The organism is Komagataeibacter saccharivorans (assembly GCF_004348195.1).
Lineage (GTDB): Bacteria > Pseudomonadota > Alphaproteobacteria > Acetobacterales > Acetobacteraceae > Komagataeibacter > Komagataeibacter saccharivorans.
The window spans coordinates 979,641-1,033,976 of sequence record NZ_CP036404.1; the positions used below are offsets into that span (position 1 = coordinate 979,641).

The 54,336-nt window shown below is 60.9% G+C and carries 67 protein-coding genes (1 of these 67 cut by a window edge); 38 read left to right on the forward strand and 29 right to left on the reverse strand.

The genetic code is table 11. The features are described from left to right. The 23 genes from KSAC_RS04350 to KSAC_RS04460 all read left to right on the forward strand — a co-directional run. Positions 1-955, forward strand: the 3' portion of a protein-coding gene (locus KSAC_RS04350; RefSeq protein ID WP_207918770.1) for a major capsid protein. It extends 155 nt beyond the left edge of the window; the window shows 955 of its 1,110 coding nt (coding positions 156-1,110); the start codon falls outside the window, past its left edge; its stop codon occupies positions 953-955. A 9-nt stretch (positions 956-964) separates the two neighbouring features. Further along, positions 965-1,249 carry a hypothetical protein gene (locus KSAC_RS04355; RefSeq protein ID WP_132304397.1) on the forward strand — a complete coding sequence of 95 codons (285 nt, stop codon included), beginning with the start codon at positions 965-967 and terminating at the stop codon, positions 1,247-1,249. Then, positions 1,246-1,590: a head-tail joining protein gene (locus tag KSAC_RS04360; protein ID WP_132304399.1), complete on the forward strand. Its 345-nt coding sequence runs from the start codon at positions 1,246-1,248 to the stop codon at positions 1,588-1,590. The genes KSAC_RS04355 and KSAC_RS04360 overlap by 4 nt, the downstream gene beginning before the upstream one ends. Then, positions 1,587-2,099, forward strand: coding sequence for a hypothetical protein (locus tag KSAC_RS04365; protein ID WP_132304401.1), 513 nt, complete (start codon positions 1,587-1,589; stop codon positions 2,097-2,099). The genes KSAC_RS04360 and KSAC_RS04365 overlap by 4 nt, the downstream gene beginning before the upstream one ends. Positions 2,100-2,116: 17 nt before the next feature. Then, positions 2,117-2,356, forward strand: a complete 240-nt coding sequence (locus KSAC_RS04370) for a DUF2635 domain-containing protein (RefSeq protein WP_132304403.1) — start codon at positions 2,117-2,119, stop codon at positions 2,354-2,356. Next, positions 2,353-3,840, forward strand: a complete 1,488-nt coding sequence (locus tag KSAC_RS04375; RefSeq protein WP_132304405.1) for a phage tail sheath subtilisin-like domain-containing protein — start codon at positions 2,353-2,355, stop codon at positions 3,838-3,840. The genes KSAC_RS04370 and KSAC_RS04375 overlap by 4 nt, the downstream gene beginning before the upstream one ends. Positions 3,841-3,849: 9 nt before the next feature. After that, positions 3,850-4,233 (forward strand): phage tail tube protein, encoded by a 384-nt coding sequence (locus KSAC_RS04380; RefSeq protein WP_132304407.1) that lies wholly within the window; start codon positions 3,850-3,852, stop codon positions 4,231-4,233. Next, positions 4,230-4,907 carry a phage tail assembly protein gene (locus tag KSAC_RS04385; RefSeq protein ID WP_132304409.1) on the forward strand — a complete coding sequence of 226 codons (678 nt, stop codon included), beginning with the start codon at positions 4,230-4,232 and terminating at the stop codon, positions 4,905-4,907. Before KSAC_RS04380 ends, KSAC_RS04385 begins: the two co-directional genes overlap by 4 nt. A 129-nt stretch (positions 4,908-5,036) precedes the next feature. Beyond that, the gene (locus KSAC_RS04390; RefSeq protein WP_132304411.1) at positions 5,037-7,262 is read left to right on the forward strand and encodes a transglycosylase SLT domain-containing protein; all 2,226 of its coding nucleotides are present in this window, start codon (positions 5,037-5,039) and stop codon (positions 7,260-7,262) included. Position 7,263: 1 nt separating this feature from the next. Continuing rightward, positions 7,264-8,562 (forward strand): DNA circularization protein, encoded by a 1,299-nt coding sequence (locus tag KSAC_RS04395; protein WP_132304413.1) that lies wholly within the window; start codon positions 7,264-7,266, stop codon positions 8,560-8,562. Further along, the gene (locus tag KSAC_RS04400) at positions 8,559-9,779 is read left to right on the forward strand and encodes a phage baseplate assembly protein (protein WP_132304415.1); all 1,221 of its coding nucleotides are present in this window, start codon (positions 8,559-8,561) and stop codon (positions 9,777-9,779) included. The genes KSAC_RS04395 and KSAC_RS04400 overlap by 4 nt, the downstream gene beginning before the upstream one ends. Further along, on the forward strand, positions 9,776-10,282 hold the full coding sequence (locus KSAC_RS04405) for a phage baseplate assembly protein domain-containing protein (protein WP_132304417.1): 507 nt from the start codon (positions 9,776-9,778) through the stop codon (positions 10,280-10,282). Before KSAC_RS04400 ends, KSAC_RS04405 begins: the two co-directional genes overlap by 4 nt. 15 nt (positions 10,283-10,297) lie before the next feature. Then, positions 10,298-10,798: a phage GP46 family protein gene (locus KSAC_RS04410; RefSeq protein WP_132304419.1), complete on the forward strand. Its 501-nt coding sequence runs from the start codon at positions 10,298-10,300 to the stop codon at positions 10,796-10,798. Between the two features lies 1 nt (position 10,799). Continuing rightward, positions 10,800-11,915, forward strand: coding sequence for a baseplate J/gp47 family protein (locus KSAC_RS04415; RefSeq protein WP_132304421.1), 1,116 nt, complete (start codon positions 10,800-10,802; stop codon positions 11,913-11,915). Positions 11,916-11,918: 3 nt separating this feature from the next. Continuing rightward, the gene (locus KSAC_RS04420) at positions 11,919-12,509 is read left to right on the forward strand and encodes a YmfQ family protein (protein WP_243705308.1); all 591 of its coding nucleotides are present in this window, start codon (positions 11,919-11,921) and stop codon (positions 12,507-12,509) included. A gap of 9 nt (positions 12,510-12,518) precedes the next feature. Continuing rightward, entirely contained in the window at positions 12,519-13,910 is a 1,392-nt protein-coding gene (locus tag KSAC_RS17500) for a hypothetical protein (protein WP_243705309.1), read from the forward strand. A gap of 11 nt (positions 13,911-13,921) precedes the next feature. Next, entirely contained in the window at positions 13,922-14,236 is a 315-nt protein-coding gene (locus tag KSAC_RS04430; protein ID WP_132304423.1) for a hypothetical protein, read from the forward strand. Between the two features lie 64 nt (positions 14,237-14,300). Further along, a complete protein-coding gene (locus KSAC_RS04435) occupies positions 14,301-14,609 on the forward strand; it encodes a hypothetical protein (RefSeq protein ID WP_243705310.1) in 309 nt (102 codons plus the stop codon). After that, positions 14,606-15,100 carry a hypothetical protein gene (locus KSAC_RS04440; protein ID WP_132304427.1) on the forward strand — a complete coding sequence of 165 codons (495 nt, stop codon included), beginning with the start codon at positions 14,606-14,608 and terminating at the stop codon, positions 15,098-15,100. The genes KSAC_RS04435 and KSAC_RS04440 overlap by 4 nt, the downstream gene beginning before the upstream one ends. A 1-nt stretch (position 15,101) precedes the next feature. Continuing rightward, complete coding sequence (locus KSAC_RS04445) at positions 15,102-15,440, forward strand: hypothetical protein (protein WP_132304429.1); 339 nt, start codon at positions 15,102-15,104, stop codon at positions 15,438-15,440. A 75-nt stretch (positions 15,441-15,515) separates the two neighbouring features. Continuing rightward, positions 15,516-15,842 (forward strand): hypothetical protein, encoded by a 327-nt coding sequence (locus KSAC_RS04450; protein ID WP_243705311.1) that lies wholly within the window; start codon positions 15,516-15,518, stop codon positions 15,840-15,842. A gap of 464 nt (positions 15,843-16,306) precedes the next feature. Continuing rightward, entirely contained in the window at positions 16,307-16,633 is a 327-nt protein-coding gene (locus KSAC_RS04455; RefSeq protein ID WP_243705312.1) for a hypothetical protein, read from the forward strand. A 371-nt stretch (positions 16,634-17,004) separates the two neighbouring features. Beyond that, entirely contained in the window at positions 17,005-17,634 is a 630-nt protein-coding gene (locus KSAC_RS04460) for a hypothetical protein (RefSeq protein WP_132304435.1), read from the forward strand. A gap of 160 nt (positions 17,635-17,794) precedes the next feature. Here KSAC_RS04460 and KSAC_RS04465 read toward each other — a convergent pair whose 3' ends face one another. The 4 genes from KSAC_RS04465 to KSAC_RS04480 all read right to left on the reverse strand — a co-directional run bounded on the left by KSAC_RS04465 (position 17,795) and on the right by KSAC_RS04480 (position 19,336). After that, positions 17,795-18,349, reverse strand: coding sequence for a TRADD-N-associated membrane domain-containing protein (locus KSAC_RS04465; protein ID WP_132304437.1), 555 nt, complete (start codon positions 18,347-18,349; stop codon positions 17,795-17,797). A gap of 29 nt (positions 18,350-18,378) precedes the next feature. Further along, positions 18,379-18,615 (reverse strand): helix-turn-helix domain-containing protein, encoded by a 237-nt coding sequence (locus KSAC_RS04470; protein WP_132304439.1) that lies wholly within the window; start codon positions 18,613-18,615, stop codon positions 18,379-18,381. A gap of 113 nt (positions 18,616-18,728) precedes the next feature. After that, positions 18,729-19,070: a helix-turn-helix domain-containing protein gene (locus tag KSAC_RS04475; protein ID WP_132304441.1), complete on the reverse strand. Its 342-nt coding sequence runs from the start codon at positions 19,068-19,070 to the stop codon at positions 18,729-18,731. Continuing rightward, a complete protein-coding gene (locus KSAC_RS04480; protein WP_132304443.1) occupies positions 19,058-19,336 on the reverse strand; it encodes a BrnT family toxin in 279 nt (92 codons plus the stop codon). The genes KSAC_RS04475 and KSAC_RS04480 overlap by 13 nt, the downstream gene beginning before the upstream one ends. Before the next feature lie 137 nt (positions 19,337-19,473). On the opposite strand from KSAC_RS04480, the gene KSAC_RS04485 reads away from it, so the two are divergent. Further along, positions 19,474-20,295, forward strand: a complete 822-nt coding sequence (locus tag KSAC_RS04485) for a hypothetical protein (protein WP_132304445.1) — start codon at positions 19,474-19,476, stop codon at positions 20,293-20,295. A gap of 136 nt (positions 20,296-20,431) precedes the next feature. Here KSAC_RS04485 and KSAC_RS04490 read toward each other — a convergent pair whose 3' ends face one another. Both KSAC_RS04490 and KSAC_RS04495 read right to left on the reverse strand, forming a co-directional pair. Continuing rightward, positions 20,432-21,073, reverse strand: coding sequence for a hypothetical protein (locus tag KSAC_RS04490; protein ID WP_132304447.1), 642 nt, complete (start codon positions 21,071-21,073; stop codon positions 20,432-20,434). Between the two features lie 53 nt (positions 21,074-21,126). After that, complete coding sequence (locus KSAC_RS04495; protein WP_132304449.1) at positions 21,127-21,330, reverse strand: hypothetical protein; 204 nt, start codon at positions 21,328-21,330, stop codon at positions 21,127-21,129. Between the two features lie 730 nt (positions 21,331-22,060). Here KSAC_RS04495 and KSAC_RS04500 point away from each other — a divergent pair. Further along, a complete protein-coding gene (locus KSAC_RS04500) occupies positions 22,061-22,711 on the forward strand; it encodes a hypothetical protein (protein ID WP_132304451.1) in 651 nt (216 codons plus the stop codon). Positions 22,712-23,337: 626 nt separating this feature from the next. On the opposite strand, the gene KSAC_RS04505 is transcribed toward KSAC_RS04500, so the two are convergent. Further along, complete coding sequence (locus tag KSAC_RS04505; RefSeq protein ID WP_243705313.1) at positions 23,338-24,237, reverse strand: LysR family transcriptional regulator; 900 nt, start codon at positions 24,235-24,237, stop codon at positions 23,338-23,340. Between the two features lie 157 nt (positions 24,238-24,394). Between KSAC_RS04505 and KSAC_RS04510 the strand changes: the two genes are divergently transcribed. After that, positions 24,395-25,360 carry a quinone oxidoreductase family protein gene (locus tag KSAC_RS04510; RefSeq protein WP_132304455.1) on the forward strand — a complete coding sequence of 322 codons (966 nt, stop codon included), beginning with the start codon at positions 24,395-24,397 and terminating at the stop codon, positions 25,358-25,360. A gap of 439 nt (positions 25,361-25,799) precedes the next feature. Here KSAC_RS04510 and KSAC_RS04515 read toward each other — a convergent pair whose 3' ends face one another. Next, entirely contained in the window at positions 25,800-26,051 is a 252-nt protein-coding gene (locus KSAC_RS04515) for a hypothetical protein (RefSeq protein WP_102323444.1), read from the reverse strand. A 171-nt stretch (positions 26,052-26,222) separates the two neighbouring features. Here KSAC_RS04515 and KSAC_RS04520 point away from each other — a divergent pair, with 171 nt between their 5' ends. Next, on the forward strand, positions 26,223-27,479 hold the full coding sequence (locus KSAC_RS04520) for a DUF2075 domain-containing protein (protein WP_132304457.1): 1,257 nt from the start codon (positions 26,223-26,225) through the stop codon (positions 27,477-27,479). Positions 27,480-27,482: 3 nt separating this feature from the next. On the opposite strand, the gene KSAC_RS04525 is transcribed toward KSAC_RS04520, so the two are convergent. The 3 genes from KSAC_RS04525 to KSAC_RS04535 all read right to left on the reverse strand — a co-directional run bounded on the left by KSAC_RS04525 (position 27,483) and on the right by KSAC_RS04535 (position 29,073). After that, positions 27,483-27,722 carry a hypothetical protein gene (locus tag KSAC_RS04525; protein WP_102323442.1) on the reverse strand — a complete coding sequence of 80 codons (240 nt, stop codon included), beginning with the start codon at positions 27,720-27,722 and terminating at the stop codon, positions 27,483-27,485. Between the two features lie 118 nt (positions 27,723-27,840). Further along, positions 27,841-28,029 carry a CsbD family protein gene (locus tag KSAC_RS04530; protein WP_102323441.1) on the reverse strand — a complete coding sequence of 63 codons (189 nt, stop codon included), beginning with the start codon at positions 28,027-28,029 and terminating at the stop codon, positions 27,841-27,843. 564 nt (positions 28,030-28,593) lie between these two features. Continuing rightward, positions 28,594-29,073: an Lrp/AsnC family transcriptional regulator gene (locus KSAC_RS04535; protein WP_110548047.1), complete on the reverse strand. Its 480-nt coding sequence runs from the start codon at positions 29,071-29,073 to the stop codon at positions 28,594-28,596. 139 nt (positions 29,074-29,212) lie between these two features. Here KSAC_RS04535 and KSAC_RS04540 point away from each other — a divergent pair, with 139 nt between their 5' ends. Together KSAC_RS04540 and trhA are read left to right on the forward strand one after the other, a co-directional pair. Continuing rightward, on the forward strand, positions 29,213-30,223 hold the full coding sequence (locus KSAC_RS04540) for a 1-aminocyclopropane-1-carboxylate deaminase (protein WP_132304459.1): 1,011 nt from the start codon (positions 29,213-29,215) through the stop codon (positions 30,221-30,223). Positions 30,224-30,466: 243 nt separating this feature from the next. Next, positions 30,467-31,132 carry a PAQR family membrane homeostasis protein TrhA gene (trhA, locus tag KSAC_RS04545; RefSeq protein ID WP_132304461.1) on the forward strand — a complete coding sequence of 222 codons (666 nt, stop codon included), beginning with the start codon at positions 30,467-30,469 and terminating at the stop codon, positions 31,130-31,132. Positions 31,133-31,164: 32 nt separating this feature from the next. Here the strand turns inward: trhA and KSAC_RS04550 are convergent, their stop codons facing one another. After that, positions 31,165-32,595, reverse strand: coding sequence for a sugar porter family MFS transporter (locus KSAC_RS04550; protein ID WP_243705314.1), 1,431 nt, complete (start codon positions 32,593-32,595; stop codon positions 31,165-31,167). Positions 32,596-32,799: 204 nt separating this feature from the next. Here KSAC_RS04550 and KSAC_RS04555 point away from each other — a divergent pair, with 204 nt between their 5' ends. Then, on the forward strand, positions 32,800-34,128 hold the full coding sequence (locus KSAC_RS04555; RefSeq protein WP_132304463.1) for a DUF6056 family protein: 1,329 nt from the start codon (positions 32,800-32,802) through the stop codon (positions 34,126-34,128). Positions 34,129-34,146: 18 nt separating this feature from the next. On the opposite strand, the gene KSAC_RS04560 is transcribed toward KSAC_RS04555, so the two are convergent. Next, a complete protein-coding gene (locus KSAC_RS04560; RefSeq protein ID WP_102323436.1) occupies positions 34,147-34,446 on the reverse strand; it encodes a hypothetical protein in 300 nt (99 codons plus the stop codon). A 181-nt stretch (positions 34,447-34,627) separates the two neighbouring features. Here KSAC_RS04560 and KSAC_RS04565 point away from each other — a divergent pair, with 181 nt between their 5' ends. Beyond that, positions 34,628-34,816, forward strand: coding sequence for a hypothetical protein (locus KSAC_RS04565; protein WP_102323435.1), 189 nt, complete (start codon positions 34,628-34,630; stop codon positions 34,814-34,816). Positions 34,817-34,882: 66 nt separating this feature from the next. Here the strand turns inward: KSAC_RS04565 and KSAC_RS04570 are convergent, their stop codons facing one another. The 4 genes from KSAC_RS04570 to KSAC_RS04585 form a co-directional block, all read right to left on the reverse strand. Continuing rightward, positions 34,883-35,182 carry a hypothetical protein gene (locus KSAC_RS04570; protein ID WP_243705315.1) on the reverse strand — a complete coding sequence of 100 codons (300 nt, stop codon included), beginning with the start codon at positions 35,180-35,182 and terminating at the stop codon, positions 34,883-34,885. Between the two features lie 102 nt (positions 35,183-35,284). Continuing rightward, positions 35,285-36,319 carry an alcohol dehydrogenase AdhP gene (gene adhP / locus KSAC_RS04575; protein WP_110548043.1) on the reverse strand — a complete coding sequence of 345 codons (1,035 nt, stop codon included), beginning with the start codon at positions 36,317-36,319 and terminating at the stop codon, positions 35,285-35,287. A gap of 147 nt (positions 36,320-36,466) precedes the next feature. Continuing rightward, positions 36,467-37,729, reverse strand: a complete 1,263-nt coding sequence (gene metC / locus KSAC_RS04580; RefSeq protein ID WP_132304465.1) for a cystathionine beta-lyase — start codon at positions 37,727-37,729, stop codon at positions 36,467-36,469. A 14-nt stretch (positions 37,730-37,743) separates the two neighbouring features. Beyond that, on the reverse strand, positions 37,744-38,592 hold the full coding sequence (locus KSAC_RS04585; RefSeq protein ID WP_110548041.1) for a sulfurtransferase: 849 nt from the start codon (positions 38,590-38,592) through the stop codon (positions 37,744-37,746). 118 nt (positions 38,593-38,710) lie between these two features. On the opposite strand from KSAC_RS04585, the gene KSAC_RS04590 reads away from it, so the two are divergent. Both KSAC_RS04590 and KSAC_RS04595 read left to right on the forward strand, forming a co-directional pair. Further along, positions 38,711-39,787, forward strand: coding sequence for an AI-2E family transporter (locus KSAC_RS04590; protein WP_102323431.1), 1,077 nt, complete (start codon positions 38,711-38,713; stop codon positions 39,785-39,787). Beyond that, complete coding sequence (locus KSAC_RS04595) at positions 39,784-40,491, forward strand: endonuclease/exonuclease/phosphatase family protein (protein ID WP_102323430.1); 708 nt, start codon at positions 39,784-39,786, stop codon at positions 40,489-40,491. Before KSAC_RS04590 ends, KSAC_RS04595 begins: the two co-directional genes overlap by 4 nt. Here KSAC_RS04595 and KSAC_RS04600 read toward each other — a convergent pair. Then, positions 40,488-41,906: a phospholipase D-like domain-containing protein gene (locus KSAC_RS04600; protein WP_102323429.1), complete on the reverse strand. Its 1,419-nt coding sequence runs from the start codon at positions 41,904-41,906 to the stop codon at positions 40,488-40,490. The genes KSAC_RS04595 and KSAC_RS04600 overlap by 4 nt on opposite strands. Positions 41,907-42,094: 188 nt before the next feature. Here KSAC_RS04600 and KSAC_RS04605 point away from each other — a divergent pair, with 188 nt between their 5' ends. After that, positions 42,095-42,421 (forward strand): YraN family protein, encoded by a 327-nt coding sequence (locus tag KSAC_RS04605; protein WP_110548051.1) that lies wholly within the window; start codon positions 42,095-42,097, stop codon positions 42,419-42,421. Between the two features lie 13 nt (positions 42,422-42,434). On the opposite strand, the gene KSAC_RS04610 is transcribed toward KSAC_RS04605, so the two are convergent. The 10 genes from KSAC_RS04610 to purB all read right to left on the reverse strand — a co-directional run bounded on the left by KSAC_RS04610 (position 42,435) and on the right by purB (position 50,107). Further along, entirely contained in the window at positions 42,435-42,773 is a 339-nt protein-coding gene (locus tag KSAC_RS04610) for a hypothetical protein (RefSeq protein WP_174234110.1), read from the reverse strand. A 141-nt stretch (positions 42,774-42,914) separates the two neighbouring features. Then, entirely contained in the window at positions 42,915-43,250 is a 336-nt protein-coding gene (gene grxD, locus KSAC_RS04615; protein WP_102323427.1) for a Grx4 family monothiol glutaredoxin, read from the reverse strand. Positions 43,251-43,294: 44 nt separating this feature from the next. Continuing rightward, on the reverse strand, positions 43,295-43,528 hold the full coding sequence (locus tag KSAC_RS04620; protein ID WP_102323426.1) for a BolA family protein: 234 nt from the start codon (positions 43,526-43,528) through the stop codon (positions 43,295-43,297). A gap of 19 nt (positions 43,529-43,547) precedes the next feature. Continuing rightward, positions 43,548-45,758 carry a phosphoribosylformylglycinamidine synthase subunit PurL gene (purL, locus tag KSAC_RS04625; RefSeq protein ID WP_132304467.1) on the reverse strand — a complete coding sequence of 737 codons (2,211 nt, stop codon included), beginning with the start codon at positions 45,756-45,758 and terminating at the stop codon, positions 43,548-43,550. After that, positions 45,755-46,459, reverse strand: a complete 705-nt coding sequence (gene purQ, locus KSAC_RS04630) for a phosphoribosylformylglycinamidine synthase subunit PurQ (RefSeq protein WP_132304469.1) — start codon at positions 46,457-46,459, stop codon at positions 45,755-45,757. Before purQ ends, purL begins: the two co-directional genes overlap by 4 nt. Then, positions 46,456-46,839: a Rap1a/Tai family immunity protein gene (locus tag KSAC_RS04635; RefSeq protein WP_102323423.1), complete on the reverse strand. Its 384-nt coding sequence runs from the start codon at positions 46,837-46,839 to the stop codon at positions 46,456-46,458. Before KSAC_RS04635 ends, purQ begins: the two co-directional genes overlap by 4 nt. Beyond that, complete coding sequence (gene purS / locus KSAC_RS04640) at positions 46,836-47,078, reverse strand: phosphoribosylformylglycinamidine synthase subunit PurS (protein WP_132304471.1); 243 nt, start codon at positions 47,076-47,078, stop codon at positions 46,836-46,838. Before purS ends, KSAC_RS04635 begins: the two co-directional genes overlap by 4 nt. After that, positions 47,075-47,839, reverse strand: a complete 765-nt coding sequence (gene purC / locus KSAC_RS04645) for a phosphoribosylaminoimidazolesuccinocarboxamide synthase (RefSeq protein ID WP_102323421.1) — start codon at positions 47,837-47,839, stop codon at positions 47,075-47,077. The genes purS and purC overlap by 4 nt, the downstream gene beginning before the upstream one ends. Positions 47,840-47,968: 129 nt before the next feature. Then, positions 47,969-48,712: an NRDE family protein gene (locus KSAC_RS04650; RefSeq protein ID WP_102323420.1), complete on the reverse strand. Its 744-nt coding sequence runs from the start codon at positions 48,710-48,712 to the stop codon at positions 47,969-47,971. A gap of 42 nt (positions 48,713-48,754) precedes the next feature. Beyond that, the gene (purB, locus tag KSAC_RS04655; protein ID WP_132304473.1) at positions 48,755-50,107 is read right to left on the reverse strand and encodes an adenylosuccinate lyase; all 1,353 of its coding nucleotides are present in this window, start codon (positions 50,105-50,107) and stop codon (positions 48,755-48,757) included. A gap of 233 nt (positions 50,108-50,340) precedes the next feature. Between purB and KSAC_RS04660 the strand changes: the two genes are divergently transcribed. The 4 genes from KSAC_RS04660 to KSAC_RS04675 are packed head-to-tail and all read left to right on the forward strand — an operon-like array spanning position 50,341 to position 53,930. Further along, positions 50,341-50,946 carry a YjbE family putative metal transport protein gene (locus tag KSAC_RS04660; RefSeq protein WP_132304475.1) on the forward strand — a complete coding sequence of 202 codons (606 nt, stop codon included), beginning with the start codon at positions 50,341-50,343 and terminating at the stop codon, positions 50,944-50,946. Then, positions 50,943-52,928: a lytic transglycosylase domain-containing protein gene (locus KSAC_RS17710; RefSeq protein ID WP_132304477.1), complete on the forward strand. Its 1,986-nt coding sequence runs from the start codon at positions 50,943-50,945 to the stop codon at positions 52,926-52,928. The genes KSAC_RS04660 and KSAC_RS17710 overlap by 4 nt, the downstream gene beginning before the upstream one ends. Before the next feature lie 5 nt (positions 52,929-52,933). Then, positions 52,934-53,392 (forward strand): phosphatidylglycerophosphatase A family protein, encoded by a 459-nt coding sequence (locus KSAC_RS04670; protein WP_408884745.1) that lies wholly within the window; start codon positions 52,934-52,936, stop codon positions 53,390-53,392. Between the two features lie 34 nt (positions 53,393-53,426). Beyond that, a complete protein-coding gene (locus KSAC_RS04675) occupies positions 53,427-53,930 on the forward strand; it encodes a CinA family protein (RefSeq protein WP_132304481.1) in 504 nt (167 codons plus the stop codon). A gap of 86 nt (positions 53,931-54,016) precedes the next feature. Here the strand turns inward: KSAC_RS04675 and KSAC_RS04680 are convergent, their stop codons facing one another. Then, positions 54,017-54,301 carry a hypothetical protein gene (locus KSAC_RS04680; RefSeq protein ID WP_174234109.1) on the reverse strand — a complete coding sequence of 95 codons (285 nt, stop codon included), beginning with the start codon at positions 54,299-54,301 and terminating at the stop codon, positions 54,017-54,019. Positions 54,302-54,336: the final 35 nt, after the last annotated feature.

Consider the following 54,336-nt stretch of genomic DNA (forward strand, 5'->3'; position numbering starts at 1 on the left):
CGAAACCGAAAAGGTCGCGCTGGACATCGATATCGGTGTGCGCCGCATGTCCCCCTTTACCGCCCCCACGGCCGAGGCCAAGCCGGTCGAGGGACGGCGCATCACCACGAACATGTTCACCCCGGCCTACATCAAGGACCTGCGTAACCCTGACCTGCTGCGCCCCGTGCGTCGTCAGTATGGCGAACGTCTCATGGGCGGCATGACCCCCGCCGAACGCCTGGAGTTCAATCTCGCCTATGAGATCGCGGACCAGGTCGACATGATCAAGCGGCGCATGGAATGGATGGCGGCCCAGGCATTGGTCAGCGGTTCCTACACGGTCTCGGGTGAAGGCTTTCCTGCCGTCGAGATTGATTTCGGACGCGACAGCGCGCTGACCTTCGCCCTGTCGGGTGCCGCACAATGGGGCCAGACCGGCGTATCTCCGTCCGCCTCGATTGATGGATGGGCATCCGCCTTCATGCAGAAAAGCGGGGCCACCCCGCGTGACCTCATTTTCACGACCAGCCCATGGAATGCGTTCAAGGCAGATGTGGGCGTGCTGAATTCCGTGCTGTGGGATCCCCGCGCAGGCGGAGCCGAAATCCAGCTTGGCTCCCAGATCGAGAGCGGCGGCGTGTTCAAGGGACATTGGGGGCAGTACCGCCTCTGGCTGTTCAATGACTGGTTTGTCGATCCCGCCACCGGCATCGAACAGCCTATGATCCCGGACGGCACCGTCCTCATGACATCGCCCCAGCTGGACGGCACGCAGGTCTTCGGCCTGATCGCTGATCCCGAGTTCAGCTACATGCCCATGCCCTACGCGCCCAAGATGTGGATCGAGAAGAACCCGGCGCAGGTCAACCTGCTCATGCAGTCGGCCCCGCTGGTCATCCCGTCGCGGGCAAACGCCGTGCTGAGCGCAACCGTCATGGCTGCCGGTGCCGACGTGTCCGGCCCCGCAATCTGAAGGTAGACAATGACTGACAAGGCAACACCCGTAACCACGCGGGAAATCATCCTGCGCCGCCCCGTCTACACCCAGCCGGGGAAGCGTCCCTCGCCTGCCGGTGCGACCATCGCCGTGTCGGCAGAGGAAGCCGCCATGCTTGTCGCCCGTGGTTTCGCGGCCTATCCCGGCACGGCGGCAGCGGCGCACGTCGCAACCATCTCGCCCAACGGCCCGGGCGAACCACCTCCCGAACAGGTGGCTGCATCCATGCCGGTCGCCCCAGCACTCGTGAAAGAAGCGCCGCCCACGTGAGCATAGACTTCGGCCAGCTTGTCCTGGGGCCGTGTCTCGACACGTTTGGCGCGCCCTATGCCTGGAAGTCCCAGTCTCTGGCCAATCCCGTAACCATCACCGCCATATTCGATGATGGTTACGAGGCGCTGGACCCCATGGGCACCATCCCGGGCATGGCGCCCACGGACATAACGACCAGCCTGCCCCGTCTTGGGGTCCGGCTGTCGGATTTTCCCGTGCCGCCCGTCCAGGGTGACACCTTCGTCATCAACGGCCTGACATACGCCATCCGTGAGGTCCAGCCGGACAGCCACGGCGGCGCACGGCTCGACCTGAACCTGGTGAACAGCAGCCCATGACCCTCTACCGCGTGGAACTGAAACAGGCCGCCGCAACAGCGCTGGCGGGCATCAGTGGCGTGAAAAACGTCTTTATCGACCGCAGCCTGCCCATGACGCCAGCCATGCTGCCCGCCATCATCATATCCTGCCCGCGTGACAATGGGGTCAGTGCCGGTCGCGCCCAGCCGCAGTTCACCCGTGTCTCGCATCTGTACGTGCATGCACGTCTCTGCCACACGTCACCCGAAAATGCCGAGGTGGAAGTCGAGGCCTTCGCGGAACAGATCGAACTGGCAATCATGCTCGATGCCGGACTGCAAGCTATGCTTACGCAGGTCACGGAAATCGAGACGGAAGTCGAAATCAACAGCAAGACTGCCGAACATACGGGTGAGGTCAACATGCATTTCGGCCTCGAATACATCGAGACCTATCCGCCCCCCGGCACCCCGCTCACCGAAATCACCGGCACCATGACCGCGAACGGCAATGCTGATTTCGCCGGTATGCAGACCCCCACCTCCTAAAACCGAGGCCCTCCATCATGTTTGTAAAACCCGCCCCGGGTCGCTCAGTGCGGTGGCCCGGCACGATGCGCCTGCTCAAGGCGCAGGGTGAAACCGTGCCCGAAACGGGCTTCTGGCTGCTGTGCCTGCATAACGGTGATGTGGTGCAGGCCACGCCGCCCGCAGCATCGGCCGCGCCTGTTTCGCCCTCTCCTTCGCCCACGCACCTGTCCGGTGACGCGGCGGCCATCCATGAACCTGCCGAGGCCCACGCATGAGCGGCTCCATCACGGTGCCGGGTTACCCGACCAACAACCGGGTGCCCGGCTTTTATTTTGCCCTGGACAATTCCAGGGCGAATACCGCGTCCTATGGCCGCCGTGTCCTGATCATCGCCCAGACCACAACCGGCGCGGCCCTTGCGGGCACGGCACGTCTGTCCGCCGGGATCAGCGATGCGCAGGGGCTGTATGGCGTTGGATCGCAGGCCGCGATCATGGTGGCAAAGTATTTCGCCCTCGACCCGCTGGGCGAGGTCTGGGTGCTCCCGCTGGCCGATGATGCTGCGGCCGTCGCGGCCAGAGGCTCGTTCGCCATCGCAGGCCCGGCATCCGCATCGGGCACGCTGTGCCTGTATGTGGGCGACCAGCTGATCCCCACGCTGGTCACGGCGGGCGACACGGCCGCAACCATTGCCGAGAATGTCATCACCGCCGCTGCCGCCGTCACCGGCCTGCCCGTCTCGCTGGCAGTGGACGCCACCACGGCAGGGCAGATCAATGTCACGGCGCTGAACAAGGGCCTGTGCGGCAATGACATCGCGCTGGGCGTGGACCTGCTGGGCACCGCTGGCGGGCAGTCCCTGCCGACGGGCGTGTCGGTCACGCTGACCCAGATGTCGGGCGGCACGCAGAACCCGACCACCCTGGCCACCGCGCTGGCCACGCTGGGTGACCGTGTCTATGACCTGTTCATCCATCCCTACACCGACACGGCCAGCCTGACGGCGTTCAAGACGCTGTTCAACAACACCGATGGCCGCTGGGCACCGATGAACCAGCTGTATGGCCACGGCATCACCGCCTACCGGGGCACGTATGGGGAGGCCACCACGTTCGGCCTGACCCAGAACGATCCGCACACCACGGTCATGCCCGTGTCCGACAGTCCGTCCAGCCCGATGGTCTGGGCGGCGCAGGTCGGGGCACTGGTCGCAGCCAGCATTCGCACCAACCCGGCCCTGCCGATCACGGGCGTCGCCCTGACGGTCATGCCGCCCACGGATGCCGGACGCTTCACGCTGGATCAGCGCAACAGCCTGCTGCACGACGGCATCAGCACTTTCACGGTGGACGACAGCGGCACGGTCAACATCGAGCGCCTGGTCACCACCTATCAGGAAAACGCCGAAGGCGTGCCTGATGACAGCTATCTCGACATCGAGACGCTGATGACCGCCATGATCTGCCTGCAGGACATGCGGATCTATCTGGCTTCCATGTTCGCAGGCTTCATCCTCGTGGCCGATGGGACGAAGATCCCGGCGGGTGCGAAGGCCACCACGGCGCAGCTGATCGGCAAAGCCTGCGCCGCCCGCTACAACTGGCAGTGTTCGCAACTGTGGGCGCAGAACGCCGCTACATTCGCCGCCAGCCTGCAGTCGCAGAATCAGGGTGGCGGGCAGGTCTTCCTGCTCATGCCCTATGATTTCGCCAACCAGCTGTGGGTCATCGCTGGCAACTGCCAGTTCGTGAAATCATAAGGAGCCGCCATGTCCGGAACCGTCTATCGCGGGCCGCTTGGCGGCACCGCGACCCTCACCGTCAATGGCATCGTGTTCAATGTCGTGGGCGAAGGCCAGTGGCAGGCCTCTGGCCCGGTCAATGAGACCTCCAAGGGCCAGTCCGCCGTCGAGGGCTTCACCCAGATGCCCGGTCAGGGCTTCATTCAGGCCACCTGCCGTGACCGGCGCGACTTCGCCGTCAGCAGCCTGCAGGGGGCCTCTGGCCTGACCGTCGTGCTGGTGCAGGCCAATGGCAAGGTCATTACGGCCGTTGATGGCTGGCAGACTGAAAACATCAACATCAACACACAGGAAGGCACTTTCGAACTGCATGTCGAAAGTGGCACCGTGACCGAGGATACCGTCTCGTGAGCCATCGCCGCCATACCCAGCCCACCGACGAGGAAGTCCTCGCCATCGTAATCCCGGCCGGGTCAGAAGATGAACAGGAAGATGATGGGGACGACACCCTCGTCATCGACCTGAACCCGCCGCTTGAGGTGAAAAAGACAGGGACGTTCGAGGAACTGCGCCTGCACGAACCCAACGTGTACCATGTCCTGTGCGCGGCGCAGGCGATGGGGCGGCAGATCACGCCGGAATCTGTCTACAATTCCCAGATCGGTCTGGTGGCGCGCATCTCCGGCGTGCCGGAACGGGCCATCATCGAACTGGCCACCACGATCCTCGACCGCGCCGTCGTGTTCGTCACGGGGTTCGAGGAGAATGCGCGGCGCAAGCCCGATGAAGAACCGGATACATCCCCGTCCTTCTCTTTAACTTTCCCCGATCCGATCGAGGCTACCGGCCGCACATTCAGCGACATGACGCTGCGTGAGCCGACGGTGCGCGAACGTCGGATCATGAAGGCGGCGGAATCCAGGGGCACCCCGGAAGCCTTCCTGCAGGCAGAAATCGCCCTGGTGGAGGCAGTCAGCGGATGGCCCAGGGCTGCCGTTCTCAAGATGCCGATCAGCAAATTCGCCCGGGCTGCGGATTATCTGACCGGTTTTTTTCTTTCTGGCCCGGCAACTGGCAACGGCTAGGCGCGGATCTGTGTCGGTTCTTCACCGGCTGGTCGCGCCATGACGTGGAAACGCTGACCGGCACGGAAATGGCCGACGCGATCGAGACAGCCAACCAGATCGCGGCAGAACAGAAACGGGAGGCCGAACGTGCCCAACGCAGGCGTTAAGGTTGTCATCAGCGCGGCCGACCGTGCCAGTCAGACCATTGAGCGGATCAATACCCGCATCGCGCGCATGCAGGCCCCAGTCCGCCGCGTACAGGCTGCTTTCGGTCGCTTTGCCAGCCTGTCGGGCCTGTCCCGACTGAATAACGGCATTGTTGCCGTAGGCCGGTCTGCGGTAGGGGCATTTCGGTCGCTGGGCCAGATCATCCCTGTGCTGGGCACGCTGACCGGGGCCGCCAGCGTGGCGGGCGTGTACCGCCTTGCCAGCGCCTGGGCACAGGTCGGCACGGACCTGCGCACCACATCGCGCACCATGGGCATGGCCCCGCAGAAACTGCAGGCCATGCAGAACGCCGCCAAACTGGCGGGAGGGTCCGCCGAATCCATGGGGGCTGCCCTCCAGCAGCTATCACGGGAACGATGGGCGGCCGTTAACAATCAGGATCCAGCCGCTGCTGCCCGCTTCCGGGCGCTGCAGATTTCGCCCGAGGATGTACGCACCCAGCCCATTGATAAGCTGTTTGAAACTGTCGCCTCCCGCATACGCGGGATACGCAATCCTACAGCGCAGGCCATCGCCGCCACGGAACGCTTTGGGGGAGCCGCGCAGGGCCTGATCCCGATCTTCCAGCAGACCGATAAGGAATGGGAACAGACACTCAATCAGGCGAGGCGTTACAGCCATATGACGCCAGCCATGGTGGAAGCGGCTTACAGCCTGCGCCGGTCACAGGTCGCACTTGGTGAATCGGTTGAGGATTTCGGGAACAGCATTTCAGAAGCCGCCGCCCCCGGCGTCCAGCAGCTTACCGAGTTCATCACCGGGCTGATCGACGCGAACCGCAAATGGATTGCGCAGGACATAGGAGAATATGTCCGGCAGTTCGTGACATGGCTCCGCGCTGGTGGATGGAACCGCATTAAGGGTGACATCACGGGCGTCCATCAAGCCATTACAAACGTGGTTGACCGTCTGGGTGGTTGGAAATCTGCCGGACGTGATGCTCTGGTTGCCATCGCCGCGTTGTATGCCCTGCCGGTCCTGTCCGGCCTTGCATCCATCGCCACGGCGGCCGTTACCATCGGCACGTCGCTTGCGGCCATCAGCCTGCCGGTGGCAGCCGCGATCGCTGCTGTCGGCGCGCTCGGGGCCGCCGGGTACGGGCTGTGGTCTCACTGGAGCGGCATCAGCAAGCGGTTTTCCGACATGTGGGGCGGTCTCAAGGGGGCGTTCCAGAACAATACCGGCTATCTGCGCACCATTACGGAAACACTGTTTCCCATACCTGCAGCGATCATCAATCACTGGGATGGGCTGGGGAAATTCTTCTCATCCCTGTGGGACGGAATCAAGACGGCGTTTTCTTCGGCGTGGGGGTTTATTTCCCCGATCGTGGACAAGATGACGTCCGCTATCGACTTCGTCGCCAATAGCTGGGTCGGCAGGAAACTGGCCTCCATGGCCAGTGCCGCTGAAAGTGGCGTATCCTCCGGTGTCAGCACCCTTGGCAGATATGCCCGGCAGGGACTGGACTGGTACGCCGATTATGCTGATCGCATGACCGGCTACAGGCGTCCCCAGCTGGCCGCCCCCGTGCAGGCGGCTGGCGCCGATGCAGCCCGCCGTTACGGTCTGGATCAGGCGCATTACCTCGCCCTGCTTCGGGCGGAACACGGTGGATACAGCAACGTGTCGGGCGCAGGGGCTTTCGGCCCGGCCCAGCTCATGCCTGCAACGGCGCGATCGCTGGGCGTGGCAGATTCGGTGAATGCCCCCGGTTACGACTGGCGCAGGAACCTTGATGCCGGCGCACGCTATTACCGGCAGATGCTGGATCAGGCACATGGCGATTACGCCGTGGCAGACGCCTCCTATAACGCCGGCCCCAACAGCGCGGCCGTGCGACAGTTCGCCCGGTCGCACGACCTGTCTGACCTGCCGAAAGAAACGCGGGATTATGTCGTTTCCATCGCAGGCATGCGCCGCGATATGGCAGCACCGCCCATGACCGTGCCGCCCGGCACGGCTGCAGGAGGCTCGGCAACGCCAGACAGGAACGGTGGCACAGACCATACCATGACGGTCAAGCTGGAAGCCGAGCGTGGAACACGTGCGCGTGTCACCAGCGCCTCTCCAGGCACCCGTGTCGTCAACCGCACGCCTGTCCAGCAGGCCATGCCGTCCGCCCTCACCTCCATAGGAAACTGACATGTCCGGCACGCTTACAACCCTTGCAGAAGAATATCTGCAGGGGTCGTTTCGTGGCATCCCGTTCTCGGTAATGGGCAGCGGCGGCGGTAACGGGCGCAACTTCCAGATCCACCGTTACCCTTTCCGTAACCAGCCCTGGGCCGAGGATCTGGGACGGGCACCGCGCACCTACCGCATCCGCGCCTTCCTGATCGGCCCCGAATGCCTGGCGCAGCGTGACCTGCTGGCCATGGCTGCGGAAGCGGAAGGCGTTGGCACTCTGGTTCACCCCAGCATCGGGGCCAGGCAGTGCGCCCTCATGCGCTTTGACTGGTATGAGCGCGACGGGGTCATGGGCGTTGTCGATATCGAGATGGAACTGGTGGAAAGCCGGGACTGGCTCGGTTCCCTCATTACCCTTGCGCTCGATGCCGCCATCGGTGTGGCTGCCGCCGCTTTCGGCACGGCCGCTTCATCCGATTACACCACCGGCACCCTTACCCCCTATGCCTACGGCCGATCTGTCCTCAATGCAGGGCGGAACATGGCCAGCAGCTGGGGCGCAGGTGCAGTCGCGGCCATCCGTTCCCCCACCGCCTTCTCCGCCGCCCTTGGCGTGCTGCCGGGCAACCTGGGCCGGTATGTAGGGGGTAACGGAGCTACCGTTGACCCCGCCGCAACCGAAACCAGCGTGCTGGATGGCCTGACCACCAGCGAACAGGTGGTCAGCGCCAATGTCGCCACCCTTGCGGGTGCGGCGGATGCGACCACACTCGCCACGGCCATCCTTGCCGTGCCCGAATCAGTCCGCAGCGCCATTGCCGATCCGGCGGGGCAGATCGCGGTCCTGACCCCACTTGTGTCCTGCGATGCAACGGTCATCGCATCCAGCGCCCCGATCGGCGGTGCCATTGCAACGGCTCAGACCGCCACCGCAACGCTGTGCCGGCAGGCAGCCCTGCTGTCGCTGGCCCGCGCCTGCGGGGACTGGCAGCCCTCATCGTCCGAAGATGCGCAGGCCATGCGGCTCAAGGTCGGCGCGCTGCTCGATGATGAAGCCATCACGGCGGCGGACAACGGCAATGACGCCAGCTTTCAGGCCCTGCGCTCGCTGCGTGCCCAGGTGCTGCAGGATCTGGCGGACCGGGGCGCACGGCTGCCGGATATGATCACCGTCACCCGTAACGCCGCCCTGCCCGCGCTGGTACTGGCGCAGCAGCTCTATGCCGACGGATCCCGCGCACCCGACCTGATCCGGCGCGCGGACCCCATTCATCCCGCTTTCATGCCAACCGAGTTCGAGGCCCTGTCATCATGAGTGGTGCGCTTACCGCCATATCCGACTTTCTGGGGTGGAACAGCACCCCGTCGGATCAGGTCTCGATCGTGGTCACCACAGGCGGCACATCACGCCAGATCACCAACTGGACATCCGCCGTACTGCGGCTGGGCATCGAAATCATGCCATGGACGGCGGCGCTGGGCATGACGGCCGCGCGCGCGGCCGCTGTTGGGGTCAACACCATCAATCCGGGCGATACCTGCCAAGTCTATATCGGGACCGACCTCGTGTTCACCGGCTACGTCATAACCGTGGTGGATGACCTTGGACCGGAAGACCACATGATCGAGGTACAGATCGCCTCGAAATCCGTCGATCTGGTGGAATGCGCCGCCGAGTTCAGCACGTTCCAGATGAACAGTACCAACGTGCTGGCGATCGCCAAGGCTGTCGCCAGTCGCGTTAATATTGACGTGATTTCCGTCAATGGCGCGGGCGATACCGACATCCTCGCCTTTTCCGTCATCCTGACAGAAACCGCCTATGAGGTGATCGAGCGCATATCCCGCCTCGCTGCCGTGCTGTTCTACGACCGGCCCGACGGCAATATCTGCATGTCGGCCGTGGGCACGGCCCGCTCTGCCAGCGGGTTTGCCGTGGGCAGGAACGTCGAACGCATCCAGACCGTGCGCAGCCTTGGCGGCCGGTATTCCAGGGTCACGGCCATCTGTCAGGATACAGTGTCGTTATACACCGACCCGAACGTCAATGCGCTGGCCAGCCAGATGGGCGTGCTGACCGTAGGCGTGGAGGCTACCGACCCTGGCGTGCCACGAACGCGCAACATGTTCATCCCGGTTGAAAACGGGGACCGGGACTACATAGTCACCCGCCAGCGCGTGCAGTGGGAAGTCAACCGCCGCATCGGTCGCGCCTATCCCGTCACGTTGACGACCGACAGCTGGCGTGATGCGGCCGGACAGCTCTGGCTGCCCAACACGCTCGCACCTGTCACCGCGCGGGACGGCACGGTGTCGGACCTGCTGATCGGGGAACTGACCCTGCGCCAGACGGTCGAGGATGGCACGCATGCCGATGTCGTTCTCATGCCGCCCGCTGCCTTCTCGCCCGAACCCCTGCTTAACCCGGTGCTGGCAGACAGGTTCCTGCAGATCATGAGCAGTGCCCAGAGAAGTGTGGACGGATCCGTCCAGACAGAAGCACTGCCCCCGCTGGAGAACAGCACACCATGACCGTACTGCGCAGCGCGCGCCGCGTGATGATGGCACTGGGTATCGGTCGGCAACTGGCCGATACGAACGAAGCCCCCAACACCCCCACCGTGCAGGCCGCCCTCGCTGCAGGCGAGATAAAGTCGGATCTGCCGATCGTGCAGGAATACGGGCTGGCCAGCAGGCCGGTTCCGGGGTCTGACGTAATCGTCGTCTTCATCGGCGGCGACCGCAGCCGGGGCGTGGTCATCGCCACGGGTGACCAGCGCGGTAGGCCGAAAGACCTGCAACCCGGTGAGGTCTGCCTGTTCCATCCGTCCACCGGCAGCCGGATCTGGCTCAGGGCGGATGGGTCAATCTCGATCGCACCGGCCAACGGCAAGACTGCGGTCACGGGTGATCTGACCGCCAGCGGCACCATAACCGGCAATGAAGTCGAGGCGCAGGGTATCAAGCTGTCCAGTCATCCCCACAACGGTGTGGAACCGGGTAGCGGTAATTCCGGGCCGCCCGTGGCCAGCTAGAAACAGGCAGACCTCATGGATATCAAAATTGTCTGGAACGTCCGCGCGGCGCGTGGCGACTGGCCCATCGTGTCCGGTGACCTGGCACTGGACAATTCCCTGCGCTCGGCCGTCCTCGTCTCCCTGTTTACCGATCGCGTGGCACCAACCCAGCCATCATCCGATGACACGGCGGTTGGCATCCAGTCCCCCAGCGGCCCTACGGGAGCGGCCACGGCCGACCGGCGCGGCTGGTGGGGGGATGCGTTTGCGGATCTGCCGATTGGCTCCCGCCTGTGGCAGTTGCGGCGCGCGGTCAAGGTCGGCACGCGGGCCATCCCGCGCGAGATCGAGGACATCTGCACCGAGGCGCTGCAATGGCTGGTCGATGACGGTGTCGCGGCCTCGGTCGACATCTCGGCATGGTGGAACCCCACCGTGCGGACCATGGCCGAATTCTCCATCACCATCACCGAACCGGGCAACAGCACGCCCCAGGTGTTCAAGTTCTCATGGGCCTGGGAGGGTCTGACCTGAAATGGCCTATCCACGTCCAACCCTGTCGCAACTGCGCCAGCAGGCCCTGCAGGATGTCATAAGCGGCGGCATCCCCGGTGTGACCGCGGTGCTGCGCTTCTCGGTCATCTACGTGCTGTCCATGGTTCTGGCGGGGATGTCATGGCTGCATTACGGCTATATCGACTGGGTGGCGAAGCAGTCCGTGCCCTGGACCGCCACGGGGGCCTATCTGGCCGCATGGGGCGCGCTCAAGGGCGTCTACCGCAAGGGAGCCACAGCCGCCAGCGGCACGGCCACCTTCACCGCGACCGGAACGGATATCATCCCGGCGGGCACGCAGCTTGCCCTGCAGGGTGGCCTGCTGGCTACGGCATCGGCTGACAGCGTCACGGATAATGACGTCACCACCGTCAACTGGACGGCCAGCAGCACGGGCACGGCGGGCAACGTCACGCTGGGCACGATCGTCACCCTGTCCAGCCCGGTGCCGGGCATCCAGACCACCGGCACGGTCACCGACATCACCGTCAGCGGCGCGGACATTGAAGACGATACCGATTTCCGCACCCGGGTCATGGACGCCTACCAGGCGCAGGGGCAGGACGGGAAAGCCGACGATTATGTCGGCTGGGCCGAATCCGTTCCGGGCGTTACCCGGGCGTGGGTGGTCGGCAATGGCGCGGGTGCCGGCACCGTGGTTGTCTACGTCATGCTGGATGAAGCCAATGCGACCAGTGGAGGTTTCCCCAACGGCACGAATGGCGCGGCCACGGGGGACGATCGCTACACCACTGCGACCGGCGACCAGCTGACGGTGGCCAACACCATCCAGCCCAGTCAGCCGGTCACGGCGCTGGTCATCGTCTGCGCCCCCATCGCACAGCCCACAGATTTCGTGATCACGGATCTGGGCACCGGCAATACAACGGCCAACCAGAAACTGATCACGGATGCCCTGACGGACATGTTCGTCCGTCTTTCTTCCCCCGGCGGCACCATCAACCCGAACGACTGGGAGGAGGCGATCGGCACGATCGGCCTGGCCAGCTTCGAGGTCCAGTCCCCTACCGGGCCGGTAACGGGCGCCAATGCCGGCACCATGCCGACCCTCGGCACCATCAGCTTCGCGGCGTGACCCATGGCAGCACCAGAATACTCGGTGGCGGATTTCCGCACCGCGCTCCTTAACCTGCTGCCGCGCGGGCGTATCTGGTCACGCGACCCGGACGGCATGCCCTACCAGATGGCAGGCGTGTGGGCACCATCGTTCCAGCGCAGCGCGCAGTCCGCCGGTGACCTGATTGATGATGCCTTCCCCTCCACCACGGTCAACCTGCTGCCGGAATGGGAGGCCACGCTGGGGCTGCCGGATCCCTGCGCGGGCGAAAGCCCGACCGTGGAACTGCGTCGTGCACAGGTGGTGGCGCGACTGACGGATAACGGCGGCGCATCGGTCGATTACTTTATCGCGTTCGCCAGGACGCTTGGGTACGACATTACCATCACCCAGTTCGCGCCCTCGCGGTTCCGCCGCAAATTCGGCACGCCCTTCGGCGGCGATGCCTGGGCCTACACCTGGCAGATCAACTGCCCGCAGCTGACCATAAACCGCCTGAAATTCGGCCAGTCCTTTGGGAACCCGTGGGCGACCTGGAGCAATGCGGTGCTGGAATGCGAGCTGAACGCCCGCAAGCCTGCGCATACCATCCTCATTTTCAACTACAGCTAAGGACAACCGATGGAACTGATCATCGGCACGGGCACCGTTGTCCAGGCCTCACGCGACACGATGCCGGCCACCGGTACGCCGGGCTGGGCAACTGACGGGGATCCGGCATCCAGCGTTCCTGCCACCGATTTCCCGGCATCGCATTACAATATGACCGTAGCCGAGATGGTGCAGGTCATCATTGATGCCGGCCTCACGCTAGACCGCACCAACTGGGGCCAGCTCTCGGCCGCCATCCAGAAAATGATTGCCAGTCCCTACGGAGGCACCGTCTTCACTCCGGTCCAGCAGGGCGGCGGACCGAACCAGACCACGGACAAGATCGCTCTGGGTCAGGATACGACCTATGGGGGGCTTGTGCGTGTCGCCATCGGCGGTGCGGATCAGGGAACGCTTCTGTCCGGTGATTATGGGGCCAGTATTGATGGTCTTGCGAACGACCTTCCGGGTTTCGGGCTGTGGTACCAGCGGTCAACGCAGCGACCTGCTTTCACCTACCAGAACCCGACGGGTGCCATAACCATCATAGATATCGCGACCGAACCGGAAGTGGTCGCCCTCCAGTCCAGTCTGGCAGGCGAAAGTGCGACGCGCGCCGATCAGGTGGCGACACTGACCGCAGATGTCAGTGACTGCGTTTCCGGCACCTATGGCAAAAGTGCCAGCGATTATCAGATACTGGGCTTTTACTTTCAGGCCAGCGGACACGCGATCGTCGTGTACAACGACGCCAATGGCGACACCGTGTATAACGGCATTGCCAACTTCACCGATGTGGCGACGCTCCAGACCAACCTGACGGCGACGATCGCCAGTCAGGCCGATATCAACAGCGGATTTTCTACTGCCCTGGCGGCAAAGGTCGGCACCAATGCGTCCAGCGATGGAACGAACTCACCAGTAACCCTCATGAACTGGTATATAAGTACCGGTGTCCTGTGGGTCAGTGGCCCTGGCTTTTCCACCTCCATCGTTAAAACGTCACCAGCAGACAACTACAACCAGATAGTCAATCTGGTTACCGGCGAAGACCATTACCTGAACGTCCAGGACAGCACGGGCAGCTACAGATATGCACCAAGTTCTGCACAGCATGCCGCAGGTAGTTACGACACCTATGTCATCGACGGGGTCCGCACGCTGTCATTTACCACGACTTCGTATGACGAAGATGTTGTCGATTTTCCCATCGCATTTAGCGACGTGCCCAGTTCGGTCGTGATTACGTCCAGCGAGGCACAGAATGGGCTGGGTGAATCCGTGTCCGCAAACGTTTTCAAGGGGACCATCACCAAAACCGGATTCACTCCTCATCTGTCCAGTTCCGGTGGCAATACAGGCACCGCCATTCCCTCAACCCAGCCGGTAACCATTTCCGTCATCGCCATTGGCCCCGCATAAGGGAAAGAAAAATGACCACCACTTCCACGGCTTCCGCATACCAGAACTACATTCTGTACCGCACCGTCGCCAAAACCGTCCAACCCGCGTCTTATACTGGACCGGACGGCAAGACCGTGACGCCAGACCCCGTCACGGCGCAGGCGGCGGGCTACGTCGTGGGCACGCAACTCCTGACCGGGCTGACCGGCATTGCGGTTCCCGATGGCTTCGCCTACGCGCTGGATGCGGACCAGGCCTATCCTGTGGGCAGCATCTACACACCCCCTGCCGCTACCGCCTCGACGACAACCACCACTACGACGGGCACGACCACAGCGTCCTGACCTGCCCGACAGCCTGTGCCTGCCCGACCGCCTGTGAGGCGGTTTTTTTATGCCTGGAAACCTGATGTTCATTTTGTGGAGAGTGCTGGGGTTCGGTGAAGACCCCCAGTTGCGCGATCGGCTGGTCCGTGTCGAGACCAAGGTCGAATCAACAGAGACCGACCTGCGGGCACTGCGTGGGGAGGTCCGGACCCTGTCGACCGAAATGCGCGCGTGCATGGGTCAGCTGATCGGGGGCATGAAGGCCGTCAAGGCGATCGGTGCGGCCATCGTGGGTCTGATCACCGTCATCGGCACCGTGACGGCCGCCCTGTTCGCCTATCCGCCCTTCTGCGACTGGTTCGGCCATTTCCTGCACGGTGGCCATCCATGAATGCGACCGGGACCGGGCTGGACCTGTCCGATCTCAAGGTCCGCGTGATCGCCCCTGCCCTCGCCCGGATCGGCATGGACGGCGCTGCCGCAGTCAACCTGCTGGCGGGCACCGCGCTGGTGGAAAGCGGCTGCCGCAGGCTGGTGCAGGACGGTGGCGGCCCCGCGCTGGGGCTGTGGCAGATGGAACCCTTCACCCATGATGACATCTGGAACACCTTCCTGCCCGGCGGCCGGATGAACGGGGTCGTGACCGCCCTGCTTTCCATGCGCGGCAACTGGCCCCCGGCATCCGGGCAGATGACAGGCAACGCCTTCTACGCCTGCGCGATGGCGCGGCTGAAATACTACCGTGCCCCCGATCCCCTACCCGCCGCCAGTGATGCGGCGGGCATGTGTGGCCTGTGGAAACGGATCTACAACACATCGCTGGGCGCGGGCGCTGCGGATCCGCAGCATGTCGCCCTGTTCCGGCAAGCCATCGAGGCCTGACATGGACCCCACATCAATCGTGCAGGATGTCCTGTCGATGCTTCCGGCGCAGTATGCCGGGGACATCGTCGTCATCGTGTCTTTCCTGATTTCCACCTGCGCCCTGATCGCGCGTTTCTGGCGGCCGCCTGACCCCTCATCGCGCTGGGTGCTGGTCTGGACCGCGGTCACGGCCATCGCGCAGGCGCGCGGCTGGAACCTGCCCGCCTACCAGCCCGGCCGGAAAGCCGCGATGGTACCGGCGAAGGTGCCCCGGCAGGAAGTCGAACAGAAACTGGATGTCGCGCCCGGATCGACCCGTCCCGGCAAGCCCCCGGCGCGCGCTTCCCCGCGCGGCTGACTGAACGAAACCCTTTCCACCATCCCGATTCCCGAACCGCCCCCAAGGCGGTTTTTTCATTTGGAGACTCCAGACATGGCCACCGACAGCACCACCGCCATTCCTGCCCTTGAAACGCTGGTCGAGACCGCGCTGGGCAGGAAGGACACCGCCACCGCGCAGGCCGACATCGCGCTTGCTGGCAACCTGCTGCAGACCCTGATCCCGGTCATTGTCGAGAAGGCCGCGCCGAATCTCGACCTGTCCGGCATCGATGCGGCGCTGACCAAGATCCTGACCGGCGTCACGGACCTGAAAACCGCGATTGCCACGAAACCCGCAGCGGCGGCACCCGCCGTCGTGGCTGCGGCCGTCAAGGTCGAAGCGCCGCACCCGACCGTGCCTGGTCAGCCCGTTCGCTGAACATGTCATGAAGCAATGACGTAGGCTGCTGCTGATGATCAGAACGACAGCAGCCTACGCCTGATTGATGGAACTGCACACGGTTTCCCCTGCCCCTGGGAAAACGGCTGCAATGTTCGTACTGCCTGCAGCACCATCAGCCTGAATGCGTAACGATGACGACACCCGCTTGCAACTAGAACAAATTTTATAGTTCACCATTCGGTTATCCTTACGGTTCATATCGCGCCGATCCGTGAACCGGACGCCCCGCCTTCCGAAAACTGAAAGCTGGTCCACCAGCCACCATGTAAAAATGCCGGTTTCCTGCGGCATTATGGGGCTGGTGGACTATTTTCATATCCAGACTGGAAAACAAGCCCCCGGCGCGCGCTTCCCCGCGTGGCTGACTGAACGAAACCCTTCCCACCATCCCGCTTCCCGAACCGCCCCCGAGGCGGTTTTTTCATTTGGAGACGCCAGACATGGCCACCGACAGCACCACAGCCATTCCCGCCCTTGAAACGCTGGTCGAGACCGCACTGGGCAGGAAGGACACCGCCACCGCGCAGGCCGACATTGCGCTTGCGGGCAACCTGCTGCAGACCCTGATCCCGGTCATTGTCGAGAAGGCCGCGCCGAATCTCGACCTGTCCGGCATCGATGCGGCGCTGACCAGGATCCTGACCGGTGTCACGGACCTGAAAACCGCGATTGCCACGAAACCCGCAGCGGCGGCACCCGCCGTCGTGGCTGCGGCCGCCAAGGTCGAAGCGCCGCATCCGGCCGTGCCTGGTCAGCCCGTTCGCTGATCGGCGCAGACAGGTGCTGATGATCAGAACGGCACCTGTCTGCGCCCGATGATCCTGCCGCACGGATTGCCCCATACCCCCCGACGGCAGCCAGAGTAATCGGGACACGAACAGGACCATCGTGCAGGCGTGATAAGTCCGTAGCTGACCTTTGCGCAATTAGAACTATTTTTAAAATCACGCCTACTGCCCAACAGTCCCATTGTGTCTGATCCGTCAACCGGAACGCGCCGATCTGTAAACCGGCCACCGGATGTCCCATCTCCCGAAAACTGAAAGCTGGTCCACCAGTCACCATGCGAAAATGCCGGTTTCCTGCGGCATTATGGGGCTGGTGGACTATTTTCGTATCCAGACTGGAAAAATAGCCCATGACCCAGCGTGTAAACCTCATGGCCGTTGATGGCGGCCGCCGCCGTTTCCTCGGCATCGGGCTGATGTCGGCAGCCGCTATCGCCACAGTGGCCACCCTGCCCGCCTGCACGGTCAGCAGGATCGGCAACGTCACCACCGTCACCATCAACGTGGCCGAGATCAAGGATTACGGTCAGGCGGGCCTCAATGCCGTCACGACTGTCCTGAGCATCGGCGCGGTAGCCAGCGGCATCGGTGCGTCCACCGTGGGCATCATCACTCTGGCCGACACCGCCCTGTCCACTGCCCTGAACAGCTTTTCTGCCGCCGCCGGGTCTACGCTGACCATCTCCTATGATGATACGGACTGGAAAAGCCGGGTGGACAGTGTCCTGTCCGCCCTGACCACGGTTGAAAGCGACCTGAGCGCCGCAATCACGGGGGTTTCAGCCAAGGTGTCCAGCAGCGACCTGTCCGACGCCAACACGGCCCTTAACGCGCTGTCGACCATCGTGTCGGCCTTCAAGGCCCTCCTGGATAGCGTGGACGTGCCGCGCAATGCCGGGACGCGCCTGTCTGCCTCCAGTCCGGCCCCGGCCCCGACACAGGTACAGCAGGCGCTCAGGGTACTGGGTGTGAGAGCATGACGCCCTTCGAGCAGGGTATCATGGTCGGTGCGGGCGGCGTTGTCGTCCTCATCGGCCTCTTGGTGATTATTCCAATAAAATTACATAGTTCTATAATATGTCAAAAATTACGAGATAAGAACATAGATTTGGAGATCACAAGGTCAACGTATAAAATAAATTAATTCTTATTCTCTGTCTCGCTTACTCCGCAGTAACTAAGTATAACTTGAGATTTTACCTTATCTCTTAAATTTTCATCTCCTATTGTTTTTAGAAGCGTTGCCGCATCTATTCCTTTTCTGTCAGATCTGAGTTTATCAAAAAAATCTGACATGCGTTGTTGAGCACGGTTTGATTGAACAAAAAACATAGCCGATACCGAATTCGTTACAATACCAGCTATCATTTTTGATATATTATTATAACCGCCTGTAGAAAAACCGTATATAGATGACAAAATAAATGCAAATCCTATCGTAGAAAATAATAAACTTGCTACAAAAGATACATTTGCAGTCCGCAATGCAGTTTTGTAGTACTCTCTTGAGAGCCGAGTTTCTATCGGAGAGACGGTTCCATCTTCGTATTTCTTTATTAACTCCTTATATAATTTTATTTCTTCAGCAACATCTTTTCTGGCCCATCGATCAATAGCTTTTGCTTCATAGAATGCGCCCGCAACGACTATTATCGTTGCTCCTAAAATTTCGCATATCAACAAAAATAGATGCATAAAAATAAATCCTATAAAATAGTTTTATATTATTGTTTAAAAAATATATATCTTACGACTTGCAAATTAAGCGCACTTGCAACATTTAACAACGAAACGGTGCTTCCTATATTTTTACCGCTCTCAATCTCCAACAGATAACTTTTGCTGTTTCCTGCTCCGATCACCAAATCGCCCTGGGTCAGCTTCCGTCGCATGCGCCTGATGGTGATGGGTGAGACCCCATCCAGCACCATACGTCGGGTCTCATCGGCCATATAGGTCACGCGATAATCCGGTGGGATGGCTTCAGAACGGGCAATAGCTTCCCAGTTTTGCCTGCCATATACGAATTCACTGCCAGAGTCCGCGGATGAATGAAAGGAATGTAGCGTCCGCGCTATTCTGCCGCCACATCCAGCGCCCGACGCGCTGCATCCGGTTCCCGACCGAGAATACGCAGCAGCGCCTGCACGGCCGGATCCAACCCTACACGCCCCTGTTCCCAATTGCGCCATGTCGCCACAGGTATGCCGGTCAGATCCGCGATCTGTTTCTGGGTCATATGCAGGGCTTTCCGCACCGTTGCAGGTGTCGGGTATGGGGCAGACAGATGGCTTGTGTCATCCGTGCCATCCTCACGGGCCTGACGGTCGATATCAGCTTCCGTGGTAGCGTTCACCTTGTCCCAGTCGATGGTTCCGCCGTGCTGGGCGATCTGGCTCAATGTCATCCTTGCCATTTCTTCCACTCCTTGTCGTGCATGCGGCGCGCGGAAATGATCCACGTAACATCACCGCGCCGTGTGTAAACGACCATGTAACGGGACCCTTCGATCATCCCGACTGCCTGAATCCGTGTCTCACCATAATCCTTGCGGGTGTCTTCGCGTTCGATCACTTCCCCAAGAAAAATGCGGGCAGCGTAAACGAAATCGAAACCACGGGTGGAGAGGCACGCTGCGCTTTTTTCATCGTGCCAGTCAAAGGCGTGGTGTGTTGTCGTCATGGGCATTTTATACGCTGAAAGCGTATCGTTCGCAAGGAAAATAATACGCTAACAGCGTATTTATGATTAGAACAATCAATCATATTGCACAACCACAAGGCGGCTCTTCGGAGCCGCCTTTTTTTGTTGGAACCAGCATGACAAATTGCAAACTTGCGCAGATCCGCAAGCTGGGTTGCCGTCCGGCAGAACGCCGTCCCAATCAGCCCCATTTATCCGCCATGCGCGGATTCTGCGCGCGTCAGGCCCCTGCCCGGCTGGACCGCAACGGTATCAACCCTGCGCCGCTGATGCTGGGCAATGACGTGCTGGGGGACTGCACCAGCGTGGGCATCGGCAATCACCTGCGCGCCACGGCGGCGCTGGCTGGCTTCCAGATTGCCGTCACCACGTCTGCCGCCGTGCAGTTCTATTCCCGCTCCACCGGCTACGTGCCCGGCAATCCGGCAACGGATAATGGCGGCGTGGAGGTGGACGTACTGACAACCGCCCTACGCGACGGCTATGCGCTGGCAGACCAGACGCTGTTCCCGGTCTGGGGCAGCGCTGATCCGGAAGACCTGAACGGGATCCGCAACATCACCGCGGGCCTATCTGCCGCCTATCTGGGCGTTCAGCTTGCTACGGCAGACATGTGGGAAGATCAGGACGGCAACCTGCCGCCCGTGTGGGACACGGACAGCCCGGCCGACCATGGCGACCCGACGCCGGGCAGCGCGGGCGGTCACTGCCTGCTGCTTTGGGATTATGCGGGCACGGCCGACACCGATCTGGTCACGCTGTTGACATGGGGCAGCAGGCAGAAGGCCACATGGCGCTGGGTCAGATCCCGCATCATGGAGGCGCACGGGCTGGCGTGGGGGCAACTGCACGCACCCGGCGGCCTGTATCCGGCTGGTGACGACTGGGCCGCGCTGGTCGCGGCGAATGATGCTTATCTAGGGGGGCACAACCTGTGACTACGGCAAATAACAACTATGTGTACTGCCCATAGACCTTTTACGGGCAGCAAGTATGAGCCCTGATGGTCAAAATTGCATCATTCCTTTAATTTGCAAACATTTTACAACGTAACAGTCAGATTAAAAGTCTCGCTCACTTGGCCATATCTGTTTCAGCTAGATCTCGATACTCATCAAGCGCTTTATATCGCTTGGTATGCGGCTCCCATGCCATCCATTCTGGAATTTCGAGCTGCATAGCTACTTTTCTGTAACTAGTTTTTCCTTGATCCAACAATAAACGATCTGCCACTCGGCAATGTCTCGGATAAAGCAATTCAAGCATACTAAGCGATGCTATTTCTTCGACAAAAACGATCTTATTCTTTGGTGGAACTGCACCCGTTCCATCAGCCACTTCAAGCTGCCTATGTTCAAGCAAACATGTCACTGTATTATCAACATCTGTAGTCCGAGTATCTTCCGGATCAAACAAAAGGTGACACAGTTCCTTTACAAAAGCCGCCCGCTTCAAACGATCAGGCAGCCCAGATCGAATTAATATAATTGCGGAAACCGTGCCGCGAGCAACAGTACTGTGTAGATAATCACCGAGATAATCCACATCTTCAGATTTAATCGAAATGCCCAATCGCCGAGAGGCAACTATCCGCATATCTTCGACTGATACGGGCGTCTGGTTGGGGTTTCCGCCAACCGCTTCAATGTCCTGTCGAAATATTTCAATTTCAGCAAAAAGCCGCTTTATATCGTCAATAGAAACAAGCATATTCACCGCACAAAAAAAGCCCCCTTCCGAGGGCTTCCTGTTGTCAAAATAGGTTAGAGTTAGTTGCTAACGATAGTAGCATCACCGAAACTAAGCGGGGCGCTACAACCTTTTTCACGAGCATCGAGAAGAAGATGAATTTCTTCCAAAACCATGTCTGGAGTCGCTTCACCTGTGTTCTTGATAAAGAACTTCACGTCCAGCAGTTTTCCCACTGGCAGCTCAGCAAAGCGCTCGGAGAGCGCGCGGCACTCACTCTTCATGAGCCAATCCTTACCTCAAAAAGCTTGGGTAACTACCGCGGCCTCACGCCACTTTCTAGCTGCCCAGCTATGATGGAGACATCTAACGTCTACAACGGATACATAGGTTGTCTAGTTCCAAAACGCCAGCCCCGATAAGGGCGTTTTTAACCAAAAACCGAAGAATGCATCTATCTTCTTAAATGTAATATTAGATATACGAATTCCAATATATACAACAACCTATTGATATATCTTTTTATTTTTCTTAGTTCATGATTTTACAAAAAAGTCAATATGTCAGGTTTGCATCACTTCCCACCTTGACAACCGCTTGATTGCATCAAAATCCGGCAACGAAATCATCCCATTGTTTAACCATGCCTGACCTCCATGATCCCTTCGAGACGCATCGTGTGGACCGGTGAGAGCAGACTCTGTCTAGCGCACCATATCCGTCCAGTCCTCCTGTCTGGTGGATAAGGAGCCTTAACCGCGCGCCGACCATAGCACCCATTCACCGATCGGGTTCATCAAGAAACCGAAATGACTTCAACGGGTTACGGAAAATAAGCTTCGGTATAACCTGACACGCAGCCAGACTGCGGCTGAGCTGCAATGTCTACAATCAGGATCCCGCGTGCCGCCAACGCGCCTCCCACCACTCAGGCGGGATAGCGGTTTGGCCGGTGCAATATCGAGGGCCTCGCTCAAATCGATCAGCCCCTCTCAAATATGAGATGAACATAACATGAACAATCCAAGCAGTATCAAGTTTGTTCTCGTAATATTTTGTTGTATGATGCTGTCTGCCTGCGCAATCCATCCTGCGAAGATTTCCACCACCATTCCGCAGGCTATGGCCGGCATACAGTCCAGTCTGGCTCAGGCAGGAGTGGTACCGGTATCGCATACTGGTAGCTGGACGGCAAAACAGGATGGACGATTCGTACAAGCTGTCCGAGCAGCACAGTGTAGCCAGCACACCTCTGATCCAGTAGTGGGCGCGATCGCTGGTAATGTGACGCTGGGGCTATCGGGGCAGTTTACACAGGCGGGACAGTTTACAATGGGAGCTATGACCACAGTCCCGACCGTCGGAGTAGAAGGTTCGGCCAGCCGAACGCGTGCCCAAACAGTCAACCTACCTGTCGCCTATGCACCGCTGTCGTCCCTGCCAGACGTGGAGATGTCACGGCAGATTAGCTATGAAACTGAAATGCTAGCCCAGAACGACGATGCCCGACACACCGAGGCGACCCGACTGATCGCCAACCGCGAGGAGTTGCGAGGCCGCATACAGGCGATGATTGACAGCTGGAGCGCAACTGAATGCATCCAGCCGCTGCCGGTTGTTCCGTTCGTTGGGAGGCATGATGATCCGAATCGAAAAAACCGTTAGTCACTCTTTGAACGACTCGTGATTTTCCCGTGTGCTGCACATGGGCATTTTCCGACAAACCCATTTGATTTTATTGAAGAAACAGGAAAATCATAATCCCTTGGTCGGCGGTTCAAATCCGTCCACCGCTACCATCTGCGTTAGGATTGATTTTCCTTACATTTTTGTGATTTTCCGAATCTCCTTCCTATTGAGGTTGTCGGGATTTTTGGCACTCCCCGCCCATCGGGTCTGGCACCTGCCTGTTCTAAACGGCAGCAGAAGGCCTTCGTTGCCGCGCCTTGCGTCCTACATTTCGAACCTGCCTCACGTATGGATCAGCCGCCAACAGGCCGAATTGGCCAGTCATGCAATCGCCATGGTCCCTGCACTGGACAGCCTGCCCCTGCCATCCATCAGGCGGCAACCGGACACGACCCAGGCGTGATGCCGCCCTTCATGGCACCCCATATCCTGTCATGATTCCCAAGCCCGGCTTCTGGAAGGCAGAGCAGAGGTAGAATCTCTATAATAAGTTCCCTTCTGGCTGTCCGATTATTCAGAAAGTGGACAGGTAATGTCGGCATCCTTACTGTCGCCTGCTGCCGGGAACAGACATTTTTCTCTCAGGAATCCGTTTAAACCCTTCAGGAATTACTACGTTCATCCTCACTGCTTCGCGAAAGATGGGCCTGGCTTACGAAGGCGATGAAAGCGCGGAGGCTTGCCGTCATACGGCGATCAGGCAGATGAACAAGGGTAATGGCGCGTGGGACCGGCGCATAGTCAGGCAAGACGGGAACGAGGCGTCCAGCTGCAAGATCGGCTTTCAGGGCCAGCGACGACTGAAGAATAATGCCAAACCCCGCAACACAGGCTTCGCGCAGGCCAGCAGCATGATTGATCCGTATCCGGGGCGGAGGCAGCGGGATCTTATAGTCACCCCCGGGGCCATGTAGCGTCCACACATCATCTGACTGCCATTGCGGGTAACCAATCAGACGATGGGAGCATAGGTCTTCTATCCCGTGAGGACAGCCATATCTGGCAAGATATGCAGGAGATGCGGCAAGGATCGTCCGGTAAAGGCCGAGAGGTCGTGCAACAAGCCATTCATCTTCTAGATCCCCGATACGAAAGGCGACATCGAAACTATCTTCGATCAGATCGACCTTGCGATTATCCAGAACAAGTTCAGCCTGCACATCCGGATAAAGTTCGAGATAGGCAGCCAGTAATGGCGCAACCTTAAGGCTCCCATACGTCACTGGCGCACTGATACGCAGGCGACCGGAGGGACTGACTGCCGATGTGTGGGCGACGGCCTGCGCCTCCGCCACATCCGCCAGTATCCTGCGGTACCGTTCAGCAAGCAGCGCCCCGACTTCTGTCAGCGCCATCCGACGCGTTGTCCGATGCAGCAGGCGCGTCTGAAACTGTGCCTCAAGCGCGTTGATGTGCTTGGCCACCATGGTTCCGGAAATCGCATGGTGTTCCGCAGCAGCAGTAAAACTGCCCAGATCAACGACCGACAGGAAAATAGCCATACTTGTCAATCGATCCATAACCGGCCTTCATTTCAAACCACAGGTTTTAATACAACGCACTTACGGGCGATTAATCCAACCCTGCTGTTGTGTCATATCTTTCATTCCGAACCAAATGAACCAAATCAGAATCTTTTTTGTTTAAGGACACACAGCGATGAAAGCCCTGTTTTTTGACCGGTTTGGGGATGCGGATGTCCTGTCCTATGGCGACTTGCCTGCTCCCGCTCTGGATGCACAATCAGTATTGGTGGCACCGACTTTTGTCGGGCTTAACTTCGCGGACATTTATCGCCGTCAGGGCAATTATGTATTGCAAGGCGAAGCACCGTGGATTGGCGGCTATGAAGGCATCGGTCATGTTGTGGCGATCGGTGCCGACGTGTGCGGCTGGAAAATCGGCCAGCGCGTGGGGTTTGTTGACGTGCCGCGTGCCCATGCCGAACTGGTACTGGCCCGCCCTGATCAATTGGTAACGTTACCGGATGATATTGCGGACCAAAGCGTCGCCGCCCTGTTGCTGCAAGGGCTGACAGCGCAATATCTGGTGGAGGATAGCGTGACTGTACGTTCTGGTAACACGGTCCTGATCCAAGCGGCTGCGGGAGGCGTCGGTCGACTGGTGACGCAGATGGCGACGGCACTTGGTGCGCAGGTGCATGCACTCGCATCGACACCCGCAAAACGCGAACTGGCGCGCGAGAATGGGGCCGTGGCGGCATATGATTATCAGGAAGATTGGGTAGCGCGGGTTCAGCAGGCAACGGGAAAGGGTGTCGATATCGCTTATGATTCGATCGGAACGACCCTGATGCAAAGTGTCGCCGCACTGCGTCCCGGCGGCCGTGCCGTCATCTTCGGCAAGGCGGGTGGGACGCCCCCCTTCATCGATCCGCTTGAACTTATGGAAGGGTCCAAAGGCATCATTGGTGGAGATTTATGGACCTATCTCAATGATCGCGAGGGCCGACAGGGCCGTGTGGACCGCCTTTTCGCCGCGCTGCATGCAGGCCGGATCACGCTGCCCCATATCAGGACCTTTCCCCTGAATGCAGGTCAGGATGCGCATCGACTGCTTGAAGATCGCAACTTTGCCGGGAAAATCGTTTTAAAAATTGTTTGAAAATAAATCTTTGACAAAAAAACAGGAAAAGTTTTTTGGGTATCGCCTTTTTTTTCAAAAAGGCGATGTCTTCCGAATCTTTTTGAAAAAATCTTCACCAAAAACTTCCTTATGATTTCTATATGTTTCCCGGGCAGACTTTCAAACGGCTTCTTATCGATACATGACCCGGATCAAACCAGACCTTAAGGATTCACTGCCTTACTGAGCAATAGCAACGTAATGCTGATATCCGAAAGAAAGCGATCATAAGTATATAAAGACGCACATGTTTTCTATTCGTTATACTTTTTTTATCGAACCAACTGCTCTTAATACCTGTCCACAGACCTGTTTACCGTTCAACGCAACTGTACTGTCTGGCTTCTTTGAATATGTCGCGTGCCTAACCCGGCACAGACCGGGAGCAGGAGTTTTCCCCTGCTCCCCGAAATACGACTTAACGGGCCGTACGTTCGCCTGTTACATGGGCGCACAGGGCCTGGATTTCGGCTGCTGTAACGCCTTCGGGATTATGCTCTGCCTTCTTGGCGATTTCGTGCTCGGCGCCGCTGGCGCGGCCATGTTCCTTGGCCACATGCTGGGCCAGGGCAATTACTTCTTCCTTCTGCAGCAGCTTGGGTTCCTTCAGCCCCTTGCTGGCCAGTTTGTGCAGATGTTCGCGTGCGGCGGCGGTGGGTTTGTCAGTCATGGCTTGTCATCCTGTCCGGTGATGCGCGATATGCGCGTCCATTCATGTTATAACTTAAGAAAGCCCGCGAAAACCGATAGGATACCTGAGCTTGGGGCATATTTCACATATCTGCCCTGCCCTGCCGGATAGTAGTGGAACCGCCGTCCCGTCGGGCTTATGGGGAGAGACATGCACACGCCCATCCATTCCGGTCCTGACAGCGCCCTGACACGACTGGCCCCTACCGTGGCGCTGACGGCGCAGCAACTGCAACTGAAGAACGAAGTACTGGCTTTCTGCCGTGCCCACCGCACGGACCGGCACGCGCTATTCATTATTGAAGGCGATGCGGGAACCGGCAAAAGCCTGCTGCTCAATACGCTGTTTACGGCCATCCAGCAGGCCGCACGCGGGACTGATCGGCATGACCCGCTGCATGGCAGCGATAACCGGGGGCTGGTGAACCACCCGGAAATGATCAAGCTTTACCGCAATATTGCCGAAACCCAGCCCGCCCTGCGCAAGAAGGATTTCGAGCGCCCGACAACATTCATCAACCAGATGGTTGGCACGGACAGACGCGCCGATATCGTACTGGTGGATGAAGCCCATCTGCTCCTGACCCGCAGCGATCCCTATAACCGCTTCCGGCAGGATAACCAGTTGGAGGAGATCATACGTCATGCCCATGTTGTCGTGATCGTATTTGATGCAAGGCAGGTGCTGAAGTTCAAGAGCCTGTGGGACGATGCCACACTGGCCCGTCTGGTCGCGGGCTATCCGGTCGTAACCCGCAGGCTGGACCATCAGTTCCGCATGCACGCGAACCCCGATGTCATGGACTGGATACGCGCCCTGCGTGATGGCCGTCTTGCCTCCCTGCCCGCCCCGCAACATTTCGATTTCCGCATTTTTGACGATGCCCAATCCATGTACGAAGCCATAAGGCAGCGTAATGCGGAATTCGGCCTGTGCCGCATGCTGGCGACCTATGACTATCCCTATACCCTGAACGGGCGGGACCATTTCATTACCGAAGGCCGCTTTCACCTGCGCTGGGACCGCGCCATGCCACAGGCCCGCCTGCCGTGGGCTGAACGGCCCGATACGATTGACGAGGTGGGATCAGTCTACACCATTCAGGGTTTCGACCTGAATTATGCGGGCATCATACTTGGCCCATCCGTCACATATGACCCGACGGCAGACCGGATCGTGATCGATCCCGCCCGCTATGAGGACAGGGCCGCCTTTACCGGGCGTGACGGCATAACCAATCCGCCAGCAGTGATGGAACGGATCATCCTCAATTCCATCAATGTCCTTATGACGCGGGGTGTCAGGGGACTTTATATCTATGCCAGCGAACCCCGGCTGCATGCCCGGCTGGCGGCATTGTGGAAAACACGGCAGGCTGCCCGCACGGTGCAGCCTGCCGCCCCGTAAAAATCAGCCGCGCTGACCGATCCGCTTCAGGTAAGGCAGGATTTCCGGGCCGGATTCAATCGCATGCCCCAGTACGGTTTCGACCAGTTCCGCCAGACGGCGTGCGTCCAGTCCGGCCAGAGTCACGCTGAGATCGTGTTTTTCCTGATCCGACAGTTCTGGGGACTGGATGATGCGCCGTTCCACAGCCGCCTTCATGGCGTCGGTGGTGAAAGGCATGTCGATAATCTGGTCTTCGCTCATGGCCACATTCCTGCATGAATTATGTAATGCGGCCATCGTACGGGTTGGCTGCACACGGGCAACCACCCTGCACGCGATGCGGTTATGCGTTTGTCATCAGATCCCGATCGGGAACGGTTCAGCCCTGCTCGGCCTGTTCCATCGCGGCCATGCGGTGCAGGCGGGCGGTTTGGGAAAAGCCGCGCATTTCCTGCACGATGCCCTGTCGCTCCAGCCGACGCAGGCCAGTTGCGTAGCCGATTTCCTGCTTCAGTTGACCCAGCAGCATGTTGGCACGGCCCTGGAGCATTGTCTTCAAACGATCCATGTCATGTCTCCGGCAAGGGTAGTAAGAAACGCCGCTTCCTGCGCATGGCTGATAACAACATGACGCATGCGAAAACGCAACGATCAATGCATACCTGTCAGACATTTAATGCATACTGCGCTACTATCAGGCATTCGGGACGATCCGCACATCCCCGGAACCACACGGACAGAACGCCTGCGTCTGCCTCCTCAATCGCACATGGTCAGGATCATGATGGGCTGACTTCATGCCCTTTTCCCCGAGCCTGCAGGGAAAACAGGCACTTTGTCATAACAGAATGCAGACATGGAACTGCTCCCTTCCGCTCTGTTCGCCATGTCACCATGGCAGATGAAGGAACTGTCATGAACGCTTCCCGAGGGTGCGGCCTGTACTCATGCTTTCTTTGCGTTAAAGGAACGGGCGGTCATCTTCCCTTCCTCCCCTCAACATGCACAGCCATGAAACAGTCGGACAGTGCACTGGGACCTGATTGTTCTTCAGTCCGCGATGGATTGATGGGTACGCATGGGCGCGTCAGGAAACAGATGTTTGCGCAAAAATACCCCGCTGGCTGGCACGTCAGATATCAAGGCTGCGATTATCGACCACTTCCTTCATCACGAAAAACGTCCGTGTCTGTCGCACGCCCGGCAGGCTGATCAGTTTATGCCCGTGCAGGCGATTGAAATCCGCCATGTCGCGCACCCGAATTTTCAGGAAATAGTCGAAATCCCCCGCAACCAGATGACAGTCGATCACAATAGACAGGTTACGCGCGGCTTCCTCGAACGCTGCGAAACTTTCCGGTGTGGACCGATCCAGCACCACGCCCACCATGACCAGCGTGCCAAGGTTCATCTTCTGCGGGTTCAGGGTCGCGCGCACGCCAGTAATACATCCCAGCGCCAGCAGGCGCTGCACGCGGCGGTGACAGGTGGCCGGACTGATATTGACCCGTGTGGCGAGGTCCGCATTGGCCATGCGTCCGTCCGCCTGCAACAAGCGTAAAAGCCGCATATCCGTTCGGTCCAGCTCGACCCTTGTGGTGTTTTCTTCCATTATAAACCGTCTTTAAGGAACATATACCGCATAGTAATCATCATTTCAGAATTATATCGCCATAATTCCATTGAATATGAAAACACCCCTCATGCCTTGTCTGATACGCTCAGGCCACAATCATGATGCGAGGTTTTTCATGCTGTCCGCTTTTGAGCGTTATCCGCTGACCTTCGGCCCCACGCATATCGAACACCTCAAACGCCTGTCCGACCATCTCGGGGGCGATGTGCAGATCTATGCCAAGCGGGAAGACTGCAATTCCGGTCTTGCCTTTGGCGGCAACAAACTGCGCAAGCTGGAATACATCATTCCCGATGCCATCGCGTCGGGCGCCGATACACTGGTTTCCATCGGGGGCGTGCAGTCCAACCATACCCGTCTGGTCGCGGCCGTGGCGGCGAAAATCGGCATGAAGTGCCATGTGATACAGGAAAGCTGGGTTCCACATGATGATGCGGTTTATGACCGTGTGGGCAATATCCTGCTGACCCGGATCATGGGGGCGCAGGCGCAGCTTGTGGATGAAGGCTTTGACATCGGCATACGCGATAGCTGGTTACGGGCGCTGGAACAGGTCCGGGCCGAGGGCGGCAAACCCTACGCCATTCCTGCGGGTGCTTCGGTCCATAAATATGGCGGCCTGGGATATGTCGGCTTTGCGGAGGAAGTCCGCGCGCAGGAAGCGCAGATGGGTATCAAGTTCGACTTCATCGTCGTATGTACCGTAACCGGGTCCACCCATGCCGGCATGGTGGTCGGTTTTGCCGCCGATGGCCGCGCGCGCAACGTGATCGGCATCGATGCATCCTTCACCCCCGCACAGACAAAGGCGCAGGTTCTCGACATCGCGCAGAAAACTTCGACGCTGGTGAAAGGGCCGGAAATCTGCGGTGACGACATCGTCCTGATGGAAGACTACGCCTACCCTGCCTACGGTGTTCCCTCCAGGGAGACGGTAGAGGCCATTCGCCTTTCCGGCCGACTGGAAGGCATGATCACCGATCCGGTCTATGAGGGCAAATCCATGCAGGGCCTGATGGATCTGGTCAAAAAAGGCTTTTTCCCCAAGGGGGCGAAAGTGCTTTACGCCCATCTGGGCGGTGCCCCCGCCCTTAACGGCTACAGCTATACATTCCGCAATGGCTGAACGCTGACACCGCGCCGCCCCCCGGTCCCAAACGGGGCGGCGGTTACCCTCTCCGCGCCTGTGTGCCGTCATGCACCCGACGTGCCTTCAGCGCCGGATACGCCATGATTGCCTTTCCTTCGCAGCACCCCGGCCAGCCGGAAGCAGATTCCCGTGCTGAAGCTGTTTTTTGCATATCCGGAAACAGACTTATTCATCATACAGGACCGGACCCACGGAAAAATAACGGGTATTTCGGTCCGCATGAACATCCGCACACGTTTCCCCATCTATTCCGCGCCCGAACGGGCGACTGACCTGCTTGTCCATATCGTGGGCGTGGTCGGGCTTGGATATGGGGTGATCTGGCTGATTCATACCGCCATGCTGTCGCATTCCATGCTTGAGAAGGATGTGACGCTTCTTTACTGCGGCGGTATCCTTGGCACCTGCCTGTCCTCGGCAGCTTACAACTTCTGTCCACCATGCAGGCTCAAGGGTGGATTACAGCGCCTTGACCAGTCGATCATCTTCGTAGCGATCGCCGCGACCTATACGCCCTTCATCCTGCTGGATGGAAAGGGCTGGGCCAGCCAGTGGTTCTGTGGCGTGTTATGGGCCATGGCGCTGGCCGGGATTATAGCCAAGATGTGCTTTTTCACATGGTCCCGGCGGTTTCATGTGATCCCCTATCTGTGCGTGGCGTGGATCTTCTTCCTCTGCCCCGATCCGCAGGTATGGATGCTGCCTTCGCCTGCGTTTTTCCTGATTGTCCTCGGCCTGTTTTTCTACTGCATTGGCGTCGTGTTCTACATGCGCGCGGGCATGCCGTTTTCCAACGCGCTATGGCATGTGATGGTGGTGCTGGGCGCGGGCACGCATATGGCGGCGGTGGGAAGCATGCTGCTTCATTACACCCCACCGCGATAACCGCTCCGCCCCCTGACAGCGGGTGGTGTGGCCTAACGCCCGATCCGGCGCAGGGGCAGGCCCGCTTCCAGATGCTGTTCGATGACTTCCAGCGGCACATTGCGGGTTTCAGGCACCAGCAGAAGGGTGAAGAACAGGAACACCACATTCAGCGCGCTGAAGCCCGCAAATGTCCACCCCGCGCCCAGTACCGCCACGATGCTGAGGAACGTGTTGCTGACCGCCCAGTCCATGCCCCAGTTGGCCAGGGTGGAGCAGGCCACGCCAAAATCACGCCCCTCGATCGGCTGTATTTCCGAACATAGCGTCCAGACCAGCGGCCCCGCCCCAATGCCAAACCCGCCGACAAACACCAGAAGTGCGGCCATAAGGGAAAGCGTGGCGCCCATCCCCTGCAGGTGCAGCCCTTCAATCAGGCCCGCGCAGCCAAGGGCGGCTGCCATGGTAATGCAGCTTGCCGCCAGCAGCGGCCTGCGTCCCCAGCGCGAAACCAGAAAAATGGCCACGATACCCACCACGGCGTTGATGAGACCCACCAGAACCGTGGCCCATGCGGCGGCGGATGTACCGAAATGCGCCCCTTCCAGAATCTTGGGCGCGTAATACATGACCACATTGATGCCCGTAAGCTGCTGCATGACCTGCAGGCCGATACCCAGCGCGACCGACCGGCGAAAGAACGGCTGGCTGCGCAACAGGGCAAACCCACCCACCGGCTTACCCGCCCCCAGTTCATGGCGGATGTTGTCCAGTTCCCGGTCAGCCACCGCCACATCGCCACGCAGGCTGCGCAGCACGCTACGCGCCTCCTCAAACCGGCCACGGGCCGCAAGCCATGACGGGCTGGAAGGCAGGAGCGCACACCCCGCACACAGCAGGGCAGCCGGAATGACAGGCAGGCCGACCATAAGCCGCCAGTGTCCGCCACCGGAGAAAATCCCCCCCGCCAGATAACCCAGCAGAATGCCCGTGGACTGAAGCATGGAGAAGGTGGACACCATGGTTCCGCGCATCGACCCGCTGGTCAGTTCCGAAATATACAGTGGCGCGGTGAAGGTGCAGATGCCGATGGCCATCCCGATCAGGAACCGCCCCAGCAGGATCTGCCCGATGATCCCGGCCGTAGCGCATAACAGCGCCCCCACCCCAATCAGCAATGTGGCCGAACCCAGCGCCAGCCTGCGTCCGAATCGCTGTGAAAAGACCCCTGCCCCAAGCGACCCCAGAAGCGCGCCGACCATCAGCACCGACACGATCCATTCCTGCATGCGGGGCGTGGCATGAAAATCACGACCGATAAAGCCCAGTGCCTCGGCAATCAGGCCTGTATCCAGCCCCACCAGCAGGCCGGCGGATGCGGTGGTCAGGGCCGCGCGAAGCACCTTTCGCCCCTGCCCTGCTGGCACGGTATCCGTGGACGGCGCACCCGTGGCAGAGACGGACGACGTAGCTGGCTGTAACACGTTACTCTATCCCCTGAAGTGCGGCGCTGGACGGATCGGCACCGGTCAGGCCGGGTCCATAACCGATGCTAACGGGGATGATCCATGACACAACCCCGGATTCAGGCAGATTGTGTAGGCGTACGCATGTTGTGATAGATCATTTTTTCGGGTGAATACGCGCGGCGCATGCCAAGAACAGGACCACAAAGAGGCTTTGCAGCAATGGGATCACCTGCGGATACCACGCCACGCCTGCTGCCCGGTGAACGGGCCGGGCTGGCGTTATGTTCTGCCTTTCTATTATGGGCCAACTGGGTCACGCCGCTATGGGCTGATGATTACTGCCGGACCATGCCGCCCCATCTGGCCACGATCCTGCGCACCGTATGGGGCAATTACAATTTCTGGACCGGGCGCTGGTTCACTACGCTGGTGACATTTCTGTTCCTTGACCTGCACCAGTATGGCTCCCTTGCCGTCTTCGCCGTGCTGAATGCGGGAATCTTCGTTTTTCTGGTCCATGTCACGGTGGGTATGTGCCGCAGTGCCGCGGGCAACCCGCCCGTCCCCTCCGCCATTTTGGGACTGGCGCAGACCGTTCTGGTGTTTCTCATGCTGTGGTGGCTGCCCCGCACGATTGGCGAGGTCGCATTATGGAAGACCGGCGCAATAGGGTATCTGTGGCCCGTCGCGGGGGAAATCTGGGTACTGGCGCGTATCCTCTCCCGCCGCACGCATATGAATGCGGTGCAGTATGGGGTCGTATTCCTGATTGCGACTTTTCTGGAACCGCTTTCGCTGCTGCTGACGCTGTTTTTGACAGGTACCTGCATCCGGGCCTTCCGGCAGGGGCGTGCAGCGCCATGGGCCCTGCTGTGCAGTCATGCCGCGGGCACGCTGGTACTGGGCATGGCGCCGGGCAATTACGTACGTATGCGCACCATGCCGCCAAGCCCCCTGACCGACCGGCTGGATGGTCTGCTGGGTAATCTGGGCAGCCTGTTTGACCCGTTCTGGTTTCCCTTTGTGCTGCTTGTGGGACTTGGCCTGTTCATGGGCCGCAAGCACCTGCGCTTTCCTGACTGTCTGCGCGGGGGAAAGGGCTGGATGTTCGGGGTCATGGCAATGGCCTATATGGCATTGCTGCTCATGTTTCCGCGCGCAGCACTGGCGGCACGGCTGTCCTTCCCGGCCAGCGTGTTTCTGGCATGCTACCTGACATGTCTGCTGTTGCAGTGCCCGACGTTACCGGTCTTTCGCCGGATTACGGAATTATCCTGCATGGGCCTGATCGCCATGCATCTGGCCATTGTCATACCGGACCTGACCCTGCTGGCCCATATCAGCCATGACTGGGTGGCCAGCACGCGCGCACAGGTGGCGCAGGACCGCCCGGTCGTGCTGCGCCAGATCACCATGGGGCCACGGCACAAGCTGCTTTATGTTCGCAAGGATATCATTTTCGTCGGGATCAATCCCGATCCCCATAATTTCCTGACCGCATGCTTCGCGCAGGCCATGGGGGCATCTTCCGTCAGGGCTGTTCCCTGACGGAAGGAATACAGGCGTTTATTCGCCGTTACCATTGCCGCCGGGCGCGGAAGGCTGCGTCTGGGAACCGCCCTGTGTGGGCGCGCTGTCCTGCTGCTGGTTTTCCCTTGCTTCCTTGCGGGCATGATGGCGGCGCGCCATCCCGGCCGCGCACCCTGCGGCAGCGCCCCCCTTGCCGTGACCGCTGCCAATAAAATGACCGGCCACGCCACCCGCAACGGCTCCCTTTACGCAGCCGCCCGGCTCGGCCTGTGCGGCAAGCGGCAGGGCCATAAGGGTGACAGCGGCGAAGGCAGATACTGTGCGGCAAGAAATCATTTTATATTCCATAAAGTTAGTGTCTGCCGATGTTAACGGCAGGACAGTGCCCGGGTTCCCCCGTTCCGCGCCCACGGGGAATCAAGGGTGTATGGAAGAACGGCAGTCATGCGGGGGAAACGGTTGTCATAACAGGCGGTTTCTTACATCGTACCGGCCTTACGCAACCGGGAAAGAAACCATGAGCAAAGAACCGACAGACGCCATCCACGCTGCCCTGATCCATGCCGCCGCAACGCTGACCGCCGCGAAGAAGGATGTCATGGAAAAGGCATCCCCCGATGAGATCAAGAAGCACTTCAAGACCTTCCTCCATGCCATCGAAAGTGGCTGGCGCGAGCACGAATCAGCAGACCATCATCATTCCTGATCCGTTTCAGGCACGAAAAAGGGCGGTACCCGATCCGGGTGCCGCCCTTTTTTCATACCATCAGCCTTATCGGTGGCCGGTAAAGAACTGGCTCATGTCGCCCTTGGTATTGTGGCCCCATTTATCCAGCGTCTTGCCGGTATTCTGACCCCAGTTCTTCACGCTATCCCCGGCTTCCGCCGCTTTATGATCGGCCCTGTGGGCCGTGTCGGTAGTGGCATGGCCGGTTTCACGCGCCTTAAGCCTGACCTCGCATTCCGCATGGTCGGTCACGCCGTCGCACGTATCGGCCAGAACCGGTGTCAGCATCGCCACGTTCAGGCCTGCGCCGAACAGCCCCGCCAGAATCACCGTTTTTTTCATCATGCCTTACCGTCCTTTTTTCTGTCTACCGGGGCGCAGGGCGGACTGAACCACCCCACGGCACCGTGTCTGTAACAGGAACGCATAAAGGCAGGCGGGGTTGCCTCAGGCCCCGTTACGGAAGTCCAGCACGATACGACCCTGCACACGACCATGCTCGAGATTGTCGAAAATGGTGTTGATGTTTTCCAGCCTGTCCGTGCTGACCACAGTCGAGACCTTGCCATCCGCAAAGAAGGAAAGTGCTTCGATCATGTCGAGCCGCGTGCCCACAATCGAACCGCGCACGGTGGTGCCATTCATCACCATATCAAAAATGGACAGCGGGAAATCACCCGGCGGCAGGCCGTTGAGCACGATCGTTCCACCACGGCGGGCGTAACCGATGGCCTGCGTGAACGCCTTGTCCGATACTGCCGTCACCAGCACGCCATGCGTGCCGCCGGTATGCTTCTGGATACAGGCGACGGGGTCTTCCTTCAGCGCGTTTACGGTCACGCGCGCGCCCAGCTTGCGGGCTTCGTCCAGCTTTTCATCGCTGATATCGACCGCTGCAACATTCAGCCCCATGGCAACGGCATACTGGATCGCCATCTGCCCCAGACCACCCGCACCGGAAATGGCAACCCATTCCCCCGCCTTCGTGTCGGTCATTTTCAGGCCCTTGTATACCGTAAGCCCGGCGCACAGCACGGGGGCCGTGCGGATGGGGTCGATATCTCTGGGCAGATGGGCAACGTAATTCGGGTCAGCCACTACATATTCGGCAAAGCAGCCATTGACGGAATAGCCGGTATCTTCCTGCTTTTCACACAGCGTTTCCCATCCGCCCAGGCAGTGTTCGCAATGTCCGCAGGCCGAGTACAGCCAGGGAACGCCCACCACATCGCCGGTCTTGATCCAGTCCACGTCGGACCCGACCTCAACCACATGGCCGACCCCTTCATGTCCCGGAATAAAGGGCGGGTTGGGCTTGGTCGGCCAGTCACCGCGCGCGGCATGCAGGTCGGTATGGCACACGCCACAGGCATCGACCTTGACCAGTATCTGGTGCGGCCTGATCTGCGGAATGTCCAGTTCCTCGATCGTCAGCGGCTTGCCGAATTCCCGAACGACCGCCGCCTTCATCTTTCCAAGCATCTTGCACCTTCAGTTCCGATATCATGCCCCGGATACAGGGCCACATTACTAATCCACGTCGCCGGAACAGCCATGACAGCCACAGCGGCGGCTCGTTTCCTGCCCGCCAAGTGTCCCATTCCTGCCTGCGCGTCACCTTGATCTACGTCAGGCCCCTGCCCGCGCCCGGCGGGTAGCGGACATGCCATCCAGCCCACGCGCCAGATCGACGATCAGCAGTTCGCCTGCTTCCAGACCGATATGGAAACGGCATGCGGGCCCGTCCTGCGTGACCGACTGGCACGTGCGCGAAATGCCACCCGTGGTCGGCAGCACAAGGCTTTCATACCCGCCCCATGAGGCACCGATGCCAAACAGCGTAAGGCTGTCGATCATCGCCATAAGGTCCGCCCCGGTAAAGGCGGGGTCGAACACCACACCAAACAGCGACGACGCGCCGGTGAAATCCCGTTTCCAGTTCTCATGCCCCGGACATGACGGCAGCGCCGGGTGGAGAACGCGCGCCACCTCCGGTCGGGATTGCAGCCACAGCGCTACGGCAATGGCAGTAGCCGCCTGCCGTTCCTGCCGCACGCCCATGGTGCGCAGCCCGCGCAGGGTCAGCCAGCAGTCATCCGGTCCCGCCGTCTGGCCCGACTGGATGGCGGTATCGCGCAGCAGCCGCCAGTCCGCATCAGACGCCACGGTAACCGCGCCGATGATGGTGTCCGAATGACCAGCGGGATATTTGGTCAGGGCCTGCACCGATATATGCGCCCCAAGGGCGAACGGGTCGATCAGGCCAATGCCCCATGTATTATCCACGATCAGGCGGGCATCAAGCTGGCGGGCAACGCGACCCAGCATCCGCAGGTCCTGCACCTCGAACGAATGGCTGCCGGGGCTTTCGGCATAAATGACGCGGGTCGTGGGCCGGGCAAGGGCCAGCAGTTCGGATTCGGACGCCAGCGGGGGAAAATAGGTAATCTCCACCCCGAAGCGACGCAGCACCTTTTCGGCAAAACGGCGGGTGGGACCATAGACGGTATCGGACAGCAGGCAGTGATCCCCCGCCGCCAGACAGGCCAGCAGCGGCAGCGCGCAGGCGGCCAGGCCAGAGGGTACGATCTGCGCATGCGCCCCGCCCTCTATTGCAGCGATGACCTGTTCCAGCCGGTGCTGTACCGGGGTACCCATCGCGCCGTAAATCAGTTGCTCATCATCATAGCGTCGGTGTCCGGCTGCATCCATCGCCTCAAGGCTTGCGAACAGCACTGTGGACCCACGGGTGATCGGGGGATTGACGAAAACGCCCCCGTCCCCTTCCGGCCTGTCGCGCCCAAGCTGGACAAGGCGCGTGGACAGGTCGCGCCAGCCGCGCACCACGCTTTCAAGCAGGGCGGCAGGCACCGTAACGGCGTGATCGGTCATTTCAGGCATCCGTCCTATGCGCCCACGACAATGGGGGAATCCGGGGTGGATGCCCATTCGGCCCATGACCCGTCATAAACGGCAACTTTTTGCGCATCCATGCCCACATTGGCCAGCGCGAGCGCAATCATGCACGCCGTCATGCCACTGCCGCACGAGCAGGTGACGGACGTGCTGCTTTCAACTCCAAGCCGCGCGAAAATATCCCTGAGTGTGTCAGCAGGCAGGAAACGGCCCTTGTCATCCAGCAGTTCGGGATAGGGCAGGCTGCGCGCACCGGGCATATGACCCGACTGTATCCCCGCCCGGGGTTCCGGGTCGCGCCCTTCAAAGCGGTTGCGGCTGCGTGCATCCAGGATCAGTCCCGACACCCGCCCTTCCACTATATCCAGCACATCGCCCGTCCCCCGCAGGCGGCCGTAGCGCGGGCGGCTGACAAAACGGGCGGGAGCAGTCAGATCCGGCCCGGTTTCCAGCGGCAGGCCAGCACTTTTCCATGCGGGCAGTCCCCCTTCGAGAACCTGCACCCTGTCATGCCCGAACAGGGTGGTCAGCCACCATGCGCGTGCGGCGCACGCCATGCCGTCCTGATCGTAGAAGACGATGCGCCTGTCATTGGCCATGCCGCGTTCGGTCGCCAGCGCCGCAAAGCGGGCCTGCCCCGGAATGGTATGCGGCAGGGGGGAATCCGGGTCGGAAAACTGGTCGATATCAAAACGCACCGCCCCGGCGATATGACCGTTGGCAAAACGCTGCTGCGGGTCGAACGCCTGCCCCGGCAGCGCCATGCTGGCATCGAGCACAAGGACATTGTCGTGTTGCATGGCCTGCGCCAGATCGGTGGCTGAGATCAGCGGATGCATACCTTCTCCCGGTCCTTAGGAATTGTCATTTCGCCAACAGGGTGCAGCATAGCGCGCATGAACGAAAGTCCTGAACATTTGTCTTTTGTTTCCACACGCGAGGGGGTACGTCAGCCATATGGTCGAACGTATCATGATGGGCTTGATGCTGGGCGGGATCGCATTTGGCTGCGTCCTGATCCTGTATCCGTTTATGACCGCCCTTCTGTGGGCGGCGATCCTGACCTTTGCCACATGGCCGGTCTTCATGCGGCTGCGGCGCGACATGTCCCTGCTGCCTGCGGCACTGGTCATGACGCTGCTATGCGCGCTGGTTCTGGTGGTGCCACTGGTTATCGTGGTGTCGAGCAGCATTGCCGATGTACCGGCCACCCTGCAGTATCTGGTCGATGCGGTGGGCGCGCTGCACCTGCCGCCGCTGCCCGCGCGGGTTACGCATATTCCGCATTTCGGCCCTGAAATTGCACAGAAATGGCAGAAATGGTCGGTTGACGTCGGCAGCATAGACGAAGTGGTCCGCCCCTATGCCGGGCGGATCGGGCAGTCCGCGCTGCGGGCCATGATGCAGATGGCAAGCGGGCTGGCCCATCTGGCCATGGCGCTGTTCATCTCCTTCTTCTTCTGGCTGGGCGGGGATGCGCTGGGCAATACCTTCGTCGCCGTGGTGCGCCGCATTGCGGGCAGCTATGCCGACCGGATACTGGGAATCGTGGGGCGAACCATCCGCGGCACGGTCTACGGTATCCTTGGCACGGCCATCATACAGGGAATCCTGACCGGAATCGGCTTCGCCATCGCCGGGATTTCCAGCCCGGTCCTGCTGGGTGCGATCACCGCCTTCATCGCGGTGCTGCCCATTGGCGCGCCACTGATCTGGATTCCCGCGGCCGTGTTCCTGCTGCTCAGCCATCATCCGGGCTGGGGCATCTTCCTGCTGCTGTATGGCACGATCATCGTTTCCGGCGCGGACCATGTCATCCGTCCCATGTTCATCGCGCGCGGGGCGCAGATGCCCTATCTGCTGACCGTGCTGGGTGTGCTGGGCGGGGTGCTGACATTCGGCGGGCTTGGCATTTTTCTTGGCCCCGTCCTGATCGGCGTGGGCTATACCCTGACTGCCGAATTCGCGGCGGGTGATCCCCGGTTGAAAGACCCCATCCCAGACGAAATACGCGAGCCGTTTACCGAACCATGATCCTAGCCCGTCCCTATCTCCGCCTTTCGTCCACCCCGCCGCTACACGGTGCGGTGCCACGACCTGAACTGACCCCGCCCAGACGTGAGGACGGTGCGCTCAAGATCGTAAGCTGGAACCTGCTGCGCCGCATCGGGGCCACCGCGCGCGACGTGATCGACCTGATCCGCGCCGAACGGCCCGACCTGCTGCTGATGCAGGAAGCTACGGTGGAAATCGATGCGCTGCCCACGCTGATTGGCGGCCACTACGCCCGCGCGCCGCTGCCCGGACGCATCCATGGTCTGGCGTGCTGGAGTCCATGGCCCTTCGCACGCCAGCCGCTGGCCTGCACCCTGCCCGCTGGCACCGTGTTCCGCCGTGTAGCGCAGGTGGTGGAATGTCGTTCGCTGGTGGTGGCCAATGTCCACCTGTCCCACGGGCAGCTTCTGAACCGGCGGCAGTTGCGCCGCGTGGTACAGCTTCTGCCGCATCAGGCCGCCATACTGGGGGATTTCAATCAGGTAGGCCCGGCCCTGATCCGTCATTTTCAGGATGTCGGACCACGCGCGCCCACGCACCGCATGGCCGATATGCTGCCCATCAGGCTGGACCGCTGCCTTGTACGCGGCCTGACCTGCACCGAGCGGCATGTGATCGAAAACTATGCCTCCGATCACCGGCCCATATCGGTCATGCTGCGCCCGTCGGGCGACCGGCGCTAGAGATACGGCAGGAAAAGCCGGGCCGCCGCATCCCGCAGCTTACGCGGGAAGGAACGCCGGTCCAGATCATGATGTGTCAGGCGCACATGCCGGTGGATGCTGATGAAATCATCAATCGAACCGGCCAGCGCATCATCATAGGATTCGAGGTTGATCTCGAAATTGAGGCGCAGGCTGCGCACATCAAGGTTGGAACTGCCCACGAACGACCAGTGCCGGTCAACCACCATAAGCTTGGAATGATTGAAGGGCGGCCGCGCCAGCCATATGCGGCATCCCGAATCCAGAAAACGCGGCAGGTTGGCTGAACGCGCCCAGTCCAGCAGCGTATGATTGCTGTGCCACGGCACCACAATATCCACCTCGATCCCACGCAGGGACGCCAGCGCCAGTTCGGTCAGGAACCGGTCATCAGGCAGGAAATAGGGTGTCATGAGCCGGACGTTGTGCCGTGCCAGCGCAATGGCTTGCAACATCGTATATTCGATTTTTTCCAGATCCAGATCCGGCCCCGCGGTAACGATGCGGCTTAATGTCGGTCCGTGGCTGGCCTGGGGCGGGAAGAAGATATCGGCCCGCAGTTCTTCGCCGCGCGTAAAGGACCAGTCCCGCGCGAAGGCTTCGCTCAACTGGTGAACCACCGGCCCCGCCAGTTCAAAATGCGTATCCGACACCAGATGCCGGGGATGGGAGGAGGCGATGTTTTCCTCCCCTATGTTCAACCCGCCCATGAAACCCGTGCTACCATCCACCACCAGTATTTTCTTGTGGTCGCGCATGTTGATGAACGGCATGCGCCACGGCAGCATGGAATGCATGAACCGCCCGACCGGCACCCCGGCACGCCGCAATATGCGTTCCACGCCGCAATGGAAGTAACCAGATCCCACCCCATCCACCAGCACCCGCACCTGCACGCCGCGCCTGTGGGCTGCAATCAGCGCATCACAGAACTGCCGACCGATCCGGTCGGCACGAAAGATGTAGGAACACAGCAGCACGCTGCGTTGCGCGCCATTGATGGTGGCAAGCATGCGGGGATAGACCGTATCGCCATCATGCATCGGGATAACCGCATTGCCGCTGAGCAGCGGACGGCCAGTCAGTTTGCCCACCATGGAGGCCAGAGGCGCGAATACGCCCTCCTCCTCCCTGCGCCATTGCGATGACGTGGTGCGGCTGTGCCATGGGTGCTGCCCCACCAGACGGCGGGCGCGACGATGCACGCGGTTGATGCCGAACATGGAATACAGTGCGCCACCGGTCAGCGGCATGAGCACCGTTACGCCAATCCACCCGATCGAAGCCCCGACATCGCGCTTGGTCAGCAGGACATGGACCATCACCACGGCGATAATGCACACGCGAACCACAAGCAGGGAAAAATCCCATATGGTGAGGGAATGAAAGATCATGTCACATATCCTGCCATGGCCGCGCATCGATACCCGGCCCTGAAACCTGCTATCCGGCTTTCCATACCTTATCTGCCGGATATTCCCCACCCGCGCCACCGCACGGAATGGATGGCGTGAGCCGCAATGGCGATGGCGGCCTTCCCACACCCCGTCAACGGCGGGGCAGACGGGCCTTTGCCGATGGCATGGCGGCGGAACAGGCCGCAATAGCAGCCCTGCGCATGGAGGGATGGGAAATCCTGCTGCATCGCGCGCGCACCCGCTGGGGTGAAATCGATCTTGTGGCGCTGCGTGGGGGATGTCTTGTGTTTATCGAAGTCAAGGCCCGCCCATCCCTGCTGGCCGCAGGGGAAGCCATCCGCCCGTCACAGGTCACGCGCATCATGAATGCGGCGCAGTTCCTGTGCGCGGCCAATCCGCACTGGGTTTATGACAGCGTCCGCTTCGATGTGTGTGCGGTACTGCCGGGCAATGTCATTGAATGGATACCGGACGCCTTCCGGCAGTTCTGATGAACTGCCCGGATCAGGTACGATGCCGGGCCGGTGCCGTGTGGGTATGACGGGAAGATGCTGCCGCATGCGGATGGTAGACGATGCTATGCACCATCGTATGTCGCGTTGTGGCGGCAGAGCCATGGTGTGCTGCCAGCACGACCGGCGCATGTCCACCCGAGCGGGTAGTGGTGTGATAGACCACATGACGTACCGGCGGCGGCGGCGCGATCAGCGCGCCGAGTGTAAGGCGGTCGGCCTCGCTTTCCGTCACGGCGTGGGTCCGTGCGTGGGCCGGGGTAGTGATGCTTCCGATCAGACCTGCGCCAAGCAGCAGCATAGTAGCAAAACGCAAGTCGCCGTATCGCATTCGGCCCATCTCCAGATTTTCAAACCAAGAGGAAGCTAGGCGAAAGAATGCCGTCTACGCAAGCGATGTTATGACCAAAATACAAAACGGGCGGAACATTTCTGTCCCGCCCGTCCGGTATCGTGCCGTGCTGCCCCGATATCAGGCAGTCGCGGTCGCGATGCCCTTCTCGGTCAGCAGCTTTTCAAGCTCGCCGGTCTGGTACATCTCGGTCACGATGTCGCACCCACCAATGAACTCGCCCTTGATGTAAAGCTGCGGCACGGTCGGCCAGTTGGAGAATTCCTTGATGCCCTGACGCAGTTCCGGATCTTCCAGAACGTTCGCGGTCTTGAAGGGCACACCCATGTGCTTGAGCACCTGCACCACGCGCGCGGAAAAACCGCACTGCGGGAAGGTGGCGTCACCCTTCATGTAGAGCATGACGGGATTCGCGTCGATCTGCGCCTGAATGCGCTGTGCGATTGTTTCGGCCATGATTTGGTTTCCTGGTTTGGGAATGGATAATGATCCGTTCAGGCTCAGTCCGGGGTCTGTGTCTGCAATGCCAGCGCATGAAGCTTGCCGCCCATGTGCCCCTGCAATGCATCATAGACAAGCTGATGCTGCCGCACGCGCGTCAGGCCGCGGAACGCGGCACTGACAACGCGGCAGGCATAATGGTCCCCATCGCCCGCCAGATCGTCAATCGTAATCTTCGCATCCGGCAGGGCTTCACGGATATAGGTCTCGATTTCCTGCGCCGTCATTGCCATCTGGCTTTAAACTCCTGCCCTATCGGTCCATCAGTCGCGGAAAGAATTCGGTATGAACCGCAACCAGACGTGCCTTGGATATTGTGGAACCATTGGGCAATGTCAAACCCTCGCCCCCTGAACGGCCCAGCCTGCGGCATGGAACATCCGCTGCAGCCGCCAGATCGGCCAGTGCCTGCCCGTCGCGCACCGCCACGATGTAACGAGACTGGTCCTCACCAAACCAGAACGCTTCAGGCCGCATGCCCGATTGCGGGCTTTCCAGCACGCAACCCGCCTGCCCGGCCATGACCATTTCCGCCACGGCAACCAGAATACCGCCATCAGCCACGTCATGACAGGCGATAACAGTGCCGTTCTGGATCAGGCCGCGCACGAAATCGCCATTGCGCCGTTCCGCTGCAAGGTCAAGCGTGGGCGGTTCGCCATCCTGGCTGCCCAGTATCTCACGCAGCCAGATCGACTGGCCAAGCTGGCCCTTCGTCTCGCCCAGCATCATGATGTCGCAGCCATCGGGCATTTCCAGACCGACCGCCGTGCGCACGTCCTCCAGCACGCCAAGGCCACCAATGGCCGGGGTCGGCAGAATGGACTGGGACGTGCCGTCCGGCGCACGCGTCTCGTTATAAAGCGAGACATTGCCACTGACGACCGGGAAATCCAGCGCGCGGCACGCATCACCCATACCGGCGATGGCATCGACAAACTGGCCCATCACTTCCGGCTTTTCAGGTGAGCCGAAGTTCAGGTTGTCCGTTACCGCCAGCGGGCGCGCACCCGTCGCGGTAATGTTGCGCCATGCCTCCGCCACGGCCTGCGCACCACCAAGGCGTGCGTCGGCGCGGCAGTAACGCGGGGTGCAGTCCGTGGTCAGCGCAAGACCCAGATCGGTATCTTCCACCTTGACGATGGCGGCATCGGCGGCACCCGGCCTGCGCACCGTCTGGCCGCCAACCGTGCTGTCATACTGGTTGTACACCCAGGCACGCGACGCCAGATCCGGACAGCCGATCAGCCGGATCAGCGCCTGTTCGATACCTACCGGGTCGATGATCGGCTCCATCGGCTGAGGCTTCTGCGCCGGTGCCGTCGGACGGTGATAGACCGGGGCCTGATCGGCCAGCGGCGCCAGCGGAATCTCCGCCTCGATCTCGCCCTTGTGCCGGATCACGATGTTGCCGGTATCGGTCAGATGGCCGATGACCGCGAAATCCAGTTCCCATTTATCGAAAATGGCGCGCGCCTGTTCCGTGCGGTCGGGACGCAGCACGATCAGCATGCGTTCCTGACTTTCGGACAGCATCATTTCATATGCCGTCATCCCGCGCTCGCGCTGGGGCACGTTATCAAGGTCAAGGTCGATGCCGACACCACCCTTGCCCGCCATTTCGACGGAGGATGAGGTCAGGCCCGCAGCACCCATGTCCTGAATGGCCACGATCGCATCGGTCGCCATCAGTTCAAGGCAGGCTTCGATCAGCAGCTTTTCGACAAAGGGGTCCCCCACCTGCACGGTGGGACGCTTGGCCAGCGCGTCTTCATCAAATTCCGACGAGGACATGGTCGCACCATGAATCCCGTCACGCCCGGTTTTCGAACCGACATAGATGACAGGATTGCCGATTCCCGCCGCCGCCGACAGGAAGATGCGGTCCTGCCGTGCAACACCGACCGTCATGGCGTTAACCAGCGGATTGCCGTCATAGGCCGGGTGGAAATTGATTTCCCCGCCCACGGTCGGCACGCCGACGCAGTTGCCATAACCACCCACGCCACGCACCACGCCATCAACGATGCGGCGGGTCTGCGGGTTATTGGGATCGCCAAAACGCAGGGCGTTCAGGTTGGCGACAGGCCGCGCGCCCATGGTGAACACGTCACGCAGGATGCCGCCCACGCCGGTCGCCGCCCCCTGATAGGGTTCGATGAAGGAGGGGTGGTTATGGCTTTCCATCTTGAAGATGGCGGCCAGTCCCTGCCCGATATCGACCACGCCCGCATTTTCACCGGGGCCGTGGATGACCCACGGGGCCTTTGTCGGCAGGGTTTTGAGGAACGCACGCGACGATTTGTACGAACAGTGCTCGGACCACATGACCGAGAAAATGCCCAGTTCCGTAAACGTGGGCGTGCGGCCCATGATCGACAGGACGTTGCCGTATTCTTCCGCCGTCAGGCCGAATTCGCGGGCCAGCGCCTCGTCAACGGGCCGTTGTGCCTTTGCGCTCATCCGACCAGTGCCTCCACAAGCCCCGTAAACAGGGGTTTACCATCCTCGCCGCCCATCAGCGGATCAACCAGATCCTCCGGATGGGGCATCATGCCGCAGATACGCAGGTTTTCGCTGAACACACCCGCAATGGCGTTCATCGAGCCATTGGGATTGAGCTGCGGATCCCCCGCGTCCATCCGTCCGTTTTCCGCCACGTAGCGGAAGGCCACGCGACCGCTGTCTTCCAGCGCGCGAATGGTTTCGGCCTCGGCAATGTAATTGCCATCGCCATGCGCCATGGGGGTACGGAACACGTCGCCTTTGGCCCAATGGCGGGTAAACGGCGTATTGTCACGCTCGACGCGCAGGAAGCAGTCCTGCGACAGAAAACGCAGCGCCGCGTTACGCAGCAGCGCACCGGGCAGAAGCTGCGCTTCCGTCAGGATCTGGAAACCGTTGCACACGCCAAGGATATGCCCGCCCCTGTTCGCGTATTCGCGGATGGCCGTCATGATCGGGGCGTGGGCCGCCATCGCGCCACAGCGCAGGTAGTCGCCATAGCTGAAGCCACCGGGCAGGACCACAAGGTCCACCCCGGCGGGCAGCGCGGTATCACGGTGCCACACCATAACGGGGGCCTGCCCGGTCACACCACGCAGCGCGATCGCCATGTCGCGTTCGCGGTTGGTGCCGGGGAAAACTACAATCGCCGCCTTCATTTGCTGCCGCCGCAGGGATAGGATTCGTGCAGTGCGGTGAACACGACCTCGCCCGCCGGGCGGCTCAGCCCGTCGCGATGGTCCTTCATCCAGCTTACGACCTTGCCGCGCATGTCCGCGATCGGTGTTGCGGGCGCGATGCAGAAGGCCGCGACATCCTTGGTGTCCTTTTCGGCATTCCGCTCGAACAGGTGCGCCAGGGCCGCGGAATCCGCGATGCCGGAAATGTAGGCATCACATACACCAGCGCTCGCGGCCTTGGTGCACAGCGATCCAAGCTGCGTGCCATCCAGCCGCGACACCCGCTGGGCGTACGCCTGCGCCACCGGCATGCTCGCTGCCATGGCGCAGGCCAGGGCAAGAAGGCGGGCGGTTTTCATCCAATGACCTCCGTCACGAAGTCCTCGATCACAAGGTTGGCCAGCAGCCCGCGCGCCATGGCGTCGGCCTGCGCGCGGGCGCGTTCACGATCGGTCTCATCCACTTCCAGCTCGATCACGCGGCCGATACGGACTTCCCCCACATTGCCGAAATCCAGCACATGCAGCGCATGTTCCACGGCCTTGCCCTGCGGGTCGAGCACGCCTTCCTTCAGCATGACGGTCACGCGTACCTTCATTGCATTACCTCCGGTCCCTTCATGTCGGAATTCGTGGCCTCGGGCAGGATACCCAGGCGCATCGCAACTTCCTGATATGCTTCTTCAACCTTGCCCATGTCCTTGCGGAAACGGTCCTTGTCCAGCTTTTCGCTGGTCTTGGCATCCCACAGGCGGCAGTTATCGGGCGAGATTTCGTCAGCCAGAACGATACGCATGTTGTCGCCCTCGAACAGGCGGCCGAATTCCAGCTTGAAATCGACAAGGATGATGCCGATGCCCATGAACAGGCCGCACAGGAAGTCGTTCACGCGCATGCTCAGCGCCACGATGTCTTCCATGTCATGCGGGCAGGCCCAGCCGAAGGCGGTGATGTGTTCCTCACTCACCATCGGGTCGTTCAGGGCGTCGTTCTTGTAATAGTATTCGATGATCGGACGCGGCAGGCGCGTGCCTTCCTGAATGCCCAGCCGCTGTGTCAGGCTGCCTGCGGCCACGTTGCGCACCACGACTTCCAGCGGGATGATCTCGACTTCACGGATCAGTTGCTCGCGCATGTTCAGGCGGCGGATGAAGTGGGTGGGAATCCCGATATCATGCAGCCGCAGCATCAGGTGTTCGCTGATACGGTTGTTCAGCACACCCTTGCCGGTGATGATGCCCTTTTTCGCGCCGTTGCCGGCGCTGGCGTCATCCTTGAAATACTGCACGAGGGTCCCGGGTTCGGGCCCCTCGAAAAGGATTTTGGCTTTTCCTTCGTAAAGCTGACGGCGGCGGCCCATACTCGTCCTTCACATAACGCTGCGGGGACGGGCCGGGAGCGGCCCCTCCCCTGATCTGTAGGATCTGCTGTCGGCATGATCCCGAATGATGCGCATGCCATAGCAGCGATCCGGTCGGGAAGATACCATTTACCTTGCCTGCGCGCCCGATGCGTCAAGATCGACCGGGCTGTAGCCCACCCGGTCAGGTGCGCCCGCGGCAAAAAACCATGACCTGCGGCTGTCCACCGCCACACCAATGGCCGATGAACTGCATGTGCCAAAACCCGAACGCGGGGGAATGTTGATCTCGCTGCCTGCCGGTAGCGAACGGTCGGCCAGCAGGGTGGTCCACTGCGTCCATTCCGGCGGCACCGGGCGCGCGGCGGCGCGGAAACGCGGCAGGTGGCGGTGGATGCGCGGCATGGCCATGTCATCGGGATCGGTCGTGGCGACCATATGCACGCCCGGTTCAAGCCCTTCCACCTGCGGCTGGCCGTAGCCCGGCCCCCGGATGAAAAAGGCGTCCGTCCGGTCCGCCACGATCATGTTGAACGATCGCCATGCCCCGGCGTCGATCTGGCCGATATGGGCCACGGCTTCCCGCGCGGTGGAAAAGCGCCCCGCCATGAGGGGAAGCGCCCCGCGCGAGTTCTTGCCCGGCGCGGGGCCAAGACTGCCCACGCGGTTCATGATCCCCGCGACCACACCTGCATCATTAAGGGTCAGCCAGGACCCACCGGCGACCTCGTCCTGCCCGCCGATGACATCGGGCTGGTCGGCCCAGTGCCGTGCGGGCGGCAGCCATGGCCGGTCGAGACGTTCATCACGATTGGCCGCCAGCAGTAGCGGCCATTCCTGCTGTGGATCGTGGGAGATGACGACTGTGCACACGCCTCGGTATCCTGTGCTGTTGTTCCCTATCCGCAGGCGGGATCAGGTCCGCGCGGGGCCTGTCTCGCCAAAGACGCGGGTATAGGTGTGGTCGATCATGCGCAGGTGGGATGCGCTGTCCATGGCGGCGTCCAGAACCTCCGGCGCGACGCGTCCGGCCACTTCCGGGTCCGCGGCAAGGTTCTCACGGAAGGTCCGGCCATCCTTGTGGCCCAGCCGGGTCCATGTCGCCATCGCGTTACGCTGGACGATACGGTAGGCATCCTCGCGCAGGATTCCCGCACGCGCAAGCGCCAGCAGCACTTCGCCCGAATGCACCACCCCGCCAAGGCTGTCGATATTGGCCTGCATCTGCTCGGGATAGATCACCAGCTTTTCCATCATGCCCGCAAGGCGCATGAGGGCGAAATCAAGGCCGATCGTGCCATCGGGGCAGATGTTACGCTCGACGGAGGAATGGCTGATGTCGCGTTCATGCCACAGCGCCACGTTCTCCAGCGCAGGAATGACGTGCGAACGCACAAGGCGTGCCAGCCCCGTCAGGTTTTCCGACAGCACGGGGTTGCGCTTGTGCGGCATGGCCGACGAGCCCTTCTGCCCCTTGTGGAAGAATTCTTCCGCTTCGCGCACTTCGGAACGCTGAAGGTGACGCACTTCGGTCGCCAGACGCTCGATCCCGCTGGCGATCACGGCCAGTGCGCAGAAATAGGCGGCATGCCGGTCGCGCGGGATGACCTGCGTGGACACATCCTCGGGCTTCAGCCCGAGTTTTTCCGCCACATATTCCTCAACGCGCGGGTCGATATGGGCATATGTGCCCACCGCGCCCGAAATGGCGCAGACCGCGATTTCGGCACGCGCGCGGACCAGCCGTTCGCGGTTGCGGGCGAATTCAGCATAATGGCCCGCAAGCTTCAGACCGAACGATGTCGGTTCGGCATGGATGGCGTGGCTGCGGCCGATGGTCAGGGTATGCTTGTGTTCAAACGCACGCCGCTTCAGCGCCGCCAGCACGGCATCGACATCTTCCAGAAGCAGGTCGGTCGCCTGCACCATCTGCACCGACAGGCAGGTGTCGAGTACGTCGGACGATGTCATGCCCAGATGCACGAAACGGCTGTCCGGTCCGATCTTTTCAGCAAGCCATGTCAGGAACGCGATGACATCGTGACGGGTTTCGGCCTCGATCTCGTCAATACGGTCCAGATCGGCCTGCGAAAAGGCGGCCATGGCGGCATCGCCCTTCGTGCGGATGGTCCGGGCGGATTCGGCGGGAATCGCGCCATATTCCGCCATCGCCTCGCAGGCCAGGGCCTCGATTTCGAACCAGATGCGGTAGCGGTTCTCAGGGGACCAGATGGCGGCCATGACGGGGCGGGTATAGCGCGGTACCATGTTCTCAGGCTTCCTCACGTAGCGACACAATCGGGATCAGGCCGCTTTCCTACCCAATTCTGTTGCGTGCGTCTCCCTTAATTCACGTCCGATCCATCATGAAGGCGATCAGGGGGCGACATCATCTGTCATGACAGGTGTGATTGCATCATGGGCGCACACAACGGCATAAAGCGGTTATAACGCACCGCGCGCTGCCCACGGGCATGCCCCTACAGGATCGTATCTGCTCCATGTCCGCTATTTTTTCGCCGTCTTCGCTTTATGCGCTGGCCCAGGTTATCCTGATTGACGTGACACTCGCGGGCGATAACGCGATCGTGGTGGGGCTGGCGGTGCGTAACCTGCCGCACCGTTCGCGGCGAATCGCCATCCTGTGCGGGATACTGGGTGCTGCAGTCATACGGATCGGGCTGGCGCTGGTCGCCGTCAGGCTGCTGGCCATTATCGGGCTGACGCTGGCGGGCGGCCTGCTGCTGCTGTGGGTGTGCTGGCGCATGTATCGGGAAATGCGCGGTGATGCCGTGGAGAACGATTCAGCCCCCGCCCCCGGATCGCTGCGCAATGCCATCATCCGCATCATGGTGGCCGACCTGTCCATGAGCCTTGATAACGTTCTGGCGGTAGCAGGGGCCGCGGGCGAGCATATGGGCGTGCTGGTCACGGGGCTGGTCATATCGGTCGTGCTGATGGCAGTTGCGGCATCCCTGATCGCGCGCCTGCTGGAACGGTATCGCTGGATTTCGTGGATCGGGCTGCTGGTTGTGCTGGTTGTGGCGATCGAACTCATCATCAAGGGCGGTGGCGAGGTCTGGACCCATATCGGGGGCGCCGCATGACGAGTACACGCGCCAGCCATCGTCTGGGCATTGCGACGGGGCTGGCGCTGTCCGGCCTGCTGGCGCTGCCTTCCCCTGCCGCATCATCCCCGTCGCCTGCGGTGAAGGCAGAAAACTGGCCCACCCCTGCGCAGGCCGCGACCGGCAATGCAGATGATGACCCGATTGCCGCGAAGCTGGTGGTGTACCTGCGCCTGCTTTCCCCGGTGGGGGGAAGTTCCGATGAATACGCGACCTTCCTGCGCGAAAATGCCGCCTGGCCACAGCGCCCCACCCTGCTGGCGCGGTTTCAGCAGACCCTTGCAGCCGAACCGGATGACGTCACGGCGGGGCGGCTGTGCGGCGTCCTGCCGCTGAAGGATGTGCATGCGCTGCTGCGCTGCAACAGTGCATCCCCCCGCCCGGCGAAGCTGGATGACTGGGCGCGTGATACATGGATACACCGCGCCGACAGCCCGACCGACGCGCAGGCGATGCTGGCGGCCTTCGGCAGTGCTTTCACGCCGGAGGACCACTGGCAGCGCTTCGACCGGCAGGAACGCGCGGGACAGGTCGAAGCCGCGACCCGGCAGGTACCCCTGCTGACCCCGGCGCAGCAACCCATTGCCCGCGCGCGCATCGCCTTCCGCCGCAATGATCCGCAGGCGGAAACGACACTGGCCCTGCTACCGCCTGAACAGCAGGCTGATGCGGCATTATTGCTGGACCGCCTGCGCTGGCTCCACCATGCACAGCGGCTGGATGATGCGCTGGCCCTGTGGCGCGCACGGGGCATCGAGACGGAACAGCATGCAACCGGCGGCGCCGCAGCCGCATTCTGGCGCGAACGTGACGGGCTGGCCCGCGACCTGCTTCAGGCCCGCAGGCCACAGGACGCCCTGCTCATCGCCAACGACACGGCGGATATCGGCGCGGCCAACCATTTTGACGCCCTGTTCCTGACCGGCTGGATCAGGCTCGAATACCTGCATGACGCCGAACACGCACAGGCTGACTTCACCCCGCTGGCGCAGGCGGTTCCCGTCATTACCCGCAGCCGGGGGCAGTTCTGGCTGGGACGCGCGTTATGGGCCTGTGGCCGACATGAACCCGCGCGGACCCAATGGACGCACGCGGCGGAACTGGCCAATACCTTCTACGGGCAGATGGCGATTGAATGGCTGGCGGGCAACCGGATGAACCAGTTGCTGGTTCCCGATCAGGCGGGCCGCCAGATCCGCGCGCACCTGCTGCGCGAAAAGGAACCCAGCCCCACGGTAGCCGATGCCGTGCGGTTCGATACGACGGAACTGGCGCGCGCGGCGGAAATTCTGGCGGCATGGGGTGACGGGCATCATGCGCGTGATTTCATCCTAGCCCTTGATGCGCAGGGCACGGATGCGATGACACATGTGCTGGCCGCACGCATGGCGACACGGCTGAACGTGCCGGATGCCGCGGTCATGATCGCCCGTCTGGCCGGACGCGACGGGCTGACGCTGATACGCGAAGGCTGGCCCCGCCCCTACACCCCGCCCACAAGCATCCTGCCTGCGGATGTGGAACTGGCCGTGGCGCGGCAGGAAAGCGGGTTTGACCCTGCGGTGGTCAGCCCGGCCCATGCAGTAGGTCTCATGCAGCTTCTGGTGTCCACGGCGCGCGACGTTGCGCGCAAGGTCGGCATGACGGATGTGCCGGTCAGTGCAGCCACCCTGACCGATCCGCAACTGAACATGCGGCTGGGTGCCGCCTATCTGGTGGATATAGCCCAGCGCGTGGGGGGAGCCGTTCCTTACGTTGCGGCGGCCTATAATGCCGGGCCGCACCGCACGGATAACTGGCTGCTGACACTGGGCAACCCGGCGCGCGATACGCCTGTGCCTGATGCCCTGCTGGACTGGATCGAAAGCATTCCTTTCGGGGAAACACGCAATTACGTTGAAAGGGTGGAGGAGAACATGGCCATTTATCAGGCAACCGACCCCGCACTGGCGCAGGACTGATGGCGGTGTCCCCTGCCCGCCTGATTGCCAGCTTCGGGGGCTGCGGCTTTGCCCACCGTGCGCCGGGCACGGTGGGATCATTCGCGGCCATGGTTGTGGGTGTCCCCCTGCTGGGACAATGGACATGGATGGCGCTGGCCATCATTGCCTGCACCCTGATCGGCTACCGGGCCACGGCACTGGTATCCAACGGGGAAGATCACGGCTGGATCGTGATTGATGAGGTCGCGGGCATGTGGCTGGCGATGTTCCCGCTAGCGCCCCTGCCCGTTTCCGCCCTGCGCTGGGTGGATGTGCTGTGGCTGCTGCTGGCCTTCGCCCTGTTCCGCCTGTTCGATATCACCAAGCCCGGTCCCGTAGGCTGGTTCGACCGGCGGCATGATGCGCTCGGCATCATGGGGGATGATGTTGTGGCCGGGATCATGGCCGCCATCATCCTGACAGGCATCCGTTATCTGGCCTGACGCGTTACCGCCACAGCAAAGGAGAATGTGACGGATGTTACCTGATACATTTCTTGCCCGCATGCCCGATGCCCTGATGCGGCTACGCACTGCGGGCCGCCGCATTGTCACGGCGGAAAGCTGCACGGGCGGACTGCTGGCCGCATCGCTGACCCATGCCGCCGGATCGTCCGATGTGGTGGCGGGCGGTTTCGTCACCTATTCCAACAGCATGAAACACCATACGCTGGGCGTATCCCTCAACCTGCTGGAACGCCACGGCGCCGTAAGCCGGGAGGTCGCCGCAGCCATGGCACAGGGCGCCCTTGCGCATGCGCCCGATGCCAATATGGCTGTGTCCATCACCGGCATTGCCGGACCGGGTGGCGCCGTGCCGGACAAACCGGTGGGACTGGTCTGGTTTGGTACGGCGTGCGGGGGACAGGTTGACACGGTTTCCCATGTATTTGCAGGCACCCGCACCGAAATCCGCGCGCAGGCCGTCCGCATCGCCCTTTCGCTACTGCTTGACCATGCGGATCGGCTGAATGCGGAATAAACGGCAGCACTGCATTGCAGGAAAGCTTTAGGCGCGCTGCCGCAATACTGGCAGGAAGAGCCGCCTCCCTGCCACGGATGGGACAATCAGTATCCGGAAACCGTGCTACCTGTTTCCGGCACGCGGATGGGGCTGGCGGTTTCGCCTGTTCCCGCCGCCTGTACCGGATGGCCGGGGGCGGCTACCGGCGGGGCAGCAGACGCGGCCTGCGGGGGAAGTGAGGCGCGGGCTTTCTGCAGGCTCTGTGCATTCAGGTCCGCCGTTTCGGCATCACTGCCGGGGGCGGGATGATGGGCTGCCGGTGCAGCACTGGCAAGCGATGTCATGCCCAGCAGCATGCAGCCTGCCATGGCGGAAATGAATTTTTTCATGATGAGGTTTCCCAATCCGGACTGACGGTTTGAGG

Bases quoted from the DNA above. Each gene is read 5' to 3' on its own strand.
- KSAC_RS04355 (WP_132304397.1), top strand. From the start codon at position 965: ATGACTGACAAGGCAACACCCGTAACCACGCGGGAAATCATCCTGCGC.
- KSAC_RS04365 (WP_132304401.1), top strand. From the start codon at position 1,587: ATGACCCTCTACCGCGTGGAACTGAAACAGGCCGCCGCAACAGCGCTG.
- KSAC_RS04370 (WP_132304403.1), top strand. From the start codon at position 2,117: ATGTTTGTAAAACCCGCCCCGGGTCGCTCAGTGCGGTGGCCCGGCACG.
- KSAC_RS04375 (WP_132304405.1), top strand. From the start codon at position 2,353: ATGAGCGGCTCCATCACGGTGCCGGGTTACCCGACCAACAACCGGGTG.
- KSAC_RS04380 (WP_132304407.1), top strand. From the start codon at position 3,850: ATGTCCGGAACCGTCTATCGCGGGCCGCTTGGCGGCACCGCGACCCTC.
- KSAC_RS04395 (WP_132304413.1), top strand. From the start codon at position 7,264: ATGTCCGGCACGCTTACAACCCTTGCAGAAGAATATCTGCAGGGGTCG.
- KSAC_RS04400 (WP_132304415.1), top strand. From the start codon at position 8,559: ATGAGTGGTGCGCTTACCGCCATATCCGACTTTCTGGGGTGGAACAGC.
- KSAC_RS04405 (WP_132304417.1), top strand. From the start codon at position 9,776: ATGACCGTACTGCGCAGCGCGCGCCGCGTGATGATGGCACTGGGTATC.
- KSAC_RS04410 (WP_132304419.1), top strand. From the start codon at position 10,298: ATGGATATCAAAATTGTCTGGAACGTCCGCGCGGCGCGTGGCGACTGG.
- KSAC_RS04415 (WP_132304421.1), top strand. From the start codon at position 10,800: ATGGCCTATCCACGTCCAACCCTGTCGCAACTGCGCCAGCAGGCCCTG.
- KSAC_RS04420 (WP_243705308.1), top strand. From the start codon at position 11,919: ATGGCAGCACCAGAATACTCGGTGGCGGATTTCCGCACCGCGCTCCTT.
- KSAC_RS17500 (WP_243705309.1), top strand. From the start codon at position 12,519: ATGGAACTGATCATCGGCACGGGCACCGTTGTCCAGGCCTCACGCGAC.
- KSAC_RS04430 (WP_132304423.1), top strand. From the start codon at position 13,922: ATGACCACCACTTCCACGGCTTCCGCATACCAGAACTACATTCTGTAC.
- KSAC_RS04435 (WP_243705310.1), top strand. From the start codon at position 14,301: ATGTTCATTTTGTGGAGAGTGCTGGGGTTCGGTGAAGACCCCCAGTTG.
- KSAC_RS04440 (WP_132304427.1), top strand. From the start codon at position 14,606: ATGAATGCGACCGGGACCGGGCTGGACCTGTCCGATCTCAAGGTCCGC.
- KSAC_RS04445 (WP_132304429.1), top strand. From the start codon at position 15,102: ATGGACCCCACATCAATCGTGCAGGATGTCCTGTCGATGCTTCCGGCG.
- KSAC_RS04450 (WP_243705311.1), top strand. From the start codon at position 15,516: ATGGCCACCGACAGCACCACCGCCATTCCTGCCCTTGAAACGCTGGTC.
- KSAC_RS04455 (WP_243705312.1), top strand. From the start codon at position 16,307: ATGGCCACCGACAGCACCACAGCCATTCCCGCCCTTGAAACGCTGGTC.
- KSAC_RS04460 (WP_132304435.1), top strand. From the start codon at position 17,005: ATGACCCAGCGTGTAAACCTCATGGCCGTTGATGGCGGCCGCCGCCGT.
- KSAC_RS04465 (WP_132304437.1), bottom strand. From the start codon at position 18,349: ATGCATCTATTTTTGTTGATATGCGAAATTTTAGGAGCAACGATAATA.
- KSAC_RS04475 (WP_132304441.1), bottom strand. From the start codon at position 19,070: ATGGCAAGGATGACATTGAGCCAGATCGCCCAGCACGGCGGAACCATC.
- KSAC_RS04480 (WP_132304443.1), bottom strand. From the start codon at position 19,336: ATGACGACAACACACCACGCCTTTGACTGGCACGATGAAAAAAGCGCA.
- KSAC_RS04485 (WP_132304445.1), top strand. From the start codon at position 19,474: ATGACAAATTGCAAACTTGCGCAGATCCGCAAGCTGGGTTGCCGTCCG.
- KSAC_RS04495 (WP_132304449.1), bottom strand. From the start codon at position 21,330: ATGAAGAGTGAGTGCCGCGCGCTCTCCGAGCGCTTTGCTGAGCTGCCA.
- KSAC_RS04500 (WP_132304451.1), top strand. From the start codon at position 22,061: ATGAACAATCCAAGCAGTATCAAGTTTGTTCTCGTAATATTTTGTTGT.
- KSAC_RS04505 (WP_243705313.1), bottom strand. From the start codon at position 24,237: ATGGCTATTTTCCTGTCGGTCGTTGATCTGGGCAGTTTTACTGCTGCT.
- KSAC_RS04510 (WP_132304455.1), top strand. From the start codon at position 24,395: ATGAAAGCCCTGTTTTTTGACCGGTTTGGGGATGCGGATGTCCTGTCC.
- KSAC_RS04515 (WP_102323444.1), bottom strand. From the start codon at position 26,051: ATGACTGACAAACCCACCGCCGCCGCACGCGAACATCTGCACAAACTG.
- KSAC_RS04520 (WP_132304457.1), top strand. From the start codon at position 26,223: ATGCACACGCCCATCCATTCCGGTCCTGACAGCGCCCTGACACGACTG.
- KSAC_RS04525 (WP_102323442.1), bottom strand. From the start codon at position 27,722: ATGAGCGAAGACCAGATTATCGACATGCCTTTCACCACCGACGCCATG.
- KSAC_RS04530 (WP_102323441.1), bottom strand. From the start codon at position 28,029: ATGGATCGTTTGAAGACAATGCTCCAGGGCCGTGCCAACATGCTGCTG.
- KSAC_RS04535 (WP_110548047.1), bottom strand. From the start codon at position 29,073: ATGGAAGAAAACACCACAAGGGTCGAGCTGGACCGAACGGATATGCGG.
- KSAC_RS04540 (WP_132304459.1), top strand. From the start codon at position 29,213: ATGCTGTCCGCTTTTGAGCGTTATCCGCTGACCTTCGGCCCCACGCAT.
- trhA (WP_132304461.1), top strand. From the start codon at position 30,467: ATGAACATCCGCACACGTTTCCCCATCTATTCCGCGCCCGAACGGGCG.
- KSAC_RS04555 (WP_132304463.1), top strand. From the start codon at position 32,800: ATGGGATCACCTGCGGATACCACGCCACGCCTGCTGCCCGGTGAACGG.
- KSAC_RS04560 (WP_102323436.1), bottom strand. From the start codon at position 34,446: ATGATTTCTTGCCGCACAGTATCTGCCTTCGCCGCTGTCACCCTTATG.
- KSAC_RS04565 (WP_102323435.1), top strand. From the start codon at position 34,628: ATGAGCAAAGAACCGACAGACGCCATCCACGCTGCCCTGATCCATGCC.
- KSAC_RS04570 (WP_243705315.1), bottom strand. From the start codon at position 35,182: ATGATGAAAAAAACGGTGATTCTGGCGGGGCTGTTCGGCGCAGGCCTG.
- adhP (WP_110548043.1), bottom strand. From the start codon at position 36,319: ATGCTTGGAAAGATGAAGGCGGCGGTCGTTCGGGAATTCGGCAAGCCG.
- metC (WP_132304465.1), bottom strand. From the start codon at position 37,729: ATGACCGATCACGCCGTTACGGTGCCTGCCGCCCTGCTTGAAAGCGTG.
- KSAC_RS04585 (WP_110548041.1), bottom strand. From the start codon at position 38,592: ATGCATCCGCTGATCTCAGCCACCGATCTGGCGCAGGCCATGCAACAC.
- KSAC_RS04590 (WP_102323431.1), top strand. From the start codon at position 38,711: ATGGTCGAACGTATCATGATGGGCTTGATGCTGGGCGGGATCGCATTT.
- KSAC_RS04595 (WP_102323430.1), top strand. From the start codon at position 39,784: ATGATCCTAGCCCGTCCCTATCTCCGCCTTTCGTCCACCCCGCCGCTA.
- KSAC_RS04600 (WP_102323429.1), bottom strand. From the start codon at position 41,906: ATGATCTTTCATTCCCTCACCATATGGGATTTTTCCCTGCTTGTGGTT.
- KSAC_RS04605 (WP_110548051.1), top strand. From the start codon at position 42,095: ATGGCGGCGGAACAGGCCGCAATAGCAGCCCTGCGCATGGAGGGATGG.
- KSAC_RS04610 (WP_174234110.1), bottom strand. From the start codon at position 42,773: ATGCGATACGGCGACTTGCGTTTTGCTACTATGCTGCTGCTTGGCGCA.
- grxD (WP_102323427.1), bottom strand. From the start codon at position 43,250: ATGGCCGAAACAATCGCACAGCGCATTCAGGCGCAGATCGACGCGAAT.
- KSAC_RS04620 (WP_102323426.1), bottom strand. From the start codon at position 43,528: ATGGCAATGACGGCGCAGGAAATCGAGACCTATATCCGTGAAGCCCTG.
- purL (WP_132304467.1), bottom strand. From the start codon at position 45,758: ATGAGCGCAAAGGCACAACGGCCCGTTGACGAGGCGCTGGCCCGCGAA.
- purQ (WP_132304469.1), bottom strand. From the start codon at position 46,459: ATGAAGGCGGCGATTGTAGTTTTCCCCGGCACCAACCGCGAACGCGAC.
- KSAC_RS04635 (WP_102323423.1), bottom strand. From the start codon at position 46,839: ATGAAAACCGCCCGCCTTCTTGCCCTGGCCTGCGCCATGGCAGCGAGC.
- purS (WP_132304471.1), bottom strand. From the start codon at position 47,078: ATGAAGGTACGCGTGACCGTCATGCTGAAGGAAGGCGTGCTCGACCCG.
- purC (WP_102323421.1), bottom strand. From the start codon at position 47,839: ATGGGCCGCCGCCGTCAGCTTTACGAAGGAAAAGCCAAAATCCTTTTC.
- purB (WP_132304473.1), bottom strand. From the start codon at position 50,107: ATGGTACCGCGCTATACCCGCCCCGTCATGGCCGCCATCTGGTCCCCT.
- KSAC_RS04660 (WP_132304475.1), top strand. From the start codon at position 50,341: ATGTCCGCTATTTTTTCGCCGTCTTCGCTTTATGCGCTGGCCCAGGTT.
- KSAC_RS17710 (WP_132304477.1), top strand. From the start codon at position 50,943: ATGACGAGTACACGCGCCAGCCATCGTCTGGGCATTGCGACGGGGCTG.
- KSAC_RS04675 (WP_132304481.1), top strand. From the start codon at position 53,427: ATGTTACCTGATACATTTCTTGCCCGCATGCCCGATGCCCTGATGCGG.
- KSAC_RS04680 (WP_174234109.1), bottom strand. From the start codon at position 54,301: ATGAAAAAATTCATTTCCGCCATGGCAGGCTGCATGCTGCTGGGCATG.